This window comes from Arthrobacter sp. 10N418, assembly GCF_056394725.1.
In genome coordinates, this window is record NZ_JBFTIK010000011.1 from 56,512 (window position 1) to 113,009 (window position 56,498).

54 protein-coding genes (1 of these 54 running past the window's edge) are annotated in these 56,498 nt (G+C 67.9%); 20 read left to right on the forward strand and 34 right to left on the reverse strand.

Going from position 1 to position 56,498, the window contains the following annotated elements; all coding sequences use genetic code 11:
* Positions 1-17: 17 nt before the first annotated feature.
* Positions 18-1,139 (reverse strand): phosphate ABC transporter substrate-binding protein PstS, encoded by a 1,122-nt coding sequence (gene pstS, locus AC1DCZ_RS10615; RefSeq protein ID WP_476974544.1) that lies wholly within the window; start codon positions 1,137-1,139, stop codon positions 18-20.
* Between the two features lie 254 nt (positions 1,140-1,393).
* On the opposite strand from pstS, the gene AC1DCZ_RS10620 reads away from it, so the two are divergent.
* The 6 genes from AC1DCZ_RS10620 (at position 1,394) to AC1DCZ_RS10645 (ending at position 8,085) form a co-directional block, all read left to right on the forward strand.
* On the forward strand, positions 1,394-2,521 hold the full coding sequence (locus tag AC1DCZ_RS10620; RefSeq protein WP_476896661.1) for an FUSC family protein: 1,128 nt from the start codon (positions 1,394-1,396) through the stop codon (positions 2,519-2,521).
* A 43-nt stretch (positions 2,522-2,564) separates the two neighbouring features.
* Positions 2,565-3,938, forward strand: coding sequence for a DNA repair protein RadA (gene radA / locus AC1DCZ_RS10625; protein ID WP_476896662.1), 1,374 nt, complete (start codon positions 2,565-2,567; stop codon positions 3,936-3,938).
* A 244-nt stretch (positions 3,939-4,182) separates the two neighbouring features.
* Positions 4,183-4,530, forward strand: coding sequence for an SHOCT domain-containing protein (locus AC1DCZ_RS10630; RefSeq protein ID WP_476974545.1), 348 nt, complete (start codon positions 4,183-4,185; stop codon positions 4,528-4,530).
* Complete coding sequence (locus tag AC1DCZ_RS10635) at positions 4,530-5,189, forward strand: multicopper oxidase domain-containing protein (RefSeq protein ID WP_476974546.1); 660 nt, start codon at positions 4,530-4,532, stop codon at positions 5,187-5,189. The genes AC1DCZ_RS10630 and AC1DCZ_RS10635 overlap by 1 nt, the downstream gene beginning before the upstream one ends.
* Positions 5,190-5,395: 206 nt before the next feature.
* Positions 5,396-7,420, forward strand: coding sequence for a copper-translocating P-type ATPase (locus AC1DCZ_RS10640; RefSeq protein ID WP_476974599.1), 2,025 nt, complete (start codon positions 5,396-5,398; stop codon positions 7,418-7,420).
* A gap of 29 nt (positions 7,421-7,449) precedes the next feature.
* A complete protein-coding gene (locus tag AC1DCZ_RS10645) occupies positions 7,450-8,085 on the forward strand; it encodes a class I SAM-dependent methyltransferase (protein ID WP_476974547.1) in 636 nt (211 codons plus the stop codon).
* Between the two features lie 103 nt (positions 8,086-8,188).
* Here AC1DCZ_RS10645 and AC1DCZ_RS10650 read toward each other — a convergent pair whose 3' ends face one another.
* Positions 8,189-9,391, reverse strand: coding sequence for a fatty acid desaturase family protein (locus tag AC1DCZ_RS10650; protein ID WP_476974548.1), 1,203 nt, complete (start codon positions 9,389-9,391; stop codon positions 8,189-8,191).
* A gap of 13 nt (positions 9,392-9,404) precedes the next feature.
* Positions 9,405-10,478 carry a ferredoxin reductase gene (locus tag AC1DCZ_RS10655; protein ID WP_476974549.1) on the reverse strand — a complete coding sequence of 358 codons (1,074 nt, stop codon included), beginning with the start codon at positions 10,476-10,478 and terminating at the stop codon, positions 9,405-9,407.
* 97 nt (positions 10,479-10,575) lie between these two features.
* On the opposite strand from AC1DCZ_RS10655, the gene AC1DCZ_RS10660 reads away from it, so the two are divergent.
* Positions 10,576-11,778: a PucR family transcriptional regulator gene (locus tag AC1DCZ_RS10660; protein WP_476974550.1), complete on the forward strand. Its 1,203-nt coding sequence runs from the start codon at positions 10,576-10,578 to the stop codon at positions 11,776-11,778.
* Between the two features lie 99 nt (positions 11,779-11,877).
* Here AC1DCZ_RS10660 and AC1DCZ_RS10665 read toward each other — a convergent pair whose 3' ends face one another.
* Both AC1DCZ_RS10665 and AC1DCZ_RS10670 read right to left on the reverse strand, forming a co-directional pair.
* On the reverse strand, positions 11,878-13,251 hold the full coding sequence (locus AC1DCZ_RS10665; protein WP_476974551.1) for a protein kinase domain-containing protein: 1,374 nt from the start codon (positions 13,249-13,251) through the stop codon (positions 11,878-11,880).
* A gap of 184 nt (positions 13,252-13,435) precedes the next feature.
* On the reverse strand, positions 13,436-15,049 hold the full coding sequence (locus AC1DCZ_RS10670) for a peptide chain release factor 3 (protein WP_476974552.1): 1,614 nt from the start codon (positions 15,047-15,049) through the stop codon (positions 13,436-13,438).
* A 352-nt stretch (positions 15,050-15,401) separates the two neighbouring features.
* On the opposite strand from AC1DCZ_RS10670, the gene disA reads away from it, so the two are divergent.
* On the forward strand, positions 15,402-16,478 hold the full coding sequence (disA, locus tag AC1DCZ_RS10675; protein WP_476896671.1) for a DNA integrity scanning diadenylate cyclase DisA: 1,077 nt from the start codon (positions 15,402-15,404) through the stop codon (positions 16,476-16,478).
* 79 nt (positions 16,479-16,557) lie between these two features.
* Here the strand turns inward: disA and AC1DCZ_RS10680 are convergent, their stop codons facing one another.
* Complete coding sequence (locus AC1DCZ_RS10680) at positions 16,558-17,256, reverse strand: hypothetical protein (protein ID WP_476974553.1); 699 nt, start codon at positions 17,254-17,256, stop codon at positions 16,558-16,560.
* A 295-nt stretch (positions 17,257-17,551) separates the two neighbouring features.
* Here AC1DCZ_RS10680 and AC1DCZ_RS10685 point away from each other — a divergent pair, with 295 nt between their 5' ends.
* Together AC1DCZ_RS10685 and AC1DCZ_RS10690 are read left to right on the forward strand one after the other, a co-directional pair.
* On the forward strand, positions 17,552-18,370 hold the full coding sequence (locus tag AC1DCZ_RS10685) for an HhH-GPD family protein (protein WP_476974600.1): 819 nt from the start codon (positions 17,552-17,554) through the stop codon (positions 18,368-18,370).
* 92 nt (positions 18,371-18,462) lie between these two features.
* Positions 18,463-19,155 (forward strand): DUF4386 family protein, encoded by a 693-nt coding sequence (locus AC1DCZ_RS10690; RefSeq protein ID WP_476974554.1) that lies wholly within the window; start codon positions 18,463-18,465, stop codon positions 19,153-19,155.
* A 6-nt stretch (positions 19,156-19,161) separates the two neighbouring features.
* On the opposite strand, the gene dhaM is transcribed toward AC1DCZ_RS10690, so the two are convergent.
* The 5 genes from dhaM to AC1DCZ_RS10715 form a co-directional block, all read right to left on the reverse strand.
* Positions 19,162-19,833, reverse strand: coding sequence for a dihydroxyacetone kinase phosphoryl donor subunit DhaM (gene dhaM, locus AC1DCZ_RS10695; RefSeq protein WP_476974555.1), 672 nt, complete (start codon positions 19,831-19,833; stop codon positions 19,162-19,164).
* On the reverse strand, positions 19,830-20,456 hold the full coding sequence (gene dhaL, locus AC1DCZ_RS10700) for a dihydroxyacetone kinase subunit DhaL (protein ID WP_476974556.1): 627 nt from the start codon (positions 20,454-20,456) through the stop codon (positions 19,830-19,832). Before dhaL ends, dhaM begins: the two co-directional genes overlap by 4 nt.
* A gap of 1 nt (position 20,457) precedes the next feature.
* A complete protein-coding gene (gene dhaK, locus AC1DCZ_RS10705; protein WP_476974557.1) occupies positions 20,458-21,459 on the reverse strand; it encodes a dihydroxyacetone kinase subunit DhaK in 1,002 nt (333 codons plus the stop codon).
* Between the two features lie 492 nt (positions 21,460-21,951).
* The gene (locus AC1DCZ_RS10710) at positions 21,952-22,461 is read right to left on the reverse strand and encodes an amino-acid N-acetyltransferase (RefSeq protein WP_476974558.1); all 510 of its coding nucleotides are present in this window, start codon (positions 22,459-22,461) and stop codon (positions 21,952-21,954) included.
* A gap of 27 nt (positions 22,462-22,488) precedes the next feature.
* A complete protein-coding gene (locus AC1DCZ_RS10715) occupies positions 22,489-24,612 on the reverse strand; it encodes a S9 family peptidase (protein WP_476974559.1) in 2,124 nt (707 codons plus the stop codon).
* Between the two features lie 144 nt (positions 24,613-24,756).
* On the opposite strand from AC1DCZ_RS10715, the gene AC1DCZ_RS10720 reads away from it, so the two are divergent.
* On the forward strand, positions 24,757-25,200 hold the full coding sequence (locus AC1DCZ_RS10720; RefSeq protein WP_476974560.1) for a QcrA and Rieske domain-containing protein: 444 nt from the start codon (positions 24,757-24,759) through the stop codon (positions 25,198-25,200).
* 90 nt (positions 25,201-25,290) lie between these two features.
* On the opposite strand, the gene AC1DCZ_RS10725 is transcribed toward AC1DCZ_RS10720, so the two are convergent.
* The 4 genes from AC1DCZ_RS10725 to lysS all read right to left on the reverse strand — a co-directional run bounded on the left by AC1DCZ_RS10725 (position 25,291) and on the right by lysS (position 30,356).
* Positions 25,291-27,783 (reverse strand): ATP-dependent Clp protease ATP-binding subunit, encoded by a 2,493-nt coding sequence (locus AC1DCZ_RS10725; RefSeq protein WP_476896680.1) that lies wholly within the window; start codon positions 27,781-27,783, stop codon positions 25,291-25,293.
* A 387-nt stretch (positions 27,784-28,170) separates the two neighbouring features.
* Complete coding sequence (locus AC1DCZ_RS10730) at positions 28,171-28,497, reverse strand: histone-like nucleoid-structuring protein Lsr2 (protein WP_476896681.1); 327 nt, start codon at positions 28,495-28,497, stop codon at positions 28,171-28,173.
* A 132-nt stretch (positions 28,498-28,629) separates the two neighbouring features.
* A complete protein-coding gene (locus tag AC1DCZ_RS10735; protein WP_476896682.1) occupies positions 28,630-28,821 on the reverse strand; it encodes a hypothetical protein in 192 nt (63 codons plus the stop codon).
* Between the two features lie 2 nt (positions 28,822-28,823).
* On the reverse strand, positions 28,824-30,356 hold the full coding sequence (gene lysS / locus AC1DCZ_RS10740; RefSeq protein WP_476974561.1) for a lysine--tRNA ligase: 1,533 nt from the start codon (positions 30,354-30,356) through the stop codon (positions 28,824-28,826).
* A gap of 77 nt (positions 30,357-30,433) precedes the next feature.
* On the opposite strand from lysS, the gene AC1DCZ_RS10745 reads away from it, so the two are divergent.
* The 3 genes from AC1DCZ_RS10745 to AC1DCZ_RS10755 all read left to right on the forward strand — a co-directional run bounded on the left by AC1DCZ_RS10745 (position 30,434) and on the right by AC1DCZ_RS10755 (position 32,986).
* On the forward strand, positions 30,434-31,378 hold the full coding sequence (locus AC1DCZ_RS10745) for an alpha/beta fold hydrolase (RefSeq protein WP_476974562.1): 945 nt from the start codon (positions 30,434-30,436) through the stop codon (positions 31,376-31,378).
* A 96-nt stretch (positions 31,379-31,474) separates the two neighbouring features.
* The gene (locus tag AC1DCZ_RS10750; RefSeq protein ID WP_476896685.1) at positions 31,475-32,101 is read left to right on the forward strand and encodes a thymidine kinase; all 627 of its coding nucleotides are present in this window, start codon (positions 31,475-31,477) and stop codon (positions 32,099-32,101) included.
* 51 nt (positions 32,102-32,152) lie between these two features.
* Positions 32,153-32,986, forward strand: coding sequence for an alpha/beta fold hydrolase (locus AC1DCZ_RS10755; RefSeq protein ID WP_476896686.1), 834 nt, complete (start codon positions 32,153-32,155; stop codon positions 32,984-32,986).
* Positions 32,987-33,019: 33 nt separating this feature from the next.
* Here AC1DCZ_RS10755 and AC1DCZ_RS10760 read toward each other — a convergent pair whose 3' ends face one another.
* The 15 genes from AC1DCZ_RS10760 to dacB form a co-directional block, all read right to left on the reverse strand.
* Entirely contained in the window at positions 33,020-34,483 is a 1,464-nt protein-coding gene (locus tag AC1DCZ_RS10760; protein WP_476974563.1) for a DHA2 family efflux MFS transporter permease subunit, read from the reverse strand.
* 274 nt (positions 34,484-34,757) lie between these two features.
* Positions 34,758-35,660 (reverse strand): pantoate--beta-alanine ligase, encoded by a 903-nt coding sequence (gene panC / locus AC1DCZ_RS10765; RefSeq protein WP_476974564.1) that lies wholly within the window; start codon positions 35,658-35,660, stop codon positions 34,758-34,760.
* A 1-nt stretch (position 35,661) separates the two neighbouring features.
* Positions 35,662-36,558, reverse strand: a complete 897-nt coding sequence (locus AC1DCZ_RS10770; protein ID WP_476974565.1) for a Rossmann-like and DUF2520 domain-containing protein — start codon at positions 36,556-36,558, stop codon at positions 35,662-35,664.
* Complete coding sequence (locus tag AC1DCZ_RS10775; protein ID WP_476974566.1) at positions 36,551-38,128, reverse strand: PH domain-containing protein; 1,578 nt, start codon at positions 38,126-38,128, stop codon at positions 36,551-36,553. The genes AC1DCZ_RS10770 and AC1DCZ_RS10775 overlap by 8 nt, the downstream gene beginning before the upstream one ends.
* Before the next feature lie 24 nt (positions 38,129-38,152).
* The gene (locus AC1DCZ_RS10780; RefSeq protein ID WP_476895763.1) at positions 38,153-38,665 is read right to left on the reverse strand and encodes a PH domain-containing protein; all 513 of its coding nucleotides are present in this window, start codon (positions 38,663-38,665) and stop codon (positions 38,153-38,155) included.
* Complete coding sequence (locus AC1DCZ_RS10785; protein ID WP_476974567.1) at positions 38,646-39,170, reverse strand: DUF3180 domain-containing protein; 525 nt, start codon at positions 39,168-39,170, stop codon at positions 38,646-38,648. Before AC1DCZ_RS10785 ends, AC1DCZ_RS10780 begins: the two co-directional genes overlap by 20 nt.
* The gene (gene folK, locus AC1DCZ_RS10790; RefSeq protein WP_476974568.1) at positions 39,167-39,706 is read right to left on the reverse strand and encodes a 2-amino-4-hydroxy-6-hydroxymethyldihydropteridine diphosphokinase; all 540 of its coding nucleotides are present in this window, start codon (positions 39,704-39,706) and stop codon (positions 39,167-39,169) included. The genes AC1DCZ_RS10785 and folK overlap by 4 nt, the downstream gene beginning before the upstream one ends.
* A complete protein-coding gene (folB, locus tag AC1DCZ_RS10795; protein ID WP_476895766.1) occupies positions 39,703-40,062 on the reverse strand; it encodes a dihydroneopterin aldolase in 360 nt (119 codons plus the stop codon). The genes folK and folB overlap by 4 nt, the downstream gene beginning before the upstream one ends.
* A 10-nt stretch (positions 40,063-40,072) precedes the next feature.
* Positions 40,073-41,020, reverse strand: coding sequence for a dihydropteroate synthase (gene folP / locus AC1DCZ_RS10800; RefSeq protein ID WP_476974569.1), 948 nt, complete (start codon positions 41,018-41,020; stop codon positions 40,073-40,075).
* A 12-nt stretch (positions 41,021-41,032) separates the two neighbouring features.
* On the reverse strand, positions 41,033-41,677 hold the full coding sequence (folE, locus tag AC1DCZ_RS10805; RefSeq protein WP_476974570.1) for a GTP cyclohydrolase I FolE: 645 nt from the start codon (positions 41,675-41,677) through the stop codon (positions 41,033-41,035).
* A 9-nt stretch (positions 41,678-41,686) separates the two neighbouring features.
* Positions 41,687-43,747 carry an ATP-dependent zinc metalloprotease FtsH gene (gene ftsH / locus AC1DCZ_RS10810; RefSeq protein WP_476974571.1) on the reverse strand — a complete coding sequence of 687 codons (2,061 nt, stop codon included), beginning with the start codon at positions 43,745-43,747 and terminating at the stop codon, positions 41,687-41,689.
* Positions 43,748-43,932: 185 nt separating this feature from the next.
* Positions 43,933-44,484, reverse strand: coding sequence for a hypoxanthine phosphoribosyltransferase (gene hpt / locus AC1DCZ_RS10815; protein WP_476895770.1), 552 nt, complete (start codon positions 44,482-44,484; stop codon positions 43,933-43,935).
* Positions 44,485-44,513: 29 nt separating this feature from the next.
* Entirely contained in the window at positions 44,514-45,551 is a 1,038-nt protein-coding gene (tilS, locus tag AC1DCZ_RS10820; protein ID WP_476974572.1) for a tRNA lysidine(34) synthetase TilS, read from the reverse strand.
* A 116-nt stretch (positions 45,552-45,667) separates the two neighbouring features.
* The gene (locus tag AC1DCZ_RS10825; protein ID WP_476974573.1) at positions 45,668-46,780 is read right to left on the reverse strand and encodes a zinc-dependent metalloprotease; all 1,113 of its coding nucleotides are present in this window, start codon (positions 46,778-46,780) and stop codon (positions 45,668-45,670) included.
* A gap of 111 nt (positions 46,781-46,891) precedes the next feature.
* Positions 46,892-48,409, reverse strand: a complete 1,518-nt coding sequence (gene dacB / locus AC1DCZ_RS10830) for a D-alanyl-D-alanine carboxypeptidase/D-alanyl-D-alanine endopeptidase (RefSeq protein WP_476974574.1) — start codon at positions 48,407-48,409, stop codon at positions 46,892-46,894.
* Positions 48,410-48,560: 151 nt separating this feature from the next.
* Between dacB and AC1DCZ_RS10835 the strand changes: the two genes are divergently transcribed.
* The 5 genes from AC1DCZ_RS10835 to AC1DCZ_RS10855 all read left to right on the forward strand — a co-directional run bounded on the left by AC1DCZ_RS10835 (position 48,561) and on the right by AC1DCZ_RS10855 (position 52,075).
* A complete protein-coding gene (locus AC1DCZ_RS10835; RefSeq protein ID WP_476895773.1) occupies positions 48,561-49,049 on the forward strand; it encodes an inorganic diphosphatase in 489 nt (162 codons plus the stop codon).
* Positions 49,050-49,406: 357 nt separating this feature from the next.
* A complete protein-coding gene (locus tag AC1DCZ_RS10840) occupies positions 49,407-50,069 on the forward strand; it encodes a hypothetical protein (RefSeq protein WP_476974575.1) in 663 nt (220 codons plus the stop codon).
* Positions 50,070-50,099: 30 nt separating this feature from the next.
* On the forward strand, positions 50,100-50,735 hold the full coding sequence (locus AC1DCZ_RS10845; protein WP_476974576.1) for a hypothetical protein: 636 nt from the start codon (positions 50,100-50,102) through the stop codon (positions 50,733-50,735).
* The gene (locus AC1DCZ_RS10850; RefSeq protein WP_476974577.1) at positions 50,728-51,432 is read left to right on the forward strand and encodes a hypothetical protein; all 705 of its coding nucleotides are present in this window, start codon (positions 50,728-50,730) and stop codon (positions 51,430-51,432) included. The genes AC1DCZ_RS10845 and AC1DCZ_RS10850 overlap by 8 nt, the downstream gene beginning before the upstream one ends.
* 43 nt (positions 51,433-51,475) lie before the next feature.
* On the forward strand, positions 51,476-52,075 hold the full coding sequence (locus AC1DCZ_RS10855; RefSeq protein ID WP_476974578.1) for a hypothetical protein: 600 nt from the start codon (positions 51,476-51,478) through the stop codon (positions 52,073-52,075).
* 74 nt (positions 52,076-52,149) lie between these two features.
* Here AC1DCZ_RS10855 and AC1DCZ_RS10860 read toward each other — a convergent pair whose 3' ends face one another.
* Both AC1DCZ_RS10860 and serS read right to left on the reverse strand, forming a co-directional pair.
* Entirely contained in the window at positions 52,150-52,995 is an 846-nt protein-coding gene (locus AC1DCZ_RS10860; protein WP_476974579.1) for an HAD family hydrolase, read from the reverse strand.
* Positions 52,996-53,143: 148 nt separating this feature from the next.
* Entirely contained in the window at positions 53,144-54,424 is a 1,281-nt protein-coding gene (gene serS / locus AC1DCZ_RS10865; RefSeq protein WP_476974580.1) for a serine--tRNA ligase, read from the reverse strand.
* A 78-nt stretch (positions 54,425-54,502) separates the two neighbouring features.
* Here serS and AC1DCZ_RS10870 point away from each other — a divergent pair, with 78 nt between their 5' ends.
* Positions 54,503-55,567, forward strand: coding sequence for a diacylglycerol/lipid kinase family protein (locus tag AC1DCZ_RS10870; RefSeq protein ID WP_476974581.1), 1,065 nt, complete (start codon positions 54,503-54,505; stop codon positions 55,565-55,567).
* On the opposite strand, the gene AC1DCZ_RS10875 is transcribed toward AC1DCZ_RS10870, so the two are convergent.
* Positions 55,564-55,794: a hypothetical protein gene (locus AC1DCZ_RS10875; protein WP_476974582.1), complete on the reverse strand. Its 231-nt coding sequence runs from the start codon at positions 55,792-55,794 to the stop codon at positions 55,564-55,566. The genes AC1DCZ_RS10870 and AC1DCZ_RS10875 overlap by 4 nt on opposite strands.
* 94 nt (positions 55,795-55,888) lie before the next feature.
* A protein-coding gene (pheA, locus tag AC1DCZ_RS10880; protein WP_476974583.1) for a prephenate dehydratase crosses the window boundary here: on the reverse strand, positions 55,889-56,498 show its 3' portion. 371 nt of this gene lie beyond the right edge of the window; the window shows 610 of its 981 coding nt (coding positions 372-981); its start codon lies off the right edge, out of view; it ends in the stop codon at positions 55,889-55,891.

Genomic DNA, 56,498 nt, shown 5'->3' on the forward strand with positions numbered 1-56,498 from the left:
GCGGCGCGCGGTTATCCCTAGGCCTTGGCCTTGATGGACTCGATCGACTTCAGCGCCTTGTCCTGCAGGGCCTTGGACAGCGGCGCGGACTTCGCGGAGTCAGCGGCTGCCTTCTGGCCGGCATCGGAGACGACGTAGCGCTCGAAGCCCTTGACGAGGTCAGCGGTTTCCTGCTTGTCGTAGGTTGTGCACACGACGTGGAAGGAGACGAGCACGATCGGGTAGGCGCCCTCGGTGGTGGTGGTGCGGTCCAGTTTGATGGAGAGGTCGTTGGCGCTGCGGCCCGCAACGGGCTTGCCGGCGTCGACTGCCTTGGCGGCGGCGTCCGCGGAGATCGTGGTGAAGGACGAGCCGACCTTGATCTGGGCGGTGCCGAGCTTGCCGCTGACGGCGGAGTCGTCAGCGTAGGTCACGGCGCCGGGGGTGTCGGTGACGGTCTTGACGACACCGGAGGTGCCCTTGGCGTTCTCGCCCTTGAGCGAAGCGGGCCAGACGCCTGCTGCCTTGTCGCTCCAGACGTCGGGAGCAGCCGCGGAAAGGTAGTCGGTGAAGTTCGAGGTGGTGCCGGAATCGTCGGAGCGGTTGACCGGGGTGACCTTGAGGTCCGGCAGCTTGGCGTCCGGGTTCAGGGCGGCGATGGCCGGGTCGTTCCACTTGGCGATCTGGCCGCGGAAGATCTTGGCGACCGTGGCGGCGTCGAGCTTGAGTTCCTTGACGTCGGGCAGGTTGAACGCCACGGCGATCGGGGAGACGTAGACGGGAATGTTGATGGCCCCGTCGGTGCCGCACTTGGCCTTCGAGCTCGCGTACTCATCGTCCGTGAGGTAGGCGTCGGAGCCGGCGAACTGTGCCGAACCGTCCAGGATGGCCTTGCGGCCGGCGCCGGAGCCGTCCGGGGAGTACTGCACCGAGGCACCCTGGTTCGCGGAAGCGAAGTTAGTCTTCCACGCGTCCATTGCTGCACCCTGCGCCGTGGAGCCGACGCCGGTCAGGGTGCCGGTGACCTTGACGCCTGCCGCCGACGGCGCTGCCGACTGGGCGGTGTTCGTTGCATTGTCCGAACCACAAGCGGTAAGCGCGAGTGCGCCGGCTGCGATGACAGCGATAGCCGCGTGGCGGCCGAAGCGGAGTGCCTTCACTGGATGTACCCCTTCCAGGGATTTTCTTGTGCCTGCCGGCCGGAGAAGGCCGCGGGCAGGGATGCGTACGGTTTGTACCTTTACTGAAGGTAGGTCGCCCAGATGAAGGGAATTGCCGTCCAAAGTGAACACACGGTTAACGACGCCGGGACATTTGCTTACAAGTGCCGCGTTCCCATTGCATCCGGCGCCGCCCAGCCGTACTGGCCGTCGCAGGTGACCGGCAACCGCGGCCAGCAAATAGACTGGACGGCATGGCCTCCGCTACTGGACTCTCCGCAAGCGCACGATTCCTGCGCGGCCGGGTCCGCACCGGCATTGTCCGGAGCCGGAACTCCCTGCTGCCGGCCGTCCAGATGACCGCCTGCGCGGTCGGCGCGTACGCCTTCGCCGAATATATCCTCGGCCACACCGGGCCGCTGTTCGCTGCCACGTCCTCGCTGATCGCCCTCGGGTTCTCCCGCGATCCCAGGCTCCGCAGGGTCGTGGAGGTTGGCCTGGGCTGCACCATCGGCATCGTTGTCGGGGACCTGCTACTGCACTGGCTCGGCGCGGGCATCTGGCAGGCCGCCGTCGTGCTCCTGTTCTCCATCCTGCTGGCCCGGTTCCTGGACAGCGGTACGATCTTCACCACGCAGCTGGGGCTGCAGTCTCTGCTGGTGGTGCTGCTGCCGGCACCGGCCGGCGGACCGTTCACGCGGAGCATTGACGCCGTGGTGGGCGGGACCTTCGCGTTGCTGGTGACGATCCTGGTCCCGAAGGACCCGCGCCGCGAACCACGCAACGACGTCAAGAAACTCCTGCACGAACTCGCCGAGGTGTTGCGGGAATGCGCCTCCGCCCTGAGCCACAGCGATTCCACCCAGGCCTGGCATGCGCTGATCCGCGGACGCAACTGCCAGCCCCTCGTCGACGCCATGCGGCAGTCCCTCCGCGCGTCCGGGGAAGTGGCCACCCTTGCCCCGGCGTACCGGCGGCACCGGGAGGAACTGGACCGGCTGGAGCAGTCCCTTGATTACATCGATCTGGCCCTGCGCAACAGCAGGGTCTTCGCACGCCGGCTGACAAGTGCCATCAACCATGCCGCGCTTTCGGATGAGGCCACCCAGAACATCGCCGAGGTGCTCCAGGAAACGGCGACGGCGGTGGACGACCTCTCGGTCGGCCTGGCGGAAATCCACGACGGCGTCCGGCGGGCGCATCTGCGGACCGCCAGGGTGGACCTCAGCGAAATCGCGGGCAGGCTGCATCCGCGGCTGCTGGACGTCCAGCGGCTGGAAGGTGAAACGGTGGTCATGCTCTTCCGTCCGCTCATGGTGGACCTGCTCGAAGCGACCGGGATGGATCCGAACGAGGCAAGGGACATCCTGCCTCCGCTGTAGCGCCCGCAGCCGTTATGTCGGCTGCCCCGGATAGTGTGGACCAATGGCTACGAAGACTTCCCGGGCATCGAAGGCACCGGGGTACAAATGCGCTGAATGCGGCTGGACGACGGCCAAGTGGGTGGGCCGCTGCGGCGAGTGCCAGGCCTGGGGCAGCGTGGAGGAGACCGGCGCCGCCGTGGCGCGCACGACGGCGGCCACGACCGTCCTCGAGCCGGCCCGTCGGATCGCCGACGTCGACGCCACCACCGCGGCCTTCCTGCCCACCGGTGTTGACGAGCTCGACAGGGTGCTGGGCGGCGGGCTCGTTCCGGGCGCAGTCATCCTGCTCGCCGGCGAACCCGGCGTGGGCAAGTCCACGTTGCTGTTGGACGTCGCGGCGAAGTTTGCCCGCACGGCACAGGATGTCCTCTACATCACGGGCGAAGAATCCGCGGCGCAGGTGAAGCTCCGCGCGGACCGGATCGACGCCGTCGCCGAATCCCTGTACCTCTCCGCCGAAACCGACCTCGGGCAGGCCCTGGGCCAGGTGGAGAAACTGGAGCCCCGGCTGCTCGTGGTGGACTCGGTGCAGACCCTGAGCAGCGCCGACGTGGAGGGCAGCGCCGGCGGCGTTTCCCAGGTGCGCGAAGTTGCTGCCTCCCTGATCGCAGCAGCCAAGCGCCGCAACATGACCACGCTGCTCGTGGGGCATGTGACGAAGGACGGCTCCATCGCCGGGCCGCGCCTCCTCGAGCACCTCGTGGACGTGGTGTGCCAGTTCGAAGGCGAGCGCCACTCCCGGCTAAGGCTCCTCCGCGCCGTCAAAAACCGCTACGGACCGACCGACGACGTCGGCTGCTTCGACCTCAACGAGGACGGCATCGTGGGCCTGGCCGACCCCAGCGGCCTGTTCGTTTCGCGGACCAAGGAACCGGTGTCCGGAACCTGCATCACGGTGACCCTGGAAGGGCGCCGCCCGCTCCTGGCCGAGGTCCAGTCCCTGCTTGCCGAGAGCGCCAGTTCGCAGCCACGCCGGGCCACGAGCGGGCTCGACAGCTCCCGCGTCGCGATGCTGCTTGCCGTGCTGCAGCAGCGCGCGGGCTGCCTGTTGCATAAGGACGACTCCTACGTGGCGACCGTCGGCGGCGTGAAGCTCAGCGAGCCGGCCACGGACCTCGCCGTGGCGCTGGCCGTGGCCTCGGCCAAGGCCAGGAAGCCCCTGCCGCAGCGGCTCATAGCTTTCGGCGAGGTGGGCCTGGCCGGTGAGGTCCGCCCGGTGCCCGGCATCAACCAGCGCATCCAGGAAGCCCACCGGCTCGGATTCACCCATGCCGTGGTTCCCGCGAGCCCCAACGGGCCCGGGCCGGTCCCCGCCGGCTTCTCGGTCCGCGAAGTCGGTCACCTTGCCGAGGCTCTCGGGCTGCTGATCAGCTAGCCGGCCTGTGGCGGCCCTGTGCGGTTGCTTCGGTTCCCGACTGCCCGGTCGGCGTTCCTTCCCGGTTGCTTCGTTTCCCGGGCCCGGAGCCGGGCGGGATTCCCGCGTTTTCCGGGCCCTCCGCTCCCTCCTGCCGCAGGCAACTGGGCAGGAGCGCTGGCTGACCCTGACTTAGTGCCCTAGTCCAGTCCTCACAACAGGCGCACCATGGAATGAGGGGCGGGCACCGGCGAAGGGATCGGCCATGATGTGGGGCTACGGAAACGGCATGGGCTTCGTGTGGCTCTGGGGGCTGCTGCTGCTGATCGGGATTGCGGTGTTGGTGCTGCTGGCGGTGCGCATTTTCACGGGTGGAGTCGGGCGCGGCGGCCCTGATCATTTGGGCCAGGGCCACTTCGGTCCGGGACCCTACGGCCCGGGTCCCGGGCCTGGACAATACGGCCCACCCGGGTCGGGACCTCCCTCCGCAGGACCGGGCTCCCCGGGCGGACGGAGCCAGGCACGGCTGATCCTTGATGAACGCTTCGCGCGAGGGGAACTCACCGCGGAGCAGTACCGCGAGAACCTGAAGGTGCTTGGCGAGGAGCCCTAGTGCAGTCCATCAGCCCGCGCGACGCCTTCCTCCTCGGCGGGCTCGGGCTGGCCGGCACCGTGGCGGGCGGGGCGGGCTTGTGGGTTGCCCTGGCCCTCCCGCCGCACACCGGAACGGCGGCGGGCCCTGGCGAGGAACTGCTCCAACCCCCGGAATTGCGGAGCGCCGGCGGTAAGCTGCAGCTTCGACTGGAAGCCGGCCCCGGCCAGTTCCGGCTCGGCGGACGCCAGGCCTCTGCGTATGGATACAACGGCAGCCTGCCCGGGCCCACGCTCCGGCTTCGCGCGGGCGACGAGCTCAGCATCCGGTTCGTCAACAGCCTGGACGAGGACACAAACCTCCACCTGCACGGCCTCCACGTTTCTCCGGCAGGAAGTGCGGACAACGTCTTCGTCACTGTCAGCCCCGGGGCAAGCTTCGACTACAACTACCGGTTGCCGCCAGACCACCCGCCGGGCATGTATTGGTACCACCCGCACCACCACGGTCTCGTGGCGCGGCAGATTTTCGGCGGGCTGTTCGGGGCGATCATCGTCGAGGACCCCGAACCGATCGAATCGGCCACCGAACGCGTCCTGGTGGTCTCCGATACCAGCCTCGACGGCGGCGGAAATGTCCGGGGCGTTACGCCCATGGAACGCGTGGCGGGCCGGGAATGACGGGGCAGGGCATGCGCAGGCAGGACCCCGGCGGCGGAGAGCCCGGGACCGGGTCCGCCCTGGCCAAACACTCTTGCCAAAGATACCCCCCGGGGGTATGTTGAAGTCATTCCGGCACCACAATGAACTTCGCCAAGGAGTGCTCCATGGACTACCAGGGCCGACAGGCCACCAAAGCCCACGCCGGCCACCACCACGAGCCGGCCATGAACGGCATGGACGACGAGCACATCGTGCACACCCAGGGCCAGCATGCCGGCCACAGCGTCGCGATGTTCAAGAACCGGTTCTGGCTGACCCTGGCGCTGGCCGTCCCCGTGGTCTTCTTCAGCCCCATGTTCGGCAGCCTGCTCGGCTACGAGCCCCCTGCCTTTCCAGGCTCCGCGTGGATTCCCCCGGCGGTGGGAACGGTGATCTTCTTCTACGGCGGCGAGCCGTTCCTCAAGGGCGGCCTGAACGAGCTGCGCTCCCGCAAGCCGGGCATGATGCTGCTGATCGGTATGGCCATCAGCGTCGCCTTCATCGCCTCATGGGTCACAAGCCTGCGGCTCGGCGGGTTCGATCTCGACTTCTGGTGGGAACTGGCGCTCCTGGTGACCATCATGCTGCTGGGCCACTGGATCGAGATGCGCGCGCTTGGCTCGGCACAGGGCGCGCTGGATGCCCTCGCCGCCCTGCTCCCCGACGAGGCGGACCGCATCACCGGCACCGGCACCGAAACCGTCAGCGTGTCCGAGCTCAAGGCCGGCGATGCCATCCTGGTCCGTTCCGGCGCTCGGATGCCCGCGGACGGGACGGTGATCGAGGGTCAGGCCGAATTCGACGAATCGATGATCACCGGGGAGTCAAGAACCGTTCTCCGCTCGCCCGGGGATCCTGTTGTGGCCGGCACCATCGCCACGGACAACAGCCTCCGCGTCCGGGTGACGGCCATCGGCGAGGATACTGCCCTGGCCGGAATCCGGCGGCTCGTGGCCGAGGCGCAGGCGTCGTCCTCCCGGGCCCAGGCCCTGGCCGACCGGGCGGCTGCGTTCCTCTTCTACTTCGCTGCAGGCGCCGGCCTCGTCACCTTCATTGCCTGGACACTGCTGGGCAGCGTCTCCGATGCCGTCTCGCGCACCGTCACGGTGCTGGTCATCGCCTGCCCCCATGCGCTGGGCCTTGCCATCCCCCTCGTGATCGCCATCTCGACGGAACGGGCGGCGCGGGCCGGGGTGCTGATCAAGAGCCGCATGGCCCTGGAGCGGATGCGCACTGTCGACGTCGTGCTCTTTGACAAGACCGGGACGCTGACCAGGGGCGAGCCGGCCGTGAAAGACGTAGCCGTCGTCCCGGGGGCGGACCGCGACAGCCTGCTGGCCCTCGCGGCAGCCGTGGAGGCCGACAGCGAGCACCCCTTGGCCCGCGCACTCGTTGCCGCCGCCCGGGAACGGGGACTGAAGATCCCGACGGCGGATGGGTTCACTTCCCTGACCGGGCACGGCGTCCGCGCCGTAATTGACGGCAGGGCGGTCCAGGTGGGCGGACCTGCCCTGCTCCGGGAGGTGGGCCTGCAGGAACCGCAGGCTTTGGCCGCCACCACCGGCAGCTGGATGGACCGGGGCGCCGCAGTGCTGCACGTCGTCGACGGCGGCGCCGTCCTGGGCGCCATCAGCCTCGAGGACGCCGTGCGCCCGGAGTCCCGCCAGGCCGTCCGCGCCCTGCGGGACCGTGGGCTGAAGGTGGCCATGATCACCGGCGATGCCCGGCAGGTGGCCCGGGCCGTCGCGGCCGAGCTGAACATCGACGAGGTGTTCGCCGAGGTCCTGCCCCCGGACAAGGACAGGAAAGTCGCTGAGCTCCAGGCCCGCGGGCTGAGGGTGGCCATGGTGGGCGACGGTGTCAATGATTCCCCCGCGCTGGCACGGGCCGAGGTCGGGATCGCGATCGGCGGCGGCACCGACGTGGCGATGGAGTCCGCCGGAGTCGTCCTGGCCGGCAACGATCCCCGGGCGGTGCTCTCGATGCTCGATCTGTCCAGGGCGAGCTACCGGAAGATGTGGCAGAACCTCGTGTGGGCCACCGGCTACAACGTCATCTCGGTACCGCTGGCGGCCGGGGTTCTCGCCTTCGCCGGGATCGTCCTCTCCCCCGCCGCGGGCGCCGTGATGATGTCGGCGTCGACCATTGTGGTGGCCCTTAACGCCCAGCTGTTGCGCAGGCTCAAGCTCAATCCGGCCGCGGTCAGCTGAGCTCGAATCCTGACGGGAAGGAGGCCGCCATGCCGGAGACCAACCGCCGCGATCCGTCGTTCGGGAAGTCCTATGCCCGCGTGGGTCCTCGCATGGACGCCCGCGGGGCAGCGGAGCATCGCCGGCGCCTTGTGGAGCCGGCATACGGCGTCGTCGTCGAAATCGGGGCAGGCTACGGGGCCACCTTCGCGTTCTACCCTGCCGCGGTGACGGGTGTGCTGGCCCTCGAACCGGACCCCACACTCCGGGGGCTGGCCCTGGCCGCCGCCCGCACGGCACCGGTGCCTGTCCTCGTGAAAGACGGCGTCGCGGAGGCGCTGCCGGCCGCCGATGCCTCGGTGGACGTCGTCGTCTTCAGTTTGGTGCTGTGCAGCGTGGCGGACCAGTCCGTCGTCCTGGCGGAGGTGGTCCGGGTCCTGCGGTCCGGCGGTTTGCTGCTCTTCTATGAACACGTCCGCTCGGCACACCGCGCGCTTGGGGTCGCCGAAGACCTGCTCACCCCGCTGTGGAGCCGGATGGCCGGCGGATGCCACCCGAACCGCGACACCGCCGCCATGATGGCCGGGGCAGGCCTCGCCGTGCAGGCCCTGGAGCGCTTCGGCTTTTCGGTCCTTCCCGCCAACCCGCGCCTGGCCCACGTCCTGGGTGTGGCGAGCAAGCCCTGAGCCTGCACCGGACGCAGCGCACACGCGGCGCACAAAGGGCGCCTGCCGCGATGGCAGACGCCCTTGCGTCAATCATTCAATCCCGGTGGTTGGGCCTGGGGACTTAGGCCTTCTTGGGAGGCAGGGCCAGCTTGAAGACCTTGGCCCAGGTTGAGCCGACCTGCTTCAGCAGCGGGCCCGTGGTGTAAGGCAGTCCGTAGCGCTTGCAGATCTCCTGCACCTTGGGCGCGACCTCGGCGTACCGGTTGGAGGGCAGGTCCGGGAAGAGGTGGTGCTCGATCTGGTGCGAGAGGTTGCCGCTCATCAGGTGCATGAACTTGGACCCGGAGATATTGGCGGAGCCGATCATCTGGCGGACGTACCAGTCGCCGCGGGTTTCACCTTCGACCATCTCTTCGGTGAAGGTGTCGGTGCCGTCGGGGAAATGCCCGCAGAAGATAATCGCGTGCGCCCAGACGTTCCGGACGGCGTTGGCGGTCAGGGTGCCGTACAGCGCCTGCTTGCCCGAGCCGGTCAGCATGGCCACGGCCGGTGTGGCGGCATAGTCCTTGGTGAACTGCTTCAGGGCCTTGAGCCCCAGCGCCTTGAGGTCCCGGGTCATGGCCTCCTTGCTCTTCTTGCCCTCCTGGTAATCAGGCAGCTCGAGATCATAGAGTGCGATGCCCCATTCAAAGACGGGCGCCAGGATCGCGTTGTACAGCGGATTGCCCAGATTGAAGGGCTTCCATTCCTGGGACGGATCCATCCGCAGCAGGTTGTACCCGATGTCATTGTCCTTGCCCACGACGTTCGTCCAGCGGTGGTGCAGGTCGTTGTGGGTGTGCTGCCACGATCGCGTCGGGGTGACGAAGTCCCAGTCCCAGGTGGTGGAGTGGATGTCCGGGTCCCGCATCCAGTCCCACTGCCCGTGCAGGATGTTGTGCCCCAGTTCCATGTTTTCCAGGATCTTGGCGAAGCTAAGCATCGCCGTGCCGGCGAGCCAGGCTGCTCTGTGCTTGCTCACCAGCAGGGTGGCGCGGCCGGTGATCTCAAGCCCGCGCTGGACCTTGATCACCCGGCGGATGTACGCCGCGTCGCTGGCGCCCCGTTTGGCGAGCACCTCGTCTTTGATGGCGTCGAGTTCGCGGCCGAGCTCGGCGACCTGCTCGTCAGAGAGGTGCGCCGCCGCAGCCGGACGGACCAGTGGGCTGCCGGTCTCCGCCAGGGCACCGGGCCGCGGCTTTACGGCCGCGGACGGCTTGCCTTGTGGATCGTCGCCCTTGGGAGCTTCCTCGGAAACGTCAGGCTTGTCGGAAACAATCGTCATGCGGTGGTGCTCCTTAGAGGTCGAGGTTAACGGGGCCGGCGGCTGCCGACACGCACGTCTGGATTAGTTGGCCGGGCTCGCCGTGGACTTCGTCCGTGCGCAGGTCACGGACTTGGCCGGCCCGGAGGGGGATGAGGCAGCTGTGGCAGATGCCCATGCGGCAGCCGCTCGGCATCAGGATGCCGGCGTCCTCGCCGACGTCGAGCAGGGGCGTGTCGCCGTCGGCTTCGACTTCGCGGTCGGAGGCCTCGAAGGTGACCAGCCCGCCGTCGTGCCCGTCGCCGCCGGCGAGCTTGGTGCTGAATCGTTCAATGGTGAGGGTGGCTTCCGGAGAGGGCTCGGCGGTTGCGGTCTCAGACTCCCAGAGTGCCTCGGCGTCGTCGAGGAAGCCTTCGGGACCGCAGGCGTAGGCTGCGCGCTGGCGCCAGTCCGGGCAGAGCCGGTCCAGCTCATCGGCCGAGCCGAAGTCCATGCGCCCCCGCTCCCCCGTGAACCAGTGCGTGACGCGGAAGTTGGGGAACTGGTCCGCGAGCTCGGCGAGTTCCTCGCGGAAGATCGCGTCCGCCGGCGTCCGGGCCGTGTGGATGAGCACGACGTCGGAGTCGGGACGGTGCGGCACGAGCGTGCGGATCATCGACATGACAGGGGTGATGCCGCTGCCGGCGGTGAGCATCAGCAGCGGCCGGGGGTGCTCCGGCAGGACGAAGTCGCCCTGGGGAGGGGCCAGGAAGAGGACGTCGCCGGGCTTGGTGTTGCGCACGAGGGCGCCGGACACGGCGCCCATGTCGGTCACGGTGATGGCCGGGTCTTTGCCGGCCGGGGCGCTGAGCGAGTAGGACCGCCAGTGGCGGACACCGTCGAGCTCGACGCCGATACGGGCCCACTGACCGGCAAGGTGTGCTTGCCAGCCGCGGCCGGGACGGAAGAAAATGGTGGCGGAATCGGCCGTTTCAGGGACCACCCGGGTGACCACGCCGCGCAACTGGCGGGCGGAGAACACGGGGTTGAACAGCGACAGAATGTCTTCTGGAGCTAGCGGGGTGGTCAGTAGAGATGCGGCGCGCGCCAGCTTACGGAGCCGGATCATGTATCAACCATATGTCAGATTGCGTCATAATTCTTCACTCAAGGCATACGATCGGATCTAGGAAACTATCCCCACGGAACAACTTTTGGGATTTTCGATGAACACTTCCCCAGCCCGCGGATCCACGACCCCCGCCTACGAGCCCCCGTGGCTGGCCCTGCCGCGGGAGGTCAGCGACATGCTGCGCCCCATGATGCCCGGCATCGTCGAGGCCATCATCGAGGCGGTCCCCCAGCTGGTGCCCGCCTACGCCCGGCCCATCGAGGGGCGCTTCGGCCGCGGCCTGCGGCGCGGGGTGGCGGCCGCGCTGGACCGCTTCCTGCAACTGCCCGGGACCAGGCTGCCCGCGCTGTCCGAGGAGAGCCGCCTGCTCGTGGCAGGGCTGGGAAGCGGGGAATTCCGGCAGGGCCGGAGTATGGACGCGCTGCTGAGCGCCTACCGCATGGGTGCCCGGGTGACTTTTCGGGAGATGTCGCGGGTGTCCGTGGAGCACCATCTGGGCCAAAGCGTGGTGGTGGATCTGGGTGAGTCGATTCTTGCCTACATCGACGAGCTGTCTGCGGTCAGCGCCGAGGCCTATGCCTTCGAGCAGTCCGAACGCGCCGGGGCCGTGGACCGGCGCCGCACCGAACTCCTGGACCTGCTCCTGCTCGGCCAGGCCGACGAGGCGGCGCTGCGGCAGACCGCAGCCATGGCGGACTGGTCTTTGCCGCAACGGATGGCGGTGGTGACGCTGCCGCTGGACCGGGCGGCCGGCCTGCGCCTGCGGCTCGGGCCCGGGACATTGGTGATCGAACGCGAGACGGACGCCGTGGTCCTGGTTCCGGCGGGCAAGTCCAAGGCCGCACGCGCCGAGCTGGACCGGGCCCTGCAGGGTCGCGGCGCGTCGGTGGGCCCTGCCGGAGGCTGGGAGAAGGTTCCGGATTCGCTGCGGCTGGCCGTGCTGGCGGCGTCGGTCCTGCCGCCCCGGGACGGGCCGGAGGACCCGCCGATCTGGGCCGATGAGCACCTGGCGCAGGTCATCCTCGGGGCCGAGCCCTCTGCCATCGCCGAGCTGGCCAACCGCCGGCTGGCCCCGCTGGAGGGGCTCCGCCCGGCGCAACGGGAGCGGCTGGCAGAGACCCTGCTCTCCTGGCTGCGCCACTGGGGCCAGCGCGGTCCGGTGGCCGCCGAGCTCGGCATCCATCCGCAGACCGTGGGCTATCGGGCCGCGCAGTTGCGGGAGCTGTTCGGTGACGCGCTCGAGGATCCGAAGGCACGGTTCGAGCTGGAGTTGGCGCTGCACGCCGGGAGGCGCTAGGCGCCACTGTGCTGGCCCGACGCCGGGCCCGGCGGGCAGGCGCTTGTCCCCGCGGGTCCGCCGGCGGGCAGACGCCGGGCCCCGCCCGCCGCCGTCGGCCTAGACGGCGATCGACTGCCGGCTGTGCAGCCGGAGCTCAAGATCGTTCATCACGATCGCGGCAAGGTCCTGCAGCGTCCGGGTGTCCTCAGCGGTGAACTCGCGCGGTTCACGGTCAAGGATGCAGAAAGTTCCGAGGTTATAGCCGTCCGGGGTGCGGAGGGGGACGCCTGCGTAGAACTGCAGCCCGAATTCCCCGGCCACGAGCGGATTGGCCAGCGTCAGCGGATTCATCCTGGCATTGCGGACGATCCAGGGATCGTTCTGCAGGATGGCGGAGGCACACAGGCCCGGATCCCGGCCGATCTGGGTCACGTCGGTGCCGTGGTGGGACTTGAACCAGATGCGGTCATGGTCCACGACGCTGACAATAGCCACCGGCACCGAGAATAACTTGGCGGCCAGGGCCGCGACGCGGTCGAAGGCGCCGTCTTCGGGGGTGTCCAGGATCCTGTACCGGCGTACTGCCTGCATCCGGCCTTCTTCGTCCGTCATCAAAGGCGTGGCACCGCCGCGGTGGCGGCCGGTTCCGTGGATGACTTCCTGCCGCAGCGCCAGCGAAACTTCCCGCGCCAGCGGCCGGTCTGCGGGTTCACGCGCCAGCATGGACGTCAGGAGCGCCACCCATTTGGGGGCGAGTTCCTGTGGAATCTGGGGATCTCGGAGCAGCCGGGCCAGTGCGGACTGGACGGGAGCGCCCGGGTACGCCATTTGACCGGTCAGCCCCTCCAGCAGGACCAGGCCCAGGGAGTAGACGTCGCTGGCCGGCCCGGCAGGCTCACCGGAGGCCTGCTCCGGGCTGAGGTACGCCGGAGTTCCCGAGCTGTCCCCCGGATCGCCGCGGTGGCCGTCCCGGACGGTGATGGCGACGCCGAAGTCGCTGAGCTTTGCCCGCGGCCGGCGGTCGTCGTCGCTGTAGTCCACGAGCAGGATGTTGGCCGGTTTGACGTCGCGGTGAATGATGCCTTGGTGGTGGATATGCGCCAGGGCGGCGGCGAGATCGTGGCCGATCAGTGCCATGTGGGCGGGAGAGAGCGGGCCCTGGGCTGTGCGGGTGCGGAGGTCCGGTCCGCGCACCAGCTCCATGACGAGGTAGTCCCGACGCTGCAGTGGATCGCTCAGGTCCGCGCCGGCGTCAAAGAGCGTGACCAGGGCGTGGTGGGCCATTCCGGCAAGGATCCGGATCTCTTCGCCCTGCCGCCGGCTGCGCTCGGCGTCGACGACGGCTCCGTCCCGGAAGAGTTTGATGGCCACTTCACGCTCGAGGAGCTCGTCGGCGGCTCGGTACACGCTTGATTGGCTGCCCCGGCCAATGAGGGCTTCGATCCGGTAGCGCCCGCTGAGCAGGTATCCGGGTTCCATGGTGGTGGTCAAGAAGTGTTCGTGGTCCCTTGAAAGTGGGGTCCGCCCAAGGCTTTGGGAGGATCCGGCCTTTAAAAGCCGGTTTGATCCCCCGGCACCCGCATTATTAGCAAGCATACTTATGGTAACCCGGGGATGGGATTTGTGAAGTCCTGCAGGGCGGCTGACTATTGCCGCCAAACGAGGGGTGGTCTGCCTACTTGGCGGGATTGTGCGTGCCGATCGGAACCAGGGTCAGGTCCGGGAGGTTTTTCTCGATCCGGCGCAGCGCCCAGACGTCGTTGAACAGGGCGAGGTATTCGCCGTCGGAACGCAGCAGCACCTCGGCGCCGGTGACGTTGGCGAGCGCCGGCATGGCGTCCGCCGTCGTAATCCTGGCCAGCGAGTACGGCAGCCGCTCCAGCCGCATCGGGGCGCTGAAATCGTGCGCCATCCGGTCCTCCACCACTTCAAACTGCATCGGGCCCACCGCTGCGAGCACCGGAGCCTGGTCGCCGCGGATGTCGGAACGGAGCACCTGGATGACGCCCTCGTGCTCGAGTTGTTCGATGCCGCGGCGGAACTGCTTGAAACGGCTGGGGTCCTTGGACCGCGCAACCTGGAAGTGTTCCGGGGCAAACAGCGGGATGGCGGGGAACTCCACCGGCTGGTCCAGGAACAGGCTGTCCCCGACGCGCAGCGAGGAGGCATTCACGAGGCCCACGACGTCCCCGGGGAAGGCTTCGTCGATGACCTCGCGTTCGCGGCCGAAGACCTGCTGGGCGTACTTCGTGGCGAAGGACTTTCCCGTCCTGCCCTGGGTGACCACCATGCCACGTTCAAAGATGCCGGAGCAGACGCGGATGAAGGCCACGTGGTCCCGGTGGGCCTTGTTCATGCCGGCCTGGACCTTGAAGACAAATCCGGCGAAGGGCGCAGCGACGGGACGGGCGGCGCCGTCGACGTCGGGCCGGGGCGCCGCGGGCGGCGCGAAGTCAACGAGGGCGTCGAGGATTTCCTTGACGCCGAAGTTCAGCGCGGCCGAGCTGAAGAGGATCGGCGTCGCCTTGCCGGCGTGGAAGGCCTCGACGTCGAACCCGAGATTGGATTCAATGACCAGTCCGGCTTCGTCCACCGCGTTGGTCCAGTCGCCGCCCTGGCTGGCCGCGGCCTCCTCCGGCGTGAAGTACTCCGTGAGGGCGATGTTGGCGCCGGCGTTGTTGCGCTTGAACTGCGCGAAACGGTCATTGCGCAGGTCCCAGACACCGCGGAAGTCACCGGAGATGCCCACGGCCCAGGTCAGCGGCATCGGCTGGAGGCCGGTGCGCTCCGTGATCTCGTCCATGAGGGCGAGGGCGTCGAGGCCGGGCCGGTCCCATTTGTTGATTACCGTGATGATGGGCAGGTTGCGCTGCTTGCAGACCTCGAAGAGTTTCATGGTCTGGGTTTCCAGGCCTTTCGCGGCGTCCACAAGCATCACGGCGCAGTCCACGGCGGCCAGCACGCGGTAGGTGTCCTCGGAGAAGTCGGCGTGGCCGGGGGTGTCCAGCAGGTTGATCACGGTGTCCCGGTACGCGAACTGCAGGGCGGCCGAGCTGATCGAGATGCCGCGGTCCTTTTCCATCTGCATCCAGTCCGAAACCGTTTCCTTGCGGTTGGCCTTGCCGCTGGACGCGCCGGCAGTGCCGATCACCTTGGCGTGCAGCGCGAGCGCCTCGGTCAAGGTCGATTTGCCGGCATCGGGGTGCGAAATGACAGCGAAAGTCCGACGTCGGGCCGCCTGTTTGTGAATCTCCTGGACTCTGGCGGGGCTGGGGACATCTTGGGACACGGTGCTACTTTCGCTGCGGGCTGGGAATTACCGCGATACTGGCATTTATCGCGAGGGGGGCCGCGGCGCCTGTGCGCCGGCCATACACCCTGGGCTTCAAGTTTATCGCAGGCCGCGGGCCCCCGCCGCGAACGGGCCAAAGTACGGCCCCGGGACATGGCCGCCGAAGCCGTTCCGGAGCTGCCCGCCGAAGGGCCCCGATGGGGCACTTTGAGGCTTGTCCGTGCGGTTGTCGCCCTGTTTTGCCCCTACTATGGTGAGAGCGGGCAACCGAGTATTTTTGATCAGGCTGGAAACCTTGGAAACCGGCGTACCTGCAGGCTGGAGCCTGCACCTTTGAAGGGGAACATCTATGGCTCGGAGCCCTGAAGATTCACTCAAGGCGACTCTGGGCAGAGTGGCCCCCGGCACCGCCCTTCGTGACGGCCTGGAGCGCATCCTCCGCGGCCGGACCGGGGCGCTGATCGTGCTGGGCATTGACCGGACCATCGAATCCATCTGTTCCGGCGGTTTCGAGATCGGGATCGACTTCTCCCCGACCCGGCTGCGGGAACTGGCCAAGATGGATGGTGCCATCATTTGCGACAAGGACGCCAGCAATATCCTGCGGGCAGCCGTCCAGCTTGTCCCGGACTCAAGCATCGAAACCCAGGAGTCGGGCACCCGGCACCGTACGGCGGAACGCGTTGCCATCCAGACCGGCGTCCCGGTCATCTCGGTCAGCCAGTCGATGCAGATCATTGCGCTGTACGTGAACGGGCTGCGCCACGTCCTGGAAGGCTCGGAGAAGGTCCTGGCCCGCGCCAACCAGGCCCTGGCCACCCTGGAACGCTACCGCTCCCGCCTGGACCAGGTGACCAGCTCGCTGTCGGCGCTGGAAATTGAGGCCATGGTGACGGTCCGCGATGTGGCGGTCACCCTGCAGCGCCAGGAAATGGTGCGCCGGATCTCCGAGGAGATCTCGCAGTACGTCCTGGAGCTGGGCGAAGACGGCCGGCTCCTTTCACTGCAGCTGGACGAGCTGACCGTCGGCCGCGGGCCCGGCAGCGATGTCATCATCCGTGACTACTCCAGTCCGAATGCTTCGGCCGAGGACATCGACAAGGCCGTCAAGTCCCTGGTGAACCTGGGACCCACCGAGCTGATCGATCTGGGCAAGATTGCCGGAATCGTCGGCTTCGCCGGCGGGGAGGCAAACCTCGACGCCGTCGTCCAGCCGCGCGGGTACCGCTTGCTCTCCGGCCTCAAGGCCGTGCCGAAAGCAGTCGCGGATCGCCTCGTGGACCATTTCGGCGGCCTCCAGTTCCTGATGGCCGCAACGATCGATGACCTGATGACGGTGGACGGGATCGGCGACCAGCGCGCCCGGACCGTCCGCGAGGGCCTGAGCCGCATGGCGGAGGCCAGCCTTCTCGACAGGTTCCTCTGACCCCGTCAATCCTCGTCCACTGCTCCGCAAGGGCCCTTTTGGACCCTCAAAACGGCGCCTGCGGAGCAATCGACGGGGATTAGTTGAGCTGGAACACTGCCTTGGGGCTGGTCTTGTTGGCCAGCCGCGCGGTGAAGACGTAATACGCGCCGCCGGCGCCCGGCTTGGCCTCGACCGGATCGCAGCCCTGCACCGTGCGGTTGCGCTGCCACTGGAAGTTCGCCGTCTCGCTCTGGCCAGGCGCGATGGTCTTCATCAGATCCGAGCTCTCCGACTGGCAGTCTTTGGACGAGAAGATCCGGTCCGAGCCGCTCGTGATCAGGTATTCCATCTGCGACGTCCCGATATTGACCTCGCACGGCACCTTGTTGCCGTTCGTGACTTTCAAGGTAAGCAACGGAATCTCGCCCGCGGCGTAGGCAGGCTTGTCCGTGGCCGCCGAGACGGTGACGAGATTCTGGTCGCAGCCGTTTGCGGGTGTGGGGGTCGGCGTGGCTGCCGGGGCTGCAGATGTCGCCGGAGTTACGCCGGCCGGGGCCGGCTTGGTCTCGTTGGCGGGTGTGCCGGCGGCCTGCCCGCCGGACTTCATGCCGGCGGAAACTGCGGCAAAGCCGCCGAAGGCAACGGCCATCACCAGCAGCACGATGACGCCGACGAACAGCCGGCGGCGGCGGTAAACGGGCCTGAGCGGTGCCCGTCCGGGTTTCCGCGCGGAGTTCCCGCCCGCGGAACCCTTCGGCTTTGAACCGTTCGTTCCTGAATTGCCTTGCCTGACCATCCTTCTAGGCTAGAGAACCCCGCAGGGTATGGGGCCCTCCCACGCCGCTGGGCTGGCCGCGGCCGCAATCTATTACGCTAAATGGATCAAAGCTCTAGCCGACTCCCCCCTGATCCCAGCCGTCATGCCACCCGGAGCCCTCCCGGGCGGGCTGCCCGCCGATGCCCAGGATCGGGCCGGCCAGGGGCTCGCCGGGCTGCATCATGCACTGGCGGCCTGGTTCGGGTCCAACGCCCGGGAGCTGCCCTGGCGCGCGGCGGACTGCACACCGTGGGGCGTACTGGTCAGCGAGATCATGCTCCAGCAGACCCCGGTAGTCCGTGTCCTGCCGGTCTGGGAGGAATGGCTGCGGCGCTGGCCGGAACCGGCCGATCTGGCCAGCGAGCCCGCGGGCGAGGCAGTCCGGTCCTGGGGGCGGCTCGGGTATCCGCGCAGGGCCCTGCGCCTGCACGCGGCCGCCGTAGCCATCGCAGAAGACCATAGCGGACGGGTTCCGGACACGTCTGCGGCTTTGCTGGAGCTCCCGGGCGTGGGTACCTACACGGCGGCTGCCGTGGCGGCCTTCGCCTTCGGACGCCGCGAAACCGTGGTGGACACCAACATCCGCCGGGTCCACGCGCGGCTGCTCACCGGGTCGGCCCTGCCGTCGCAGGCCCTGACCGCGGCGGAAATGCGGCTGGCTGCGGCGGTGCTGCCGCACGACGTCGGCGCCTCCGTGCGGTGGAATGCCTCCGTCATGGAGCTCGGGGCGCTGGTCTGCACGGCGCGCTCGCCCAAGTGCGGACAATGTCCGGTCAGGGACTCCTGCGCCTGGCTGGCGGCCGGTGAGCCGCCTCCGGCGTACACGCCCAAGGGCCAGTCCTGGCACGGCACGGACCGGCAGGTGCGCGGCGCCGTGATGGCAGTCCTTCGTGCAGCCGACGCGCCCGTGCAACCGGAGCTGTTCCAGCGCGCGGCGGCGGACCTTGGCTTCGAGCCCGAGGGGATCGGCGTCCCGCTCGCGGCCCTGCACCGGCTCAATTCGGCTCCCGAGCAGCTTGAACGCGCGCTGGCCGGCCTGTTGAGCGACGGCCTGGCGCAGTTCCACGGTGGCGGCATCCGGCTCCCTGCCTGACCGGACACCCTAGCCCGGGACACGAACCGGAACTAGGCTGGGCACGCGGCGCCCCCGTTTCCGGGGCACACGGTCGGGGAAGGTGGCGGTCCATGAACGCACAAAACATCACCCACTGGATCCGGGCCGGGTTGTGGACCTTGCCCGTCTACGGCCTGATCACCGCATGGGCCACGCTTGAGCCGCAGCCGGACCAGCAGAGGGACCCCGACGCCTGGGCCCGGTTCGTCAGCTCGGGCTCCTACCAGACCAGCCACTTGTTCGGCAGCACGGGAGGCACCATCCTCGCGATCTTCGGGGTCCTCGCGCTGGGCTGCTGCCTGGCCAACAGCCGTGTCGGCCGCCTTGCACTGGCAGCAGCCGTCATCGCCATCGCCGGCACTGCCTTGCTGCTGGTCCCCGCTGCCCTCTCCACTTTCGCCACTCCCGCAATCGGGAAGGCCTATCTGGACGGGAACCGGGACGTCATGCAACTGGAGTTTCCAGCCGCCATGACGGGCGCGTTCCTGCTCGGCCTCCTGCTCGCGTTCGTTGGAAACGTCCTGCTCGGGGTTGCCGTCTGGCAATCCCGGACGCTTCCGCGCTGGGCCGGGGCCCTCTGGGTGGCAGGCGCCGTGCTCTTTTACGTCCTGGGCGTGGTGCTGGGGCAGGCGACCACCGGCAGCAGCCTCCCGACCCAGCCGGCCGGTGCCCTGCTCACGGCGGCGGCGGGCGGGTGGATGGCCTGGAGCCAATCACGGCACGCGCGGCTGGAGGAGGCCGTTCCTGCGGCCGGCACGGGCTGAGGACCCCTAGGGTTCGCCGAAGCCGGATTTGACCAGGCGCTCCAGGTAGCCGATGGCCTTGGCGGCGTCCGGGCCGCTTGCCTCCACGTGCAGCACCGTCCCCTTGCCGGCGGCGAGCATCATGAGGGCAGTCATGGACGACCCGTCGACGCCGTTGACCGTCACGTCGGCGTCCATCCCGGAGAGGCCGCCGGCAATCTTCGCCGCAGGCCGGGCATGCATGCCCGTCTGGTTGACGAGTTCGAAGTCCCCCATGGCATCTGGTGGCTGCTGGTGCTCGTGCTCGGGGATTTCCGGCGCAACCGGGGGCCGGTAGACGGCTTCGGCGGCCTCCTTCACTGCCTCCGCGTCTGCGCCCGCCTGGGCTGCCACCGCGGCAGCCACAAGCCCCTCCACGAGCGGGGCATCGGCGAGCAGCACGGAGCCGGGCTCCGCCATGAACTCCACGGCCGACTCCGCGGTCATCACCGCAGAGCCAAGATCCGTGAGCACGACGATCCCGTCCCCGGCGGCCTGTTCCAGCGCCGCCATCACCTTGTCCAGGCTGGTGCCGATCCGCCCGTCGTCTGTCCCTCCGGCGGGAAGGATCACGACGTCGGGCGCCATCTGGGCGGCAAGTTCGACCGCGCCGTCGGCGATCTTTTCACTGTGCGAGACGACGACCAGCCGGACCGTCATGCGGCAGCTCCGGCCGCGGCGCGCAGGATCAGGGCGCTGGACACAGCCCCAGGGTCCCGGTGGCCGATGCTCCGCTCCCCCAAGTAGCTGGCGCGCCCCTTGCGGGCGAGCATCGGGTCGGTGGACACGGCACCGGCCTCGGCCGCCTCTGCAGCGGCCAGCAGCACCTTCCGGACGTCCCCGCCTCCGGCCGCAACGGCGGCCGCCTCAATCGCCGGGGTCCAGGCGTCCACCATTGTCTTGTCGCCCGACTCCGCCTTGCCGCGCGCGACAATGCCGTCGCGGGCGGCGTGCAGCGCCGCCGCCAAGGCCGCGGCGTCGACGTCGGACGTCTCGCCCAGCGACGTGGCGGCGCGCAGGAACGCGGTGCCGTAGAGCGGGCCGGCGGCGCCGCCCACCTTGGACATCAGGGTCATCGCCGTCAGTTTTAGCGCGGCTCCCGGGGAATCCGGAGGCGACTCGGCGAGCTTGTCCATCACGGCTCTGAAGCCGCGGTCCATGTTCTCGCCGTGGTCGGAATCCCCGATCGGCCGGTCCAGTTCAATCAGCTCGACCCGGTGTTCCGCCATGGCCTGGGCGGAGAAGGTCAGCCACCGTACCGCCCAGTTGACGTCCAGCCCCACGTCAGACGCCCCAGCGGAGGGCCGGGGTATGGACGGGCGCGTCCCAGAGGGCCGTCATGTCGTCGTCGAGGCGCAGGACGGTAATGGAGCAGCCCTGCATCTCGAGGGACGTGATGTAGTTTCCGACGAGCGAGCGCGCCACGGTGACGCCCTGGTCGGCCAGCTTCTGCGCGGCCCGGCGGTAGACGATGTAGAGCTCGCTTTGCGGCGTGCCGCCCATTCCGTTGACGAACAAGAGCACCTTGTCCCCGGACACGAGCCCGAGGTCGCTGACGACGGGGTCCAGCAGCCGGTCGGTGATGCCATCGGCGTTTTCCATCGGGATGCGGTGCCGGCCAGGCTCCCCGTGGATACCGATCCCGATCTCGATTTCGTTTTCCTCAAGCTCAAAGCTGGGCACCCCGGCGTGCGGGACGGTGCAGGCGGTCAGCGCCACCCCCATGCTCCGGACGTTCTGATTGACGCGGTCCCCGATCGCCGCGACAGCGTCGAGGTTGTCTCCGCGCTCGGCGGCCGCGCCGGCGATTTTCTCCACGAGGACGGTGCCGCCCACGCCGCGCCGACCGGCGGTGTATAGCGAGTCCTGCACGGCGACGTCGTCGTTGACGAGCACCGTGCGGATTTCCACGCCTTCGGCCTGCGCCAGTTCGGCGGCGGTCTCGAAGTTGAGGACGTCACCGGTGTAGTTCTTCACGATATGCACGACGCCGGCCCCGGAGTTCACGGCGAGCGTGGCCGGCAGGATCTGGTCCGGTGTGGGTGAGGTGAACACTGCGCCGGGCACGGCGGCGTCGAGCATTCCCATGCCCACGTAGCCGCCGTGAAGTGGCTCATGGCCGCTGCCGCCACCAGAAACGAGCCCCACTTTTCCGGGCACCGGGGCGTCCTTCCGGACGATGTATTTCGGGTCCGCGAAGACGGTCACGAGATCGGCATGTGCAAGCCCGAAGCCCTCCACTGACTCGTCAACCACGGCGCGGGGATCATTGATGAGTTTCTTCATGGCGGTGCTCCCTGGATGGTGTCCTGGCTGCTTGTTTAGACCCTACTACCGGGGCCCTGCCAGCGGTAGGCTCCCGGTTTCAAACGGCTGAAGCGCACCGCGCAGCCTGCAGAACAGCCCGATCCGCTGCAGCCGTGGAGCCGGCGCGGGTCACGGACGGGTGTCCCCCAACGACGGGAAACTGGGCCAGGCATCGCTGCCCAGCCACGAAAACGGTGGTGGTCCGAGCCGGTCCGAGCCGGGGGCCGGTCCGGCATCGGGCCCGGGTGCGGACTCTTGAGTTGAAGCCTGGCTGGATTCTGGCTCCTGGCCGCGTCCACGCGGAGCGCACTCTCCGGGGCCACCCGCGATAGTCATTTGGAATGCTGAGAAATCAGGAAAAATCACGTTCTTGTGCAATTTTTGACTCCAGAAAGACTGTGGCCCACCCCCTGGGCCGGGGTCAGTTTATCCATCAAATTTATTGAGCGGAAGACCCTTTCCTGAATGTCTTTAGAGCGACTTGATCATCCTGGTATTGCCCAGCGTATTTGGCTTCACGCGGGCGAGGTCCAGGAATTCGGCGACGCCCTCGTCATGCGAGCGCAGCAGCTCCGAATAGACCACCGGATCCACGGCCGTCTGGTCCGCCATCACCTCGAAACCGTGCTTCTTGAAGAAACCCACCTCAAACGTCAGGCAGAACACACGTGAAACACCGAGGCCCTTGGCATCCTCCAGCAGGCGCTCCACCAGCAAATGTCCCACGCCCTGGCCGCGCCAGGCGTCAGATGCGGCCAGGGTGCGCACCTCGGCCAGGTCCTCCCACATCACGTGCAACGCCCCGCAGCCGATCACCTCGCCGTCAGCGGCTTCGGCGATCCGGAACTCCTGCAGGCTCTCGTAGTACGCCACCGTCTCCTTGGCCATGAGGATGCGCTGATCAGCCAGCGGCGCCACAAGGGATTTGATGGCCGCGACATCGCTGGTGCGGGCAGGGCGGATGCGGATCGTCTCAGTCACAGCCCAATCTTACGGCTGAGTTTCCGCTCAGAGACCGAGTTCAGCAGGCACAGGAAGGTCCTTGTCCAACAGCTTCCTGGCCAGGAAGTGCTCGATAACGCCGTACCAGACCTTGGCATGCTGGGGTTGCAGGATCCAGTGGTTCTCGTCCGGGAAGTACAGGAAGCGGTGGTCGCTCTCGCCGTTTTCGTCGGCCGCCAGCCGGGACTTGGACAGCAGTTCGTACCAGAGGCGCAGGCCTTCGCCGATCGGTACGCGGTAGTCCTTGTCGCCGTGGATGACCAGCATGGGGGTGCTGATGTTTTCCACGTGCAGGTGCGGGGAGTTCGCCAGGGCCATGTCCGCGGACATTTCCTTGAGCCAGTACTGGGCGGCGTCCGTGGTGGGGCCGAACTGGTCCAGGGCCCATAGGCTGGCGTGGGTGACGATCGCTTTGAACCGGTCGGTGTGGCCGGCCACCCAGTTGGCCATGTAGCCGCCGAAAGACCCGCCCATGGCTGCCGTGCGTGTCTCGTCGATGTCCGGTCGCTGCACGACGGCGTCGGTGATGGCCATCAGGTCGGTGAAGGGAGCCTTGCCCCATTCACCCCAGCCGCGCTGGATGTGGTGCTGGCCGTACCCGGTGGACAGCGCCGGGTCCGGCAGCAGCACGGCGTAACCGCGGGCCACCAGCAGCCACGGGTTCCAGCGCCACGTCCAGGCGTTCCAGGATCCCAGGGGCCCGCCATGGATCCAGAGCAGTAGCGGCGCCGGGCTGGCGGCGGACGCCCCGTCCGGGAGGGCCAGATACGCCGGCACCCGGGCGCCGTCGGCCGCCGTCGTCGCCACGCGCTCGAGCGTCCCCTTGTACTGCGGGCGCTCCGCCGGCGCGGGCAAGCGGACGGTCCCGCCGCCATCGAGGTCGATCCGCACGGGTTCTGCGGGGAACTCATAGGAACTCCGCAGCGCGTAGGCGCTGCGGCCGTCAGGGGAAACCACGACGTCGGTGTAGGCCGCGGTGTCGGCTGTCAGGCGGGTGACGTGGCCTGTTGCGCCGGCCTCACCGGAAACGCTGATCCGGAAGACCGGCGACGCGCCGTCGTCGTCGGCGGTGACGAGCAGCGCGGATCCGTCGGGGAGCCAGGCCGCGGGCCGGGGCCACCGGTCCCAGTCGTGGGCCAGGGGTGCCAGGGGCGTGCCGCCCGGGACGTCGCCGGAGACGTCGAGCAGGTGAAGCAGGATCCGCGGGGCCGCGTCAGGGGTGGTGTGGCTTTCGCTGAGCACCACGAGGGTGCGGTTGTCCGGGCTGACCGGCCCGGGGAAGTAGCTCACGTCCTCCGCGTCGAGCAGGACCGTGCGGGTGCCGGTGGCGACGTCGACCGCGACGAGCACGGACCGCGTGTCCGCGTTCGCCAGCGGCTTACTGAAGCTGCTGTAAATTCTCTTCCCGTCCGGGCTGACCACGGATTCCGCGTCCCGGAGGCCGTTTCCGGCGTCGGGGGTCAGGTTCCGCAGTGTCAGCGGCGCGGTAACGTCCACTGTGGCGGGTTTGCCGGGCTCTTTCTCGTCCCCGGGCTCCACTGCAAAGAACCGCGGTTGCGCGGGGCCCAGATCTGCGTCCCAGTACCGCACGGGGTAGCCGGTGTGCAGGATGGCCGCGACCTTGGTGTCCTTGCGGGACTTGCGGCGTTCCTCGTCGTCAGCCTCCCCGGTGGAGCCTGCCAGCACGGCGGCACTCAGGAACAGTGCGCCGGAGTCCCGTGCGGCGAGGACGCCACTGACGCCTCCGGCGCGGGAGAGCACCACACGGGCTTCGCCGCCGCCGGATGGAAGCATCCACAGTGCGTTGACGGGGTCCGCCTCGGGGTTGTCCGGGTCGGGCCGCGCGGAAGTGAAGTAGAGATCGCCGTCGGCCGTGAACACCGCGCCGGCCTCGCCCTTCGCGCTGCGCGTGATCCGGCGCGACTGCTTCTGCCCTGCCGGATCCAGCTCCCACAGGGCGGTGGCGTATTCGGTGCCCTTGGCGTTCAGGGTGGCCACGGTGGTGACCAGCCGCGTGCCGTCGGGACTCAGCGCCAGGCCGCTGACCCTGGGAATCGCGAGGTAGTGGTCCAGGTCGTGGAACGGAGTTTCGGGTTTTTCGCTCAGGATCTCTGATTCGGTGGAAGCCATGCCCCGATTCAACACCTCCTGTGGCTCGGATCACACTACGTTCACTATGAGTGAAACACTGCTTTCAGATTCCGCGGCACCGGGTGGACGTTCCGGCGCTAAGGGTCGCAGGGTCCTTTCAGGCAAAGTTGGCATGATGGGTCCATGAACCCTGAGAAATCCCTGCCTCGACGCTCCCTGCTGCTCGGCGCCGGCGCCACGGTCGGTGGCGCCCTGGCTCTTTCCGCCTGCGCCCCGGCGGCGACCGAAGCCCCGGCCCCATCGGCCGCTGGGGCTTCAGTGCCAGCCGGCACCCCGGTCAGGGTCGGCAAGCTCAACGACGTGAAGGTGGGCGAAACTGCAACGGGAAATGCCAACGGAAGGGCCGTCGTAATCTTCCGTCCGGAGGAGACGAAGGTCCTGGCCTACGACGCAGCCTGCACGCACGCCGGCTGCCCGGTGGCCCCGGCCGGCCAGGAATTCGACTGCCCGTGCCACGGCTCCACTTTCAAGGGCTCGGACGGCAGCGTCATTACCGGGCCGGCCCGCAAACCCCTGGCGTCCCTCAAAGCGGCCATCGACGGGGACTGGATCACCGTCACCGCCTGACGGCACTTGTGTACGGCAACATGCCGTCCGACGGCACAAGGCAAAGGCCCCGCCCTCCCTTCCGGGAAGACGGGGCCTTTGCGTTGATGCCTAGACGCTCGGAGCGATCTCCGGGATGCGCGGCTTGGCGTTGCCTGCGAAGGTGAACTTGGCGTCGTCGCCTTCGCCGTCCACATCCACCACCACGATGTCGCCGGCGTGGATCTCGCCGAAGAGGATCCTCTCGGAGAGCTGGTCCTCGATCTCGCGCTGGATGGTGCGGCGCAGCGGCCGGGCACCCATGGCGGGATCGTAGCCGCGGGTCGCCAGCAGCACCTTGGCTGCCGGCGTGAGCTCGATGCCCATGTCCTTGTCCTTGAGCCGCTTTTCCAGCCGACCCACAAACATGTCCACGATCTCGATGATCTCGTCCTGGGTCAGCTGCGGGAACACCACAACGTCATCAACACGGTTCAGGAACTCGGGACGGAAGTGCTGCTTGAGCTCCTCCGTGACGCGGGCACGCATCCGGTTGTAGCCGGTCTGCGTATCCGTGCCGGACTGGAAGCCGGTGGCCACACTCTTGGAGATGTCCCGGGTGCCGAGGTTGGTGGTCATGATGATCACCGTGTTCTTGAAGTCCACCACGCGGCCCTGGGAGTCGGTCAGGCGGCCGTCTTCCAGGATCTGCAGCAGCGAGTTGAAGAGATCGGCGTGCGCCTTCTCCACTTCGTCGAAAAGCACCACGGAGAACGGACGACGGCGGACCTTTTCGGTCAGCTGTCCGCCTTCCTCGTAGCCGACGTAGCCCGGAGGGGCACCGAAGAGCCGCGACACCGTGTGCTTCTCCGAGTACTCGGACATGTCCAGGGTGATCAGGGCGTCCTCTTCGCCGAACAGGAACTCCGCGAGTGCCTTGGCGAGCTCCGTCTTGCCGACTCCGGTGGGGCCGGCAAAGATGAACGAACCGCCCGGACGCTTCGGGTCCTTGAGGCCTGCACGGGTGCGGCGGATGGCCTGGGACAGCGACTTGATGGCCGCGTCCTGGCCCACGACACGCTTGTGCAGCTCGTCCTCCATCTTTAGCAGGCGCGAGGACTCTTCCTCGGTCAGCTTGAAGACCGGGATGCCGGTGGAATTCGCCAGCACCTCGGCGATGAGGTCCTCATCGACTTCGGAAATGTCGTCCATGCCGCCGGTCTTCCACTGGCGTTCCTTTTCGGCACGTTCGGCAATGAGCTTCTGCTCCTTGTCGCGCAGGGAGGCGGCGCCTTCGAAGTCCTGCGCGTCAATCGCGGATTCCTTCTCGAGCTTCATGGCGGCGATCTTCTCGTCCATGACCTTGAGCTCCGGCGGGGCGGTCATCCGGCGGATGCGCAGCCGGGCGCCGGCCTCGTCGATCAGGTCGATCGCCTTGTCCGGCAGGAAACGGTCCGAGATGTAGCGTTCGGACAGGCTCGCCGCCGAGGCGAGGGCGCCGTCGGTGATGGTGACGCGGTGGTGGGCTTCATACCGGTCGCGGAGGCCCTTGAGGATCTGGATCGTGTGGGCGACCGAGGGTTCCTTGACCTGAATCGGCTGGAACCGTCGTTCCAGGGCAGCATCCTTCTCGATGTGCTTGCGGTATTCATCCAGTGTGGTCGCACCGATGGTCTGGAGTTCGCCGCGGGCCAGCATGGGCTTCAGGATCGAAGCCGCATCGATAGCGCCTTCGGCCGCGCCCGCACCAACGAGGGTGTGGATCTCATCGATGAACAAGATGATGTCCCCGCGGGTACGGATCTCCTTGAGGACCTTCTTGAGGCGCTCTTCGAAGTCACCGCGGTAGCGGGAGCCGGCCACGAGGGACCCGAGGTCCAGGGTGTACAGCTGCTTGTCCTTGATGGTCTCGGGGACATCGCCGCGGACGATCGCCTGGGCGAGGCCTTCGACGACGGCTGTCTTTCCGACGCCCGGCTCGCCGATCAGCACCGGATTGTTCTTGGTACGGCGGGAAAGGACCTGCATGACGCGTTCCATCTCGGATTCACGTCCGATCACGGGGTCCAGCTTGTTTTCCCGCGCGGCTTGAGTCAGGTTGCGGCCGAACTGGTCCAGGACCACGGATCCGGCGGGGGTGCCCTCGGCCTGGCCGGGGCCGACGCCTGCTCCGGTGGTTTCCTTGCCCTGGTAGCCGGACAGCAGCTGGATGACCTGCTGGCGGACGCGGTTCAGGTCAGCGCCTAGCTTGACCAGCACCTGGGCGGCGACGCCTTCACCCTCGCGGATGAGGCCGAGCAGGATGTGCTCGGTGCCGATGTAGTTGTGTCCCAGCTGCAGGGCCTCGCGAAGCGAGAGCTCCAGCACCTTCTTGGCGCGCGGCGTGAAGGGGATGTGGCCGGACGGGGCCTGCTGGCCCTGGCCGATGATCTCCTGCACCTGCTCGCGGACGCCGTCGAGCGAAATGCTCAAAGACTCCAGGGCTTTGGCGGCAACACCTTCACCCTCATGGATCAGACCCAAGAGGATGTGTTCGGTACCAATGTAATTGTGGTTCAGCATGCGTGCCTCTTCTTGGGCAAGCACAACTACGCGACGGGCACGGTCCGTAAATCGCTCAAACATTTCGCCACACTCCTAGCTACGACGTACTTTGATGCTACGTGGCCGGGTTCCAGATTTGGGGCTTGTTCGCCACAGGGGAAACCGGGGCGCCGCTGCCAAGTCACGTCAGGGCTCAAACCCGGGCCGGCCGGGTCCTGGAACGACGGCGGTCCGACACATCCTGCCTGGACCGGCGGCGCTCCTGCCCAATTGCTTTTTTCGATACGCACTGAATGCGGCGTGTCCCCCGGCGCCGGACCGCTTCTTCGGCCGGCAACCGGGCTGGAACGCGCCGGCGCCGACCGCATCATAGGGCGGACACGACAAAGCCCCCGCCGAAAGCGGGGGCAAAGCCGTTGTTAATGCGCCGTGAAGCTGAGTCGACTGCGCAGGATGATGGCCTCGCGGCTAGGAATTTGCCTTTTGGTAGGCTTCCTGAATTTCAGCCTGGATACGTCCCCGGCTATTTACCGCATAGCCGTTGTCGCGGGCCCACTGACGGATCTGGGCTGAGTCCTGATTCCGTCCGCTTGTGATTTTCGTGCGCGTGGCGCGTCCGCTTGATGTCTTGCGTGCGTGCGTTACAAACCGCTCCACTGCAGAGCGGAGTTCTGAAGCATTACTCGACGACAGGTCGATTTCATAACTGACGCCGTCAAGGCCAAACCGGACAGTCTCGTCCGCGGATCCCCCATCCAGATCATCAACGAGGATGATCTTTACTTTCTGTGCCATAAAGACTCTCTTTCCAAAAGGACGAGCGTTTAGAAAAGCAGGATGTATCTGTAAAAAGTATCCTCCGGTTTACGGCAGCGAGTCAAAGCGGAAAACTTTTTCCAAAGGAAAACCACAGGCCGGAATAGGGCGCTATAAGTTCTTTCCCGGGAATTTGCTGTCCGTGGGGCCGGCATCCCCGTCCCTGTTATGCGCTTCGGCCTCCGCTTGGGCACGGGCTTCGGCCTGCCGCTCGGACTTGTCCGCATTGAAAATGGCTTTCATGGCAAACCAGAAGATCAGGCCGACAACGACGGAGGGCAGCAATACGGCGATGTAGTCCATGCTCAGTGTCCCTCGGGCTTCAGCAGCGGGAAGAGGATGGTTTCCCGGATGCCCGCGCCCGTGAACAGCATGACCAGCCGGTCGATGCCCAGGCCGATTCCACCCATGGGCGGGGCACCGTATTCCAGGGCCCGGAGGAAGTCCTCGTCCAGTTGCATCGCCTCGACGTCGCCGGCGGCGGAGCGGCGGGACTGTTCGGTGAGGCGTTCGCGCTGGATGACCGGATCGATCAGTTCGGAGAAGGCCGTACCGCGCTCCATGCCGCCAATGATGAGGTCCCAGGCCTCGATCAGCCGGTGATCCTCGCGGTGCTGGCGGGCCAGCGGCTGGGCGGAGGGCGGGTAATCGTAGACGAACGTGGGGTTGAGCAGGGTCGGCTCCACCAGCTCGCCGAAGAGCTCAACGACGAGCTTCTCGGCGTCCCAGTTGGCATCGACCTTGACCTCGTGCTTGGCGGCCAGTTCCAGCAGCTCTGAGACTGGGGTTTCGGGGGTGATCTCCCGGCCCACGGTTTCGGAGAGCCCCGGGTACACGGCCATCCAGGCCCAGTCGCCGTCGAGGTTGATTTCGCCGTCCTCTGTCTGCAGGACACGGCCCACGCCGGCGGCGTCGGCGGCGTCCAGGATGATCTCCTTGATCCGGTCCGCCATAACGAATTGGTCGGCCCAGGCCTCGTAGCTCTCCAGGGTGGTGAACTCGGGACTGTGGGTGGAGTCCACGCCCTCGTTGCGGAACACCCGGCCCATGTCGTAGACCCGGTCGATTCCGCCGACCACCGTGCGCTTGAGGTACAGCTCGGTGGCGATGCGCAGCGTCATCTTCTGGTCGAAGGCGTTCATGTGCGTCTCGAACGGCCGCGCCGTGGCGCCGCCGTGGACGAGCTGCAGCATGGGGGTTTCCACCTCGACATAGCCCTGCCGGTGCAGGGTCTCGCGGATGGAGCGGGTGATCGCGGCCCGGGTGTAGACCATTTCACGGGCCTCGTCGCGGACGATCAGGTCCACGTAGCGCTGGCGGACACGGGTTTCCTCATTGAGCTCGGCGTGCAGCACCGGCAGGGGGCGCAGCGCCTTGGACGCCATGGACCAGGACTCGGCCATGACGGAGAGCTCGCCGCGCCGGGAGGAGATGACCTCGCCCTTGATGAAGACGTGGTCACCGAGGTCCACGAGCGACTTCCAGTCCGCGAGCGCCTCCTCGCCGATGTTGGCCAGGCTCAGCATGACCTGCAGCCGCACTGCCTTGCCGTCCAGGCCGCCCTCCTGGAGGGTCGCGAAGCACAGCTTGCCGGTGTTGCGGATGAACACGATGCGGCCCGTCACCCCGACGAGGTCGCCGGTGGTTTCGTCGGCCTCGAGGTGGGCGTACTTTTCGCGGATCTCGGTCAGCGAGTTCGTGCGCTCAACACCCACCGGATAGGCCTCGACACCGCGCTCAATGAGCCTGGCGCGCTTCTCCATGCGGATGCGCGTCTGTTCGCTGGCGTCGTGGTGCTCGGCGGCGGGGTTCGGGACGGGGGTGTTTTGGGAAGTCACAATCCCCAAGTTTACCGGGAGTTCCGGCCGCTCAGGTTCTGCCCGGACGGGGAGCGTGCGGGAATAGACTCGGGGCTGTGGAGACATGGACTATGAGGACCGACGACGGCGAGGGCCACCTCGAACTGCACACCTTCCGGCCGGGCGAGCGGGTGCAGCCGGCCAACGGCGGGGAGGCGGCCCAGACCGGGTCCGGCGTCGTCATGGTGCACGGGACCCTGGTCACCGATGCGCTGTACCGCCCGTTCGCCCGGAAACTAAGTCTCCTGCTCGGACAGCCGGTGCACTGCTACAACCGGCGCGGACGCGCCGGTTCCTCTCCCCAGCCCGCCGACTACTCCGCGGCGACCGAGACCGCTGATCTGACTGCGGTGCTGCGCGAGACCGGGGCGAGCGACGTCGTCGCGCACAGCTACGGCGGCTTCGTGGCGCTTCAAACGGCGCGCACCCTGCCGATCCGCCGCATGGTGACCTATGACGCGGCCGTGTCGCTCGCCGGGAACCTTAACCGCCGCTGGCGGCCCGAACTGGAGCGTTCGGTGGCGGCCGGCAAGCTGGACCACGCCTGGGCCCATCTGGTCCAGGGACTCGAGACCGCGGGTCCGGTTTCCCGGCTGCCGCTCGGCGCGCTGCGCATGCTCAGCATCCTCTCCGCCCGGACCAGCCTGGGCGCGGAAATGCGGGAACTGCTGCCCACCGCCGTCGCCGAAATGCGCGCCGTGCTGGACGCCGACGCCGAACTGACGGACTTCGCCGCGGTGACCACACCCACCCTGATGCTCAGCGGCGGCTGGAGCCCGGCCTATTTCGGCGAAACCGGGCGGGAGCTCGCGGCTGCCGTCCCTGCCCTCAGCTTCGCGGTGGTTCCGGGGCAGCTGCATGAGGGGCCCATCCGGCCGGGAAACCGGCTCGCCCTCACGACAGCCAGGTTCCTCCTTGGCGGCACCGGGACCGCCGCCGGAATCCCGGTACGCTTACCCGGACGCACGGCCGGACGGCGGCGGATGATTCCGGGCCGCTGACGGACGCCGGGTCCGGCGCCGCGGACCGGTTGCCGCGACCGGCAGCAGGGCCGCCGGCCCGCTAGAATCGGGGGCGACGCCTTTGAAAGGACCCCCTTGGCCAAGCTCTACTTCCGCTACGGCGCCATGAACTCCGGCAAGTCGACCGGGCTCCTGCAGGCGGCGTTCAACTACGAGGAACGCGGCCAGCGGGTCCTGCTGGCCAAGCCCGACGTCGACACCAAGGGCGACTCCGACGTCGTGTCACGGCTGGGCATGACCCGGTCGGTGGACTTCGTGATTCCCGCCGGAGCCTCCGCCCGGAAACTCTTCGCCGCCCAGGCCGCCGGAGACGATCCCGACGCCCTGCTTGAGCACGTCGACACCCAGGCTGTGGCCTGCCTGCTGGTGGACGAGGCCCAGTTCCTGGAACCGGAACAGGTGGACGACCTCTTCCGCATCGCCGTCCTCGACAACGTCCCCGTGCTCGCCTACGGAATCCGCACGGACTTCCGGACCCGCGCCTTCCCCGGCTCGCTCCGGCTCCTTGAGATCGCCCACACCCTCGAAGAGCTCAAAACCATCTGCCGCTGCGGCCGCAAAGCCATCTTCAACACCCGTCGGGCCGGCGAGCACGTGGTGTTCGACGGCGACCAGGTCGCCATCGACGGCCAGGATGTCTGGTACGAATCGCTCTGCGGCTCCTGCTACCTCGAGGTCTCCGGCGGCCGGCTGGGCAGCTAGCGGCACTGCGGGATTACTGCACTGCGGCGCGCGCTCAGCTAGGCTCGGAACATGACCCGCGAGAACATCAGAACACCCGACGGCGGAACGATTGAGCTTTTCAGCACGGGCGCCGAGCTCGCCTCGGCGGGTTCGGGCATCGTCGTCGTGCCTGCCTCGATGGTGACGGCGGCCGACTACACCCGTTTCGCGCAGAAACTCAGCGCCTCGCTGGGCCGGCCGGTGCACACCTTCAACCGGCGCGGCCGCGGCTCGTCCTCCCCGCAGCCGGAGGACTACACCCTGGACGTGGACATCCACGACCTGGACGCCGTCATGAAGCACACGTCCAGCACGGACGTCTTCGGCCACAGCTTCGGCGGGGCGGTGGCGCTGCACGCGGCCCGCACCCTGCCGGTGGAACGGTTGGCCGTGTACGACCCCGCCGTGTCCGTCAACCACAGCGTCACCGCGGACTGGACCCCGGAGTACGAGCGGGCCACGGCGGCCGGGGACGACGACCGCGCCCTCGCCGTCCTGCTCAAGGGCCTGGAGACCGGCAGCGCACTGTCCCGGATGCCGCTGTCCATGCTGACGCTGGCGAACAAACTCTCGGCAGGCACCCCGATCGGCAAACAGCTCCGGGAGCTCATGCAGACCGGTGTCCGCGAGATCAAGGCCATCATCGCCGCCGACATGCCTGCAGAACCGTTCCTGGAACTGCCGCTGGAAACGCTGATCATTGTGGGCGAGAAGAGCCCCGCCTACTTCGGTGTGGCCTGCGCCCAGATCCACGACGTGCTCTCCGGCTCGAGCTACACGATCCTGCCGGGAATGGGACACGACGGCGTCAACAAGGCCCCGGACCGGCTCATCGCCGAACTCAGCGCGTTCTACGCGGGCTGAGCCTGGCCCTCCAGGCGGATCCCGGCGATGTGCTTAGTTCGTGGAGGGGGACTCTGCGGGGGCGGTTTTGCGCATCAGGGCGGAGAGGACGACGGCGGCGACTGCTATGACTGCGGCCGTCAGGAACGCGGCGTGCATGCCCGCGACGATGCCCGCGCCGGCCGAGACCACTGCATAAATTGAGACCAGAAGCGCCGTGCCGGCGGCCCCGGCCACCTGCTGCAGGGTGCTCATGATGGCCGAACCGTGCGAATACAGGTGCGGCGGCAGCGGGTTCAGCCCGGTCGTGAAGGCTGGCGTGAACAGGAGCGCGAGGCCAAGGCTCAGGCCAACGTGCAGCGCGATGATCCAGCCGACAGGCGTCCCGGCGTCCAGCATGGAGAGCTGCCAGAGGGATGCCACCATCAGCGCCGAGCCGATGAGCGTCAGGGGCAGGGGGCCGACCTTGTCGAAAAGACGGCCGATAAACGGTCCCAGAAGGCCCATCGCGAGTCCCCCGGGCAGCAGCACAAGGCCCGTCTCCAGCGATTTCAGTCCGCGGATCTGCTGCAGGTACAGCGGCAGCAGGATCACCGCCCCGAACAGGGCGATCATCGCCACCACCAGCAGCAGCACGGATACCGTGAACATCCGGAAGTTGAAGGCGCGCAGGTCCAGTAGCGGCCCTTCGGCCTTCTGCAGCTTCAACTGCCGGAGCACGAACACCAGCAGCGTCAATGCTCCGACGGCGAGCGCCACCACGGCGGGGGCGCCCGGACCGCCCTGTCCGCCCCCGATCTGGCTCAGGCCGTACACGAGCCCGCCAAAGGCGGGGACCGTCAGCACGACCGAGAGGCCGTCCAGGCGGGTCTTTTCGGTCTCGCCGATGTTGGTCAGGTACTTGGCGCCGAGGCCGAACGCTGCAAGGGCGATCGGCAGGACAAAGACGAACATGAACCGCCAGGAAAAGTGTTCCAGGATCAGACCCGAAACGGTGGGGCCCATGGCCGGCGCCACTGAGATGGCGATGCTCACGTTGCCCATCACCGCGCCGCGGCGCTCCACCGGCACCAGGGTGAGGATGGTGGTCATCAGCAGGGGAAGCATGATGGCCGTGCCGCCGGCCTGGACGATGCGGGCCGCAAGGAGGACTTCGAATCCCGGCGCCAGGGCTGCCAGGAGCGTGCCGCCCGAGAACAGTCCCATGGCCAGCATGAACACGGCACGGGTGGACATCCGCTGCAGGATGAACCCGGTTGTGGGAATGACGACGGCCATGGTGAGCATGAAGCCCGTGGAGAGCCACTGGACGGTCGGGGCGTCAATCTTCAGATCCACCATCAGCCGCTGCAGGGCGACGTTCATGATGGTTTCGTTGAGGATCACCACGAAGGTGGCCACGAGCAACGTGACGATGATGGTCACGGATTCGCGGGACATCTTCTGCGTTGCCGTGGCGGCGGCCACCTTGGTCTGCGCAGGATCGCGGTGGGCGGTTGGCGAGATGTCTGTAGCCATGGTGTTCCCTCAGGGAGTTCGGGGCGGTTCCGGCGCATCAGTGCTGCCTCAGTTTCCAACCGTCTGGCTTGGCGGGTAATTCCCGTTGCTCCGGTAATTCCGGCGGAAAAATAGCAGACGCTCCCGCAGCTCCTGCGAAAAAATGGCGGACGCTCCCGCAGCTCCTACGCCACAAGTGCGGGAGCGTTCGCGTCGGACCCGCCACAACTGCGGGAGCGTTCGCGTCGGACCCGCCACAACTGCGGGAGGGTGGCATCCCCGCGGTCGATCGGTGCTAGGAGGCCAGCGGAACGTTGTCGATCAGGCGCACCGGTCCGACCTTGGCCGCGATAATGGCCAGGCCCTCGCCGCGGAACGGGGTGTCCTTGCAGTTCTCGGCGAGCGGCTCAAGGGTTCGCGGATCCACGACCTCGAAGTAGTCCAGCCCCACGAGCGGCTGCGACTCGACAAGTGCCTGGGCAGACTCCACGTCCAGGGGTTCACGGGCGTTGGCCCGCTCCTCGATCAACCGGAGGGCCCGGGACAGCACGAGGGCCGCCTCGCGCTCCTCGTCCGAGAGGAACCGGTTGCGGCTGGACAGCGCGAGCCCGTCCGCGGAGCGCACGATCGGAACAGCGACGATCTCGACCGGGAAGTTCAGATCCTCCACCATGCGCTTGACCAGGGCCAGCTGCTGCGCATCCTTCTGGCCGAAGTAGGCCCGGTACGCCGGAAGGCCAGTGCCGGGAAGGCCGGTACCGGGCATCCCGTAGTGCAGCAGCTTCGCCACCACGGTCAGGGCTCCGTCGAAGTGTCCGGGGCGGGAGGCGCCCTCCCATTTCTCGCCCAGTGGCCCCGCGGTGATGCGCACGGAGGGTTCCCCGTCTGGATAGACCTCGTCCACGGAGGGGGCGAACACGAGGTCCACGCCCTCGGCGTCGAGGAGGGCCAGGTCCGCATCGAGCGTGCGCGGATACCGTTCCAGGTCCACGGCATCGCCGAACTGCAGCGGGTTGACGAAGATGCTGGCCACCACGACGTCGTTCTGGGCGACGGCGGTTCGTGCCAGCCGGGCGTGCCCCTCGTGCAGGGCGCCCATCGTGGGCACGAGCCCTTGGGATGTCCCGCCCTTGTGCCTCAGCAGGCGCGCGCTCTCGGCGCGCAGCTGGGCCGGCGTGGTCACGAGTTGGATTGTCACGTCAGGGTCCTTCCGGGGCATCAAGCGCCTCGCTGATGCCGTCAAGTTGCTCCGGCTTCAACAGTCCGCGGCTTCCTGCCCGGCGGGCAGTCGCCCGGGCCATGGCCAGGTACGCCTCCAGAATATCGCCGTGGGAGCCGCCGTCGTGCTCCCGGAGCGCCTCGGCGTGCGCGGCCACGGTGCCCGTGTCCCCGCGCGCCACGGGCCCGGTCAGGGCAGATTCGCCCGAGGCCAGCGCGTTTTCGAGGGTGGCGCGCAGCAGCGGTCCGAGCATACGTTCGGGGGCGTCGACGCCGACTTCGCGGAGCAGCTCGGAGGCCTGCGCCACGAGCGTGACGAGGTGGTTCGAGCCGTGGGCCAGGGCCGCGTGGTAAAGCACGCGGTCAGCCTCGGCTATGGCGACGGGCTCGGCACCCATCTCCACCACGAGGGCCTGGGCGATCGGCAGCATCGCGGCATCAGCCGTGACGCCGAAGGTGCAGTCCAGGAGCCTCGTGAGGTCCAGGCTCATTCCGGTGAAAGTCATGGCCGGGTGCAGTGCGAGCGGCACGGCACCGGCGGCCCGGACCGGATGCAGGATCCCGACGCCGAAGCGGCCGGATGTGTGGGCCACGAGCTGGCCCGGCTGCCAGGCGCCCAGGGCGGCGAGGCCGTCCACAAGCGGGCCCAGGGCATCATCGGGGACTGCCAGCAGGACGAGTTCGGCGCGCTCCACAATGTCCTGCACGTCCAGGATGGGGACGCCGGGCAGCAGGGTTTCGGCGCGTTCGCGGCTCGCGTCCGAGAGGGCGGACACTCCGATAATGGCGTGCTCGGCTCCGCGGAGCGCCGCCGCCAGGACGGCACCGACCCTGCCGGCCCCGATGATTCCGACGCCGAGGCGTCCTGGCTTAGCCATGGTGCGGGCCTTCCTTAGGGGTTTGTTGGTCCTCAGCCGCCGGCTGCGCGCCGAACAGCGCGCCCACCGGCCTGACCGGGTCCAGCCAGTGTTCGCTGGTCTGGCGTTTCCGTGCGGCACGGGCGCGGGCGGACTGCGCATCGAGCAGCGCCCGGCCTTCGTCCAGGCCCGCCTGGACGAGCCGCGGAGAGACCGGGCCGGCCGTGGTGTGCAGGACCAGGTCCGCCACCCTGAACCGCCGGGCCAGCGGACCCTGCTGCAGCGCGATCGACTGCGTGCGCTGGTGCGGTACCACGACAAGATGCCGCCACCAGCGGCCCGACCTGAGCAGCAGGGCTGTGCCGGTGGAGGCGAAGCCGTTACGACGCCACCCCAGCGGCGCCAGGAGGCGGGCGCGGCGCGGCGTGGTGACGAAGCCGCCGTCGTTCTCCTGCGCGGAGGCGGTTTCCGGTGACCGGGTGGCGTCGGCCATCCCGGTGAGGCCTGCCGTGAAGATCCGCACCGGTTCCGGGGTCCCGGGATCGGGCAGCACGAGGGCGAGCATGGCCAGCACCTCGGCGAGGGTCCCGACGGGCAGGAGCGTGGTCCGGGCCGAAGCTTCCCGGTTGTTTCCGGAGGTGCCGTATCCGGCCACGTTGACCTGCATCCGGTACCAGCCGAGGATCCGCCACAGCGGCGGCTGGCTGACCTGCAACGCCTGGATCCTGCCCGGCGGCAGGGTCTGCGCCTGGGTGTCGAGCAGCCCGTAGCGCAGCCGGATGCCGTCCGGAGAAATGGCGGCGGTAAAGTTGTAGCCCTTGTTGAACGAGGACCAGTAGGCCGCCACCAGGCCCAGGGCGGCAGGAATCAGGAAGAACGAAAAGCTGCGGTTCTCGGTGACGGCAGACAGCGCCACGGACACGACACCGGCCGCCGCAATAGTGACGCTCTGCTCGCTCAGGACCAGCGACCCGACAAGGCGCGACGGCGGCACGGTCAGCACTGCCCGTTCGGGCGCCTCCGCAGCCCTATCCTCCGGACGGCCGGGTTCCGGCAGCACTCCGGCGGCACGGGACAGGATCGTGGCCCGGAGCTGCGTGGCCTCCGCCGTGCGGAGGTAGGCCAGGCGCATCGCGGATACGCCGGCGTCGGCGACTTCGAACCTGAGCTCGGCCAGCCCGAAGATCCGGGCCAGTAGCGGCTGCACGATATCGATCGCCTGCACCCGGTCCAGCCTGGCCTGGCGCTGCTGCTTGAAGAGGAAGCCGGTGTTGACCCGTACGTAGCCGTCCGCCACCTGGTAGCGGGTGAAGTACCAGGTCAGGAGGTAACCGAGCACGCCCAGCAGCAGCATGGCGCCCCCGCCGAGCAGCAGCCACGGAGCACGCCCGGCGAAGCGGTCGTCGATGAGGGGGCCGCCCTGGAGGAGCCGCTCAAAGGTGTCGCGGCCAAAGAAGAAGGCGATGGCGGCCAGTGCCACCCAGCCACGGACGAACGGCGATGCCGGGTGCACGCGCAGCCAGCCGCCGTCGGACGGTTCCGCCGTACCGGCCCCCTGCCGCGGGGCAATTCCGGTGCCGCCCTGTGTCACTTCGGTCCCTTCACGGCAGTCGTGTCACAGACCGGCCAGCCGGGCTTCGCCCCGGGCCGACAGCTGCTCGCGGAGCCGCGCGCCTTCACTCGCGGGCAGGCCAGGAATTTCCGCGTTGGTCCCGGCGGAGGCGGTGTGCAGCTTGAGGGTGCAGAGACCGAGCGCGCGTTCCACCGGCCCCGCCCCGATGTCGACATATTGCATGCGGCCGTAGGGGACCACGAGGGTGCGCTGGAAGAAAATCCCGCGGCGGATCAGGAGGTCGTCCTCGCGCTCTGCGTAACCGATGGAACGCACTTGCCTCGGGATCAGCACGAGCCGCCAGATGGCAAGGAGCAGCAACACCGCCGGCACGGCGACGGCCAGCCACAGCGGGGGCCACACCCATGCGGCTGCCAGAACGAAGACCAGTGGCAGCGACACGATGGCCACCACGATCAGGTTTCCGAGGGCCCAGCCGACGAGGCGCACGGTGACGTACTTGGGTGAGACCCGAAGCCAGGCGATGCCCGGCGGATCAATCGCCTCGGTAGGCATATTCGCCTTCCGCCGAGGGTTTGCTGCGTTTGCCCTGCCGTCCGGGAACCGTTTCGGCGTCGCCGTCCTCGGGCGGGATCCGGCAGAACCGCTCGACGACGAGGCCCACGACGATCATGACCAGACCCCCGCCGGCCATGGCGAGCGTCTGCCAGGCGATGTCATGGTTGCTCCGCAGGTTCCAGAGACGCAACTGGTCCATGAAGATCCCCGCGTGCCAGCCCAGCAGCACCGTGCCCGTGTAAGCGCAGGCCTGGGCCAGGACGAGGGTCCAGGCCGCCAGGATGGGGTTGAGGATTTTCTTTTTCTTGCCGTTGCGCCACCGGAGCACGCGGATGCCCAGCACCAGGGTGAGTGCCACGATCACGCCCATGGTCACCAGCCCGGTGAGCGGCAGCACGGGGGTCGCCATGCTGTAGCGGCTCGTCAGGAGGGTCGCGAACCAGCCTGCGGCGGCCACTGCCACCGCCATAATGAGCAAGACCAGGGGGTTGGTGAGCTTCACGGCAACTCCACGGCGTCGGCCCCGGCGTTGACGTCCTGGAAACCGTCGAAGGGTGCGAGGTCGGCGAAGTCCGCGGCCCTGGCGGCGAGGTCGCCCACCCGTTCGCCGTTGAGTTCCGCCGCGGGATCGATCAGCGACCACGGATACAGCACGAAGGCACGTTCCGCGGCCCGGGGATGGGGCAAGGTCAGTTCGGGGTCCGCACTCACGATGTCCCCGTAAGTCACGATGTCCACGTCCAGAGTCCGCGGCCCCCACCGGACCTCACGCACCCGCAGGTGTTTGCGTTCCACTTCGTGGCAGTGCCGCAGCAGTTCCAGCGGGGACAGGCTCGTTTCCACGGCGATCACCATGTTGAGGAAGTCCGGCTGGTCCGGCGGCCCGCCCACGGCCTTCGTCTGGACGATCGGCGAGATGGCGAGGAGGCGGACCTCCGGCGGATCGACGAGGTCCGCGACGGCCGCGGAGAGGGTGTCGCTGCGCTCCCCGAGGTTGCTGCCGAGCGCAAGCACGGCCCGCGTGTAGACCGGGCTCATCGCCGCTCCCGGTGCACGCTGACGGAGACGTCACCGAATTCGACGTCGATCGGAGCCTTGGGCTTGTGCACGGTGATGTCCACGGCGGCCACCGCGAACTTGGCCAGGACGTCCTCGGCGATCCGCACGGCCAGGGCTTCGATCAGGTTCAGCGGCTCCCCCGTGATCCAGGCCTTGATGCAGCCGGCCACTTCGCCGTAGTGTGCGGTGTTTTGCACGTCGTCGCTCGCGGCCGCCTTGCTGAAGTCAAGGTGCAGCACCGCGTCGACGATGAACGGCTGGCCGTTCCGGCGTTCGAACTCGAACACCCCGTGATGGCCGACGGCGGTGACGCCGGTCAGCGTGATCTGGTCCATGGCGGCCGGATCAGCCGTGGCCGGGGGCGGGCGGTGTAGTTGCCGAGGGCGCCGGGGGTGCCATGCGGGCGGCGACCTTGACCGCGTCGAGGCTTGAGCCGACGTCGTGCACGCGCACGGCCCAGGCACCGCGAAAGGCGCTGATGGCGGTCACGGCGGCGGTCGCGGCGTCGCGTTCCTCCGGCGGGGCGGCCTTGCCGGCCACCGCCAGGAGGCTGCCCAGGAAGCGCTTCCGGGACCCCGCCACGAGGACCCTGTGGCCCATGGCCTGCAGGACGTCCAGGTGCTGCAGCAGTTCCCAGTTCTGCACATCCGTCTTCGCGAACCCGAGGCCGGGGTCCACGATGATCTGTTCCGGTGCCACACCCGCGGCGTAGAGCTTGTCCCGGACGCCCGCGAGCTCGGCGGCGACGTCCTCGGCCACGTTCCGGTAGTCCGTCAGTTCGTTCATGGTGCTGGCGTCGCCGCGGCGGTGCGTGAGGATGTACGGGGCCTTGGTTCGGGCCGCCAGCTCCGCCATTTCCGGCTCCATGGTCAGCCCGGAGACGTCGTTGATGATCGCGGCACCGGCCTCGAGGGCCTTGGCCGCGGTGGCGGCATGCGTCGTGTCGATGCTGACGAGGGCACCGGCCTTGACCATCGCCTCGATCACCGGCAGGACCCGGCGCTGTTCCTCCTCGACGCCGACTGCGATCGCGCCGGGGCGGGTGGATTCGCCGCCGACATCGATGATGTCAGCGCCTGCGTACAACATGCGGAGTCCGGCCGCGATGGCGGTGTCGGCTGTCGGGTGCTTGCCGCCGTCGCTGAAGGAGTCGGGGGTGACGTTCAGGATTCCCATCACGAGGGTCCGGTCCGTGGGCAGGTCCTGAAACCTCGCTGCCGGGCGCGGTTTGCGCAGTACGGGCATCGGCGAGGTCGCGGGTCCGGTCCCAGGGGCTGCAGCTAAGGAGTCCATAGTCTGTATTTCTTACCTTCCGAGGATGAGGCTCATGGCTTCGGCACGGGTGGCCGGGTCATGCAGTTGCCCGCGCACCGCACTGGTGACGGTCTTCGCGCCGGGCTTGCGGATACCGCGCATGGACATGCAAAGGTGTTCGCATTCGACGACGACGATCGCGCCGCGGGGCTTGAGGTGGGTGACGAGGGCTTCGACGATCTGGGTGGTCAGCCGCTCCTGGACCTGGGGGCGCCGGGCGAACATGTCCACCACCCGGGCCAGCTTGCTCAGGCCAGTGACCTTGCCGTCGTGCGAGGGAATGTAGCCGACGTGCGCCACGCCGTGGAACGGCACCAGATGGTGCTCGCACGTGGAGTAGAAGGGGATGTCCTTGACGAGCACCAGTTCCTCGTGGTCCAGGTCGAAGGTCGTAGCCAGGATTTCAGCCGGATCGTGGTGCAGGCCGGCAAACATTTCCGTGTAGGCCTTCGCCACCCGTTTCGGGGTGTCCACGAGACCGCTGCGGTCCGGGTCCTCGCCGATGGCCAGCAGGATTTCCCGCACTGCCGCCTCGATGCGCGGGCGGTCCACTTTCGGGCGGGAGTGCTGGGCTGTCCCGTCCACCGCCGAAGGAGCGGCGGTGGCGGGAACGTCGTCGTCGAAGTTAGAAGTCACAGAAGAAGCCTAGCCGGGATGGCCGTCAGTCCCGATATCCGTAACGCCCTGGAAGGGCTCCTGTCCGGGGACGCCCTGGGCGTGCGGCGGCCGTGCATCCAGGGGCTCTTCGAGCCGTGCCTGGGTTGCTTCCTCCTGCGCCTCGCGCTCCGCCTTTTCGCGGCGCGACTCCACCGGGCCGGCGGACTGGAGCGGGCGCGTTTCCTTGGAGAGCCAGACTTCACGGAAGTCGCGCTTGCGGATGTGCGTGAAAACGTGCGCGATTTCGGCCTGGTTCAGGGTTTCGCGTTCCAGCAGTTCGAGTGCCAGCTGGTCCAGGACGTCCCGGTTCTCGGTGAGGATGGCGTAGGCCTCGTCATGGGCCCCGTCGATCAGGCGGCGCACTTCCTCATCCACGATGTACGCGATCTGGTCCGAGTAATTGCGCTCATGGCCCGCATCACGGCCCAGGAACGGCTCCCCGCCGCCCTGGCCGAGGCGCACGGAGCCGACGCGCTCACTCATGCCAAACTCGGTGACCATCTTCCGGGCGATCCCGGTGGCCTTCTCGATGTCGTTGGACGCGCCGGTGGAGGGGTCGTGGAAGACGAGTTCTTCCGCGACACGGCCGCCCATGGCGTAGGCCATCTGGTCGAGCAGTTCGTTGCGGGTGATGGAGTATTTGTCGTTTTCCGGGACCACCATGGTGTAGCCGAGGGCGCGGCCGCGGGGCAGGATGGTGATCTTGGTGACCGGCGCCGAGTTCCGCAGGGCCGCCGCGACGAGGGCGTGGCCGCCCTCGTGGTAGGCGGTGACCTTGCGTTCGTGTTCCTTCATGACGCGGCTGCGTTTCTGCGGGCCGGCCATGACGCGGTCGATCGCCTCGTCGAGTGCGCGGTCATCGATCAGGTTCGCGTTGGAGCGCGCGGTCAGCAGCGCGGCCTCGTTCAGGACGTTGGCCAGGTCGGCGCCTGTGTAGCCGGGCGTCTTCTTGGCAACAGACCTGAGGTCGACGCCGGGAGCCATCGGCTTGCCCTTCGCGTGAACCTGCAGGATCTGGTCGCGGCCGATCAGGTCGGGAGCCTCGACGGAGATCTGCCGGTCGAAGCGGCCCGGGCGCAGCAGTGCAGGGTCCAGGACGTCGGGGCGGTTGGTGGCGGCGATCAGGATGACGTTTGTCTTGACGTCGAAGCCGTCCATTTCAACCAGCAGCTGGTTGAGCGTCTGCTCGCGCTCGTCGTTGCCGCCGCCGATGCCGGCGCCACGGTGACGGCCGACGGCGTCGATCTCGTCGACGAAGATGATGGCAGGGGCGTTGGACTTGGCCTGCTCGAAGAGGTCGCGGACGCGGGAGGCGCCCACCCCGACGAACATTTCAACGAAGTCGGAGCCGGAGATGGAGAAGAAGGGGACGCCGGCCTCGCCTGCGACGGCGCGGGCCAGGAGGGTCTTGCCGGTGCCGGGCGGGCCGTAGAGCAGCACGCCCTTGGGGATCTTGGCCCCGACCGCCTGGAACTTGGCAGGCTCCTGCAGGAATTCCTTGATCTCTTCGAGTTCCTCGACTGCCTCGTCGGCGCCGGCGACGTCACTGAAGGTGACCTGCGGCATGTCCTTGTTGACGAGCTTGGCCTTGGACTTGCCGAACTGCATGACCTTGGAGCCGCCGCCCTGCATCCGGGAGAGCAGGAACCAGAAGAGGACGCCCAGCAGCAGCACGGGGATCAGGAGGGAGAAGAGCCCGGAGAACCAGTTGTTTTCGATCGGCTGGTCGGTGAAGCCGCTCGGCGGTTTGGAATCGGTGACTGCCTTGACAATGTCCTGGGCGCGGGCGTTGACAAAGTAGAACTGGACGTTCTTGCCCTTGTCCTGTCCGTCGACCTGCAGGTTGTCTTTCAGGACCATGTCCACGCGGTTTTCGGCGTCGAAGATCTTGGCCTGCTCGACTTTGCCCCCGGTCAGCAGCGCGAGGCCCTTGTCGGTGTCAATCCGGCTCGAGCCGCCCGGCGCCAAAGTGGCGAAGGCCAGCAGGAGCATGGCGACGACGACGACAATCCAGATGCCGGGGCCCTTGAAGAAACTCTTAGCTTTCATCTGTTCGGGGCTGGCCCCGTCCCTCCTGGTAGTGCTGCACGGCGACCGATCTGCGCGCGTGTGGTGCTGCGTCAGCTTCTAGCTATACACCGTTCGCTGTAACTCACGCACAATGACGTGCAAAAGTTCCCTGTGGGCGTAGCGGGCCGGCCGGGCGGGGTCCAGGAGCGGGCCCCGCCAGCCGTCTACTCGTAGACGTGCGGGGCGAGGGTGCCCACGAAGTCCAGGTTGCGGTACTTCTCCGCGTAGTCCAGGCCGTAGCCGACGACGAATTCGTTGGGGATGTCGTAGCCGACGTACTTGACGTCGATCTTGACCTTGGCGGCGGTGGGCTTGCGGAAGGCGGTGCAGATTTCGACCGAGGCGGTGCCGCGTGATTCGAGGTTGGTCTTCAGCCAGGACAGCGTGAGGCCGGAGTCGATGATGTCCTCGACGATGAGGACGTCTTTGCCCAACAGGTCGGTGTCGAGGTCCTTGAGGATGCGGACGACGCCGGAGGACTGCGTGCCCGAACCGTAGGAGGAGACTGCCATCCAGTCCATGGAGACGTGGCTGTGCAGCGCGCGGGCCAGGTCAGCCATGACCATGACGGCGCCCTTGAGCACGCCGACGATCAGGAGATCGCGGCCTTCGTAGTCCTTGTCGATCTGCGCCGCAAGTTCGGCGATCCGTGACTGGATCTGTTCCTTGGTGTAGAGAACGTGCTTGAGGTCTGCCTGGACGTCGTTTGAATCCACCAATGGCTCCTGTGTCGATGCGGGTGCGACTAATTTCGGGGCGGTTTGTGAGGCCGGAATACAAGCTTCCCACAGCGGGCGGCCTCCCGGGGAACACCGCCGGCGGCAGGCTGCCCCCCGGCAGAGCGCTGGGCGAGCGAGAGCCGGTAGACGCTGACTCCGCCGGGGAGCTGAACCGGGCCCGCCGATCCCTGCCGGCGCAGCAGCGCCTCCGCCGCGAGCAGGCGCTGGTGGCTGGGCTGCTGGCCCCCGACGGCGGCGGCGGCCTTGGCGATGACCCGGAACCGCAGAGCCGGTGGAAGGTCCCGCAAGGGCGCCTCCGGAAGGCTGATCTCGTCCCCGGATTGCTCCCGCAGCCGGGCGAAGGTGTCTCCGGCCACGTCCTCCAGGTAGTCGGCATCCAGCTGCAGGATCGCCGCGGTCCGGGCCAGGGACTCGGCGACGCCGGGCCCGAGCTTCTCCTCTAGCAGCGGCAGCACTTCGACCCGGGTCCGGGACCGCGCGTAGGCGGGGTCGGCGTTGCTGGGATCGTGCCAGGGCTCCAGGCCCTCGACCTCGCAGATCTCCAGGGTCTGTGCCCGGCGCAGTCCCAGGAAGGGCCTGAGGAGGCGCCCGCGGGCGGGGCGCATCCCGGCAAGGGACCGGGTTCCGGAGCCGCGCGCCAGGCCGAGCAGGACCTGTTCGGCCTGGTCGTCGAGGGTATGGCCGAGCAGGATCACTGCGGCACCGGTCTCGTCAGCGACGGCCTCAAGGGCGCCGTGGCGCGCCTCCCTGGCGGCCGCCTCGGGGCCCATGCCGGCCGGGGCGACGTCGACGCGCCTCACCATTACGGGCGAAAGTCCGAGGTCCGTGAGGACCCGGGCGGTGGTGGCGGCCACCTCTGCCGTGCCCGGCTGCAACTGGTGGTCCACGACGACGGCCCCGACCCTCACGGGGTGCCCGTCCACATGCCCGCGGCGGGCGAAATACGCGGCAACGGCAGCGAGTGCCAGCGAGTCGGGCCCTCCGCTGCAGGCGACAATCACGCGTTCCGGGTAGCCCGCTCCGGCCAGGGCGTCCTGGAGCATCTTCCGTGCCGTGCCGACGACAGGCGCCAGCCGGCCTGGCCGGCGTCGTCCGCCTCGAACGGCCGGGTGGTCAGCCCCGGGATCGACAAGGGGAGGTTCGCTTGCGGGCACGGAAACTAGAGCCCCATCCGTTCAAGCCAAAGCTTGGAATCGTGGATCTCGGGTTCGGTGGGCAGGTGGTCCGCGGAATCCCAGACTTTGTTGAAGCCTTCCATGCCGGCCGCGGCCACCACTTCGCGGACAAACTTCGCGCCGTCGCTGTACTGGCGCATCTTGGCATCCAGGCCCAGGAGGCTCCTGATGAACTTCTCGATGACGCCGCGGTCCTTGCCCCGGGCGTTGAAACGCTGCCGGATGGTCTTCACCGAGGGGACGATGCTGGCGTCTACGGCGTCCATCACGACGTTGGCGTGGCCTTCGAGCAGGCTCATGAGGGCCGTCAGGCGGGACAGGGCTGCTTTTTCCTCCGGGTTCTGCAGGAGGTCAAGGATGGCGCCGCGGCCCGGACCGGACGTGCTCCGGTCCTTCAGGGACTTAGCCGCTGCGGACGCCCGTTCCATCAGGGAATCGACATTGCCCAGCAACTGGCCGCTGAGGTTTTCAATCTCATCCAGCATGTGGTGCCGCAGCCAGGGTGCCGCGGCGAACTGCACCCGGTGCGTCTGCTCGTGGAGGCAGACCCACAGCCGGAAATCGGCCGGCTCGACGTTGAGTTCGCGCTCCACCGTGATGATGTTCGGCGCGACGAGCAGCAGGCGCCCGGCGGCGGGGGCCGAAGAGTTCTCGGCGAGCGCGGAGAAGGGGTCGTACTGGCCGAGGACCTTGCTGGAGAGAAATGCCAGGATGGCGCCGAGCTGGCTGCCGGTGATAGCCCCGCTGACGCTGGCCGCACCGGGATTGATGGTCCCCCGGCGGCCCTCGAGCATCTTTTCCATGGCAGGAGCGAGCATCACGGCGAAGCTCTGCATGTTGGCCTTCGCCCAGGAGGCCCGGTCCACCACCAGGACGGAGGAATCGCGGAGGTCGCGGGCGGCGTCGAGGCCGGTGATGTGGTGGACATGCGGCACGGAGATGTCTGCCATGAGGCGCAGGTTCTCCACGGCGGCGCCGATCTCGGCGGATCCCAGGGTTGGCCCCGCCGGCGCCAGCCGGGCGGCCGTGGAAGCGGCAAGCTCCCAGTTGATGAGGGCTTGGGCTTGGGCTGATGTCTCGCGTGCAGAGAACTCCATAGGCTCCATCAGATCACAGGGGCACGACGTTGCGCGTTAACTTTCACCGGCCGGCGAACAAACCCGGCCGCACATCGGTGCCAGCCTGCCAGTCGCCGCCCGGCCTGCCCGTCAGCGGCAGCCGCAGCCGGCAAGGATGGAGGCCGAGCGGTCCAGCGCTGCCTTGTTCGCGGCGCTCGGGCTCAGCCCGTTACCAATGAAGGAGAAGACCAGCAGCCGGCCGTCGGCGTCGACGACGTAGCCGCTGAGGGCGATCACGGTATTCAGCGTGCCTGTCTTGGCGCGCACGAGCCCGGCTCCCGCTGCCGTGGCCGCATCGGTGTACCGGTCCCCGAGTGTTCCGGTGAGTCCCGCCACCGGGAAGCCGGCGAGGGCGGCGCGCAGACGCGGATCCGGGCCGGACGTCATGGCCCGGACCACGTCCGTGAGCTGCCGGGCGGAGACCTGGTTGGCCAGGGCCAGGCCGGAGACGTCCGCGGCGTGGAGCGTCCCGGTGGGGATCCCCATGTCCTTGAGCTGCTGCAGGACGGCGGCGATGGCTCCGTCGTTGCTGCCCGGCTGGCCGGCCGCAATGGCTGTCATCCGGCCCATCACCTCGGCGAGGTAGTTGTCCGAGGTCCGCAGCAGCAGGTCGACCTGCTCGCCGACCGTGGCGGACTGGACCTCCGCCAGGACGCGCGCGCCGGCAGCGGGCGTCTGCGTCTGCGCCGGCGCGGGGGCGGGCGCGGGCGGGGCCCGTACGACGCCGGGCACCACGGACAGCCCGGCGCCCGCTGCGGCCGACGCGAGCTGTGCCGAGAACGCCTCGGCGGCAGTCATGGCGGCGTCCTGCGGGCGGGGGCCCGTGGTCGCGGCCGGGTCAAACCGCGCCGCGTTCATGGCCAGCGGAAACAGCGGGGCCGTCTCGCCCGCGGCCACGTCGTCCGGGCTCCACGCCGGGCTCAAGGACGGACCGGTAAAAAGGGAGTCATCGACCAGCACGGTGACATTGCCGGAGACGCCGTCCTTCTGGAGGGCGCGGATGGTGGCCTGCGCGAGGGTGCCGAGCCCGGCATGGCCCATGACCGCGTCCGGGGCTGATTCACCCGCGCCCAGCAGCACGTCTCCCCCGCCGGTGAGCACGACCGAGCCGGGCATCGGTCCCGCCACGGCCCTGGTGCTGAAGCGGTGGTCCGGGCCCAGGACGCGCAAGGCGGCGCTGGCTGTGAAGAGCTTCATGTTCGACGCCGGAACGCGGGCCTCGTCCCCGGAGCTGTCAAAGAGCAACTGCCCGGTGGACGCATCCTGCACGACCCCGGTGACTGTTCCGCCGCCGTCGGCCTTCAGCGTGTCTTTGAGCTGGGCCGTGAGCCGGGCAGCGTCCGGCACGGCCGCCGAGCCGCTGAGGGGTCCAATAATGCCTGGGCCGTCGGCGCCTCCGTGGCTGAGGCTGGCCGGGGCCTGCTGCCACGGGACGGCCGGGACTGCGGAGGTTCCGGAGCGGTCCGGGCCGAGGAAGGCCGGGGCGATTGCGATGCCGGCCGGGACGGCGAGGGACACTATCAGAAGTGTCAGGAACAGCATCGGGAGGATCCGCCGCAGCGGGCCGGGCGCCGGGGCCAGGGCTGCACGGCTGGTTCTGCGTTTCATGCTGCTGCTGGTCCTTTAGTCCTGAAATGTCCCCACTAGTTCCTGAAACCTGGGCCTCTCGCTATATCCTCAATAGTAGTCGGCGGCACCGGTACTGCTTTTTCGGACGTCGCGTGTGCCGCGCACCCCTGAAATCGTCAAGGAGCATTCCATGAAGCATGACGTGACAATCGAGATCCCCAAGGGATCACGCGTCAAGTACGAAGTCGATCACGAGACCGGCCGCATCCGCCTGGACCGTGTCCTGTTCACCTCCATGCAGTACCCCACGCACTACGGTTTCTTCGAGAACACCCTGGGCGAGGACGGGGACCCGCTGGACGCCCTGGTGCTCCTGCAGGACTTCGACCTTCACCCCGGCGTGATCGTTGAAGCCCGCCCCATCGGCGTGTTCAACATGACTGACGACGGCGGCGGCGACGCCAAGGTCCTGTGCGTCCCGGCCGATGCCCGCTTCGATCACATCAACGAGATCACCGATGTCAGCGAGTTCCTGATCAAGGAGATCGAGCACTTCTTCACCCGCTACAAGGACCTGGAGCCGGGCAAGTGGGTCAAGGCCGAAGGCTGGGGCGACCGCGCCGCAGCCGAAGCCGAGCTCGAAGCTTCCATCAAGCGCTACGTGCCCGCCGCGCACTGACGTCCTGACCCCAACGCGGGGTCATCTACAGCCCATCCGGGTGGCCGGAATGGGCCGTAGATGACCCCGCGTTGCTGTTTAACGGTTTAACGGCCGGGTCCCGTCGCCGGCATGGGTACCGGTCCCCATCGCCCTGTCCCGGGAGAACACCTAGGCTGTCGGGGGAACGATCGCTACTTATCATGGGGGATTCCGGATGGCGGGATTTTACGGGGCCGATGTCGCCCAGCTCCGGACGCTTGCAGGCGTCATGGGCAAAGCTGCGGACACCATCGGCATGCAGGGCACTCAGTTGACCAATCTCATCAACACCAGCACGTCGTGGAACGGACAGGACGCCAGCCGCTTCAAGGCCGATTGGAACGGCCAGCACCGCCAGAGCCTGATCCAGGCAGCCAGCCTGCTGCGGACAAGCAGAAGACGGGCACCGACATCCTGTGCGCGGTGGCGCTTCGAGGCCTCCTGGCCAAGGAACCCGTCTACCCCGTCCTCTTCGAAGGCGAGAGCGAGCCGTCCCGGCTGCACGCCGTGGAGCACATCACGGGCGCACTCACATTGCGGCGCAGCGGCGATACTGTCGTCTCCGTGGAGCACACCGTCTCCACCGGAAAACGCTGGCTCTACGCCTACGTCCATGTGGAGGGTGTCCTCTTGGAAGAAGTGGACGACGGCGGCCTGCACGGTTTCACTGTGATCACCCGGGCCCAGCTCGCTGGCCGGCTGGCGCGGTTCGTTGACCCGGAAGGGTCCGCCTCGACCGACGCGCCCGCCGTCGCATACTCCGAGGCCGACTTCGAAGCACAGGCACCGGCGGTCCTCCCGGACGCCCGCGCAGCCAGCAACGTGGTGTCGTTCAGCACCGGATCCGAAGACTTCCCCACGGTGACCGTCTACACCGGCCCATCCTGGGTCCGTGTCCTCACGCCCCGGCTCGCGGACCGCGGGGTCAGCCTCGAGCTCCAGGAAACCTCCGGCGCAACCTTGGCCCGGGTTCTTGGCTCGCTGGCCGGCGTTTCCTGAGCTCCCGCCGTCCGCCTACGAAAGTCATCGATGAACAAGCCAAAGCCCTCCCCCACCGGACTGATCGATCCCGCCACAGGAAGTCCCGTCCGCCGCCACCCTGACTCGGGCACCTATTACGTGCCCAAGGCCGGCTGGCCGCACTTCTGGGCCCGTTCCCTCGATGCCCTGGTGGTGGTCTTGGTGGCAGGGGTGCCGATGGGTGTGGCGAACGCGCTGGTCCAGGACCTTGCGCTCGGCTCCTTGTCTTATGCCTTGCTGTCGAGCAATGGCCTGTTTGCCACGGTGATGATCGGCCTGTGGTTCCTGGTTGTGTACGCCTACGGCATGGTGTGGGGGGCCTTCGGCAGCGTCGGGGACGCGGCCGCCGGCATGCGTTCGGTCCGCATCAGTAACGGCACGACGTCGGGCGCCTGGCGTGGTGGATGGCGTGCTGTCTGGTGGTCTTTCGCGCCCCTGTATCTCATCATGGCGATTGCGGCCGCCGTCACCGGTGGTGGCGGCGACAGCTTCACCGCCAACTACGTCTCCGTTGACCGCCGTTCCGGAGTGGCCTCCGGCGCGGCCCCGGTTCGGGACCCCCGCGCGGCGGCTGCCGGCCAGGCGGCAGTGCAGCAGCACGGCCAGCTCCCGGCCCTCTACGACGGCAGGAGCCCGCGTGGCTGAAGAGCCCGGGCACGGCAGCACCCGGCTCGTCCGCCGCGCCGAACGATTGTACGGCGATCGGCTCGGCCGGTTCCGGTACGGCGAGCTCTCCTGGCATGTGCCCTTGAAGTGGCTGCCGGGGTTCCTGCTGGCCGGATTCGCCTTCGGCGCCATAGCCCAGTTCACCGGCCAGCCGCGGTCGTCACGGGACCCGGCGCTCTTCTCCGACCTCCCGCTCTTCCTGTCGACGAGCCTGGCTACGGGGCTGGTCCTGTGGTCCATGACCTTGTCGTGGAGCTTCCGCAGGCTGCTGGTCTTTGACCGTGGGCTGTTGTTCGGGTACGCCCGGAAACACACGGCCCGCGCCATCGTGTGGCAGGACATCGACCCGGGGTCGCTCCGCGTAGTCGAAGCCCGGCCTGGCATCGAGGCCGACGGTCTCCTCAAGACCCTCAAGCGCAGCACCAAAACCTCCCTGGGCGTACACGGACGTTACGCCCTCGTGTTCCGCGGCCGGGCGTCGGACCCGGACCAGGCCGCCCTCCAGGCTGGAATCTCCGAGCCCGGGTTCTTCACCTTCAGCACGAGGGAACACCCGGTTGCACTGATCGCCGCCATCGAGCAGGGGATGGCCGGCGCAGGGCACCGGGCAGCCGGCGCGCCAACCCCGGGGGCCGTTCCGCTGGTCTCCGTCAGCACCGCCATGAGGCTGTACTAGGACCCTTGCCTACGCAATGCCACCGGGTAGTGTTTGATCCAGTATGTTCACGCTGACCATCAATCAAACCGACAGCCGGCGCGACGGCGACCGCGTGCCGCAGCTCCTCAAGGACCTGCGGCATATCCCCGCGCGCCTCGATTTCGACCGTTCGGTGGAGGACGAGGTGCAGGGCATCGTGGACTGTCCCCAGCAGGCCGTTGAGGTGGCCATGATCGCCCTGCGCAGCGGCAGCTGGTACGTCGGCATAGGCGTGGGACCCGTGAATGAACCCCTGCCCAACCAGATCAAGGACGCTTCGGGCCACGGTCTGATCTACGCCCGCCGCGCCGTCGACCGGCTCCGCAACGGCAAGGACCGCATTCCGGTGGCCGTGGAGGGACCGCTGGCGGACCTGGCTGCGGAGTCAGAGGCCGTCCTGCGGCTGCTGGGCCACATTGTGCACGACAGGAGCGCGGCGGAATGGCGTGTGCTGGATCTGCTGACCCCCGGCGTGCGCGGACAGCAGAAAGCGGTCGCCGAGGAGCTCGGAATCACCACCCAGGCGGTCAGCAAGGCCGTTGCGCGCGCACAGTGGAACGAGGAACACGCCGCGCGGCCGGCCGCGGCCCGGCTCCTGGGCCTTATCCTCGAGGTCCGCTAGAGCCGTGCCTGCGCCGGAATCTTCCGGCCCCGAACGTTGAAGCCCTGGAACGTTCACGCCCTGACGATGCCGCCCTAGAGGAGGCTGCGCAGTACGTGCGCGGCGCCGTCGTCGTAGACCGACTTCGTGACCTCGTCCGCAGCGGCGATCACTTCCACCGGCGCCTGTCCCATGGCCACGCCGCGGCGTGCCCACGTGAGCATCTCAATATCGTTGCGGCCATCGCCGACGGCGACCGTTCGGTGGGACTCGATGCTCAGCCGGCCGCGGAGGTGTTCCAGTGCGCTGGCCTTCGTGACGCCGGCGGCGGCAATGTCCAGCCAGGCCGTCCAGCCCACCGAATAGGTCACGCCGGCAAGTCCCACGTGGCGGATCGCGGCGTTGAATTCTTCAGGGGTGTTCTCTGAGCTGAACACCACCACTCGCACGGCGGTCGCCTCCAGCATGGTCTGGAAGTCGACGCCGATCGCTTCGACGCCGAAGCTGGCGTCCTGGAAGCGTTCGGTGGAGAGGAAGTTTCCGGCCTCGTCTTCAAGGGCGTACTTGGCGGTGGGGAGCCGCTTGCGCAAGGCCCGGAGGGCGGGGCCGGGGTCGAAGGTGGCCTTATGGAGGACCTCATAGCCCCTGGCGAGTCCGGAGTCGAGACGGAGCGTCACGCCGCCGTTGGAACACACGGCATAGCCGTTGTCGATCCCGATGTGCTCGATGATGGGCAGCGTGGCGTTGAGCGAACGGCCCGTGGCGATCATGACGTGGTGGCCCGCCGCCACGACTGCCTGGGCGGCTTCGCGGACGGGTACCGACATGTGGCCGTCGTGGTCGACGAGGGTTCCGTCGACGTCGAGGGCGATCATCATCTTTTCGTTTGCATTTCGCCGGTCATCGTTGCCGGCGACTGAGATTTCAGTCAATGTAGTCATCCAATAAGTAGAGCAGACGCCCCTGACAGCCGCTAGGACTCACGCCACAGCAAGGCATGAACTTGTGGTAAACACCCAGAGCTTTTCCACACTGTGGATGTTTACCCGGCGGCTGCCAGGGGACCGGACAGGGCGGCGCCGCGGGACGCTAGAGAACAGGGAAAACGGTCATGCCGCCCAGGTACTTCTGCAGGGCGGCCGGGACGTTGACCGAGCCGTCCGGGTTCTGGTGGTGTTCCAGGATGGCCACAATCCATCGGGTGGTGGCCAGCGTGCCGTTGAGGGTGGCGACGGCCCGGGTGCCCTTCGGGGCGCCGTCCTCGTTCAGCACGCGTTCGCGGATGTTGAGCCGCCGCGCCTGGAACGTGGTGCAGTTGGACGTGGACGTCAGCTCCCGGTAGGCGCCCTGGGTGGGGACCCACGCCTCACAGTCGAACTTGCGGGCCGCGGAGTTGCCCAGATCGCCCGCGGCCGTGTCAATCACGCGGTAGGGCAGTTCGCACTTGGCCAGCATCTCCTCTTCCCACGCGAGCAGGCGCGCGTGCTCGGCTGCCGCGTCCTCCACGGTGGTGTAGATGAACATCTCCACCTTGTTGAACTGGTGCACCCGGATGATGCCGCGGGTGTCCTTGCCGTGGGAGCCGGCCTCGCGCCGGTAGCAGGAACTCTGCCCGGCGTAGCGGATTGGTCCGGCCGAGAGGTCCAGGATCTCATCCGCGTGATAGCCGGCGAGGGCCACCTCCGAGGTGCCAACCAGGTAGAGGTCGTCTTCGGCGAGACGATAGATCTCGGCGTCGTGCTTGACGTCAAAGCCGGTGCCCTGCATGGTTTCGGGCCGGACCAGGGTGGGGGTGATCATGGGCACGAAACCGGCGTCGATGGCCTGCTCCATGGCCATCTGCAGCAGCGCCATTTCCAGCCGGGCACCGACGCCGCGCAGGAAGTAGAAGCGCGAGCCGGAGACCTTGGCGCCGCGTTCCATGTCGATGGCGCCGATCAGTTCGCCGATCTCCAGGTGGTCCTTCGGCTCGAAATCAGGGAACTCGCGCGGCGTTCCGACGGTCTTGACCACGATGTAGTCCTCTTCGCCGCCCTCCGGGACGCCGTCCTCGATGAGGTTGGGGATTGCGCGGAGCAGTTCCTCGTGGGCGGCCTGCACGACGTCGGCCTCGGCGGAGGCGGCTTTGACGGATCCGGCGAGGACCTTCACCTCGGCGAGCAGGGCCTGCTTTTCCTCGCCCTTGGCCTGTGCGACCTTCTTGCCGAAGGCATTTTGTTCTGCCCGCAGGTTCTCGAAGCGGATGAGCGCCGCGCGCCGGGCCGTGTCCGCGGCGATGATCGCGTCCACCACGGATTCATCGGCGCCGCGGGCGCGCTGGCTGGCCCGGAACTTGTCCGGATTTTCGCTGAGGTCTTTTACGTCGATCACCAGACAAGAGTATCCAATCAGGTCACCATTCCCCGGCAATCCGGGCTCCGGCCGCCGGCGGGATAGTGTGGGAGCACAATGCGCGACTGGCTGCTCTACCTCATCATCGCTGGAGTCCTGGCCTTTGCCCTCTCCAGCTGGTGGGGGGTGCGCCGGTTGAAGGCCAAGCACACCCGCAGCGCCGTCTGGGAAGAAACCCACAGCCCGGGGCTGGGGCAGCAGAAGGTGGCCGTGGTGATGAACCCGATCAAGGCAAAATCGGCCGAGGCCCGGGTTCTCATCGAGTCCGCCTGCCTGGCAGCCGGCTGGGAGCCGCCGCGTTTCTTCGAAACCACCGCCGACGATCCCGGCTTCTCCCAGGCGCGGGCAGCGGTGGAGTACGGCGCCGACGTCGTCCTAGTGGGCGGCGGCGACGGTACGGTGCGCGTGGTGGCCGAGACCCTGGCCGACACGGACATCGCCATGGGCCTGATTCCCCTCGGCACGGGCAACCTCCTGGCCCGCAACATCCACTTGGACATCAACGATCTTCACGGCAGCGTGCAGGCGGCCCTGTTCGGGCACCAGCGCTTCATTGACACGGCCCGCATGCGGGTTGAGAACTCACGGACCGGGGATTCCGCGGAACACACGTTCCTGGTGATTGCGGGCATCGGGATGGACGCCGAGATCGTCGGCGACACCAATGACGGGCTCAAGAAGGCCGTCGGCTGGCTTGCCTACACGGAAGCCGGGGTCCGGCACCTGCCCGGGCGGCGGAAAAAGGTCTCGATCGCCCTGGACGACCAGCCTGAACAAAGCCGCAAGATCCGCAGCGTGCTGTTCGCGAACTGCGGGCTGATACCCGGCGGAATCGATTTCATCCCGCAGGCCATGATCGATGACGGCATGCTTGACGTAGTGGTGATGAGTCCGCGCAGCGCGATCGGCTGGCTGGCGATGTATACAAAGATCGTGCTCAAGCACAAGAGAAACCTGCCGGTGATGACCTACTACCGCTCCGGCAAGGTGACGATCCGGAGCGCGGAACCCATGGCCACCCAGGTCGACGGCGATCCCTCGGGAGCGGCCACCAAGGTGACCGTGCAGGTGGCCCCGGGCTCCCTGCTCGTGCGGGTGAAGGACGGCACCGCAGGCGACTAGGCGCCGGCTGACTTCCGGGTCGGCTCCGCCTCCGCGGACTTTTTCGCATCCGCCGCGGCCTTGGCGGCGCGGGCTTCGGACTGCTCGCGGATCATCGCCTGTTCCTCTTCGAAGCGCAGCCGGTCTGCACGGTCGGCGTCGTCGCCGTCCCAGTCCTGGTTCTCGGCAGTCGGCTTGGGGTTCACAATCATTCCCTGGCCGTCATTTTCTGTGCTGGTGCCTGACATGACCCGCTCCCGCCGGTAGAAGACTTCCCCAATCTGGATCAGGCAAGCATACGCACAGTTATCTAGGGGCGGAAGTGCCTGATGTGGCATTTGTCTACGCTGTGGGCGAAGCCTCCGGCGTATATTCCGGAACCACGGATGCTCCGGCAAGTATGTCTTTCACCCATGCATGTGCGGCCCGGAATGCCTGGTCGGAAGTGTGGGGGGCCACGTCCGTCCGGTGCCCGTCCGCGCGGCTGTAGGAGCCGAGAAACCGGGTCGCGGGGCTGATCCGGTGCAGGCCTGCCAGGGCGTCTGCCACCCGCGCGTCGGCAATGTGGCCGTCGGCATCGATGCTGAAGAAATAATGGCCCAGATACTGGCCCGTGGGCCTGGACTCGATCCGGCTCAGGTTGACTCCGCGGGTGGCGAATTGGTCCAGGATCTCCATCAAGGCGCCGGGCCGGTCCTCGGGCAGCGGCACCACCACAGTGGTCTTGTCTGCGCCCGTCCGCGCGGGCAGTTCTCCGGGCCGGCCCACGAGCACGAAGCGGGTGACGGCGCCGGGGTTGTCGCCGATGTTCTCGGCCAGCACGGCGAGGTCGGACTGCTCCTCGGCGACAATCGGCGCGCAAATCGCGGCGTCGTAGTGCACGCCGTCCTCCAGCAGTCCCAAGGCAGCCGCCGCCGTGGACGAACCGGGAATGTATTCCGCGTCGGGAATA

Coding starts and splice junctions, on each gene's coding strand:
- AC1DCZ_RS10620 (WP_476896661.1), top strand. CDS start 1,394: ATGGCCTCCGCTACTGGACTCTCCGCAAGCGCACGATTCCTGCGCGGC.
- radA (WP_476896662.1), top strand. CDS start 2,565: ATGGCTACGAAGACTTCCCGGGCATCGAAGGCACCGGGGTACAAATGC.
- AC1DCZ_RS10630 (WP_476974545.1), top strand. CDS start 4,183: ATGATGTGGGGCTACGGAAACGGCATGGGCTTCGTGTGGCTCTGGGGG.
- AC1DCZ_RS10640 (WP_476974599.1), top strand. CDS start 5,396: ATGAACGGCATGGACGACGAGCACATCGTGCACACCCAGGGCCAGCAT.
- AC1DCZ_RS10645 (WP_476974547.1), top strand. CDS start 7,450: ATGCCGGAGACCAACCGCCGCGATCCGTCGTTCGGGAAGTCCTATGCC.
- AC1DCZ_RS10650 (WP_476974548.1), bottom strand. CDS start 9,391: ATGACGATTGTTTCCGACAAGCCTGACGTTTCCGAGGAAGCTCCCAAG.
- AC1DCZ_RS10655 (WP_476974549.1), bottom strand. CDS start 10,478: ATGATCCGGCTCCGTAAGCTGGCGCGCGCCGCATCTCTACTGACCACC.
- AC1DCZ_RS10660 (WP_476974550.1), top strand. CDS start 10,576: ATGAACACTTCCCCAGCCCGCGGATCCACGACCCCCGCCTACGAGCCC.
- disA (WP_476896671.1), top strand. CDS start 15,402: ATGGCTCGGAGCCCTGAAGATTCACTCAAGGCGACTCTGGGCAGAGTG.
- AC1DCZ_RS10680 (WP_476974553.1), bottom strand. CDS start 17,256: ATGGTCAGGCAAGGCAATTCAGGAACGAACGGTTCAAAGCCGAAGGGT.
- AC1DCZ_RS10685 (WP_476974600.1), top strand. CDS start 17,552: ATGCTCCAGCAGACCCCGGTAGTCCGTGTCCTGCCGGTCTGGGAGGAA.
- AC1DCZ_RS10690 (WP_476974554.1), top strand. CDS start 18,463: ATGAACGCACAAAACATCACCCACTGGATCCGGGCCGGGTTGTGGACC.
- dhaM (WP_476974555.1), bottom strand. CDS start 19,833: ATGACGGTCCGGCTGGTCGTCGTCTCGCACAGTGAAAAGATCGCCGAC.
- dhaK (WP_476974557.1), bottom strand. CDS start 21,459: ATGAAGAAACTCATCAATGATCCCCGCGCCGTGGTTGACGAGTCAGTG.
- AC1DCZ_RS10715 (WP_476974559.1), bottom strand. CDS start 24,612: ATGGCTTCCACCGAATCAGAGATCCTGAGCGAAAAACCCGAAACTCCG.
- AC1DCZ_RS10720 (WP_476974560.1), top strand. CDS start 24,757: ATGAACCCTGAGAAATCCCTGCCTCGACGCTCCCTGCTGCTCGGCGCC.
- AC1DCZ_RS10725 (WP_476896680.1), bottom strand. CDS start 27,783: ATGTTTGAGCGATTTACGGACCGTGCCCGTCGCGTAGTTGTGCTTGCC.
- AC1DCZ_RS10730 (WP_476896681.1), bottom strand. CDS start 28,497: ATGGCACAGAAAGTAAAGATCATCCTCGTTGATGATCTGGATGGGGGA.
- AC1DCZ_RS10735 (WP_476896682.1), bottom strand. CDS start 28,821: ATGGACTACATCGCCGTATTGCTGCCCTCCGTCGTTGTCGGCCTGATC.
- AC1DCZ_RS10755 (WP_476896686.1), top strand. CDS start 32,153: ATGACCCGCGAGAACATCAGAACACCCGACGGCGGAACGATTGAGCTT.
- AC1DCZ_RS10760 (WP_476974563.1), bottom strand. CDS start 34,483: ATGGCTACAGACATCTCGCCAACCGCCCACCGCGATCCTGCGCAGACC.
- AC1DCZ_RS10770 (WP_476974565.1), bottom strand. CDS start 36,558: ATGGCTAAGCCAGGACGCCTCGGCGTCGGAATCATCGGGGCCGGCAGG.
- AC1DCZ_RS10780 (WP_476895763.1), bottom strand. CDS start 38,665: ATGCCTACCGAGGCGATTGATCCGCCGGGCATCGCCTGGCTTCGGGTC.
- folK (WP_476974568.1), bottom strand. CDS start 39,706: ATGAGCCCGGTCTACACGCGGGCCGTGCTTGCGCTCGGCAGCAACCTC.
- folB (WP_476895766.1), bottom strand. CDS start 40,062: ATGGACCAGATCACGCTGACCGGCGTCACCGCCGTCGGCCATCACGGG.
- folP (WP_476974569.1), bottom strand. CDS start 41,020: ATGGACTCCTTAGCTGCAGCCCCTGGGACCGGACCCGCGACCTCGCCG.
- ftsH (WP_476974571.1), bottom strand. CDS start 43,747: ATGAAAGCTAAGAGTTTCTTCAAGGGCCCCGGCATCTGGATTGTCGTC.
- tilS (WP_476974572.1), bottom strand. CDS start 45,551: ATGCTCCAGGACGCCCTGGCCGGAGCGGGCTACCCGGAACGCGTGATT.
- AC1DCZ_RS10825 (WP_476974573.1), bottom strand. CDS start 46,780: ATGGAGTTCTCTGCACGCGAGACATCAGCCCAAGCCCAAGCCCTCATC.
- dacB (WP_476974574.1), bottom strand. CDS start 48,409: ATGAAACGCAGAACCAGCCGTGCAGCCCTGGCCCCGGCGCCCGGCCCG.
- AC1DCZ_RS10835 (WP_476895773.1), top strand. CDS start 48,561: ATGAAGCATGACGTGACAATCGAGATCCCCAAGGGATCACGCGTCAAG.
- AC1DCZ_RS10845 (WP_476974576.1), top strand. CDS start 50,100: ATGAACAAGCCAAAGCCCTCCCCCACCGGACTGATCGATCCCGCCACA.
- AC1DCZ_RS10855 (WP_476974578.1), top strand. CDS start 51,476: ATGTTCACGCTGACCATCAATCAAACCGACAGCCGGCGCGACGGCGAC.
- AC1DCZ_RS10860 (WP_476974579.1), bottom strand. CDS start 52,995: ATGACTACATTGACTGAAATCTCAGTCGCCGGCAACGATGACCGGCGA.
- AC1DCZ_RS10870 (WP_476974581.1), top strand. CDS start 54,503: ATGCGCGACTGGCTGCTCTACCTCATCATCGCTGGAGTCCTGGCCTTT.
- AC1DCZ_RS10875 (WP_476974582.1), bottom strand. CDS start 55,794: ATGTCAGGCACCAGCACAGAAAATGACGGCCAGGGAATGATTGTGAAC.